The following is a 53,894-nucleotide window of genomic DNA, read 5'->3' as shown; positions in this document are numbered from 1 at the left end:
ACTTATTAGAAATACTTTATTTATGGGAACACTTACTTCAATAGAACATAATCCACAAATGAAGCTTTTTTATGAGCGTCTTAAAGAAAGAGGTAAACATTCGACTTCTGCTCAAATTGCTGTTATGAGAAAGATAGTTACCATCACTTTCTCTCTTTATAAAAAGAATGAAATGTATGACCATAATCGATATGAAAAATGGAATAATCTTGCATTGGCTTGAGATAGTAAGAATACTAGAAATTAAGGGGATTCAAAGGTGGAAACTGTCCCCTTTAATCTCTGTCCCCTTTAATCTTCAAAGGTTAATTGCTCATTTGTTGGATTGTTTGTTTCTGTTCCCATTGTTTATTTTCCTTTTTTTAGTTTTTGAATATGTATTGTTTGGATAATACTTGAGATAATTGCTCCAGCAATAACAAATAATGCAAAATTTTGGAATACATTTCCTATGAAAAACATTCCAAATCGTGTACTGATTGCTTCACTAAATCTCATTCTTGAAATCCCACCATCTATGAGTGAACCTGTGTAATTTAAATAAAAAACATATCCAAACATCAAAAATATTGCAATAAATACAAGAAAATTTTTTAATGTAAAGATATTTACAAACATCAAATATTTATGGTCTAATGCACCTTTACCTTTATATTCACCTGTACCAAAATATTTTTTAGCTTTCTCATTTGCTGTTGGAATAGATACTATCATCAAAACAACAATAATTAATGCTACAATCCACATATAGCTAAAGTAAAACTCCGTCACTTCAGACCATTTGCTTTTCTGAGCATAAATACTGATATTTGGAAAAAGTGTTGCCATCAACTGTGTAAAATATTTTAAGCTGGGATAGACACTTAAAATATTTGTAGGAATGATAAATATAGCTAACGAAGCAATGATAAAAAAATATAATACCTTGTCATAAGCTTTGTCATATTCACTCCGTTTGAGTTGTCTAAACTCAATTTGTAGTCTTTTTCTTTCTTCTTTATCCATTCACTCCTCCTTGCTAAAAGGGGACAGGCTACTTTTTATGTCCTCTTGTGTTTTTAAATTTGAATTATTCTCTAATATAAAGCTTAATACCCAACTCATTATTTATCTCCTAAAATTAAAAATATATCTACATGTAAAGAAAGCTTGTGTCATATTTAAACTCTCACTTTGTAAGTACTTAATATTTGTAAGTTTTGTAATGTATATGTAAGATTAAAGAAAATTGTTTTTTGATAATAATTTAATAGTTGATTTATGAACTTAACAAATAATTGAAAGTAATATGTATTTTTAGCATATTTATTTGCCAAGGTTTTTAGAATTTTGGTTGTATTAAAAGATATAAGGTTTATATATGGATATAAATATACTGCATAAAAAAATTTCATATCCATAACCCTTAGATATTTTTAATCATTTACATGTAACTACTCTAATACTCATGTGAGTTTTTAGAATATATTTTATATATGTTATATAAAAATTTAATGGCATGATTTTATCATAAATATCAATTTTTATTATTAAAAAAAAATTCTAGATTATTTTATGAGATTTTATCTTTTTTCATTGATTATTGAGATATTGTGCCATTTTGGTAATATTTGATTTTATATTTAATTTATTTATATTCATATCCATTTGGATTATTAAATTGCCATCTCCAAGTATCCTTAGACATATCATCTATAGTTCTTTTTGCTTCCCATTTCAACACTTTTTTAGCAAATAAGAGTTAATACAAAAATACTCACAATAGGTAATTATTTTACCATTTATGTTTTGGTGGCGTATACTCTTTTAGAGCTTCTAACAACTTTTCTTGATTATCAGTTTTAATCAACATATCATAGTGCTCTTGTTTTAAAAACTTTTCAGCACACATATGATCTATCATTTCAAATAGTTTATCGTAAAATCCATTTACATTAAAAAAAGCACAAGGTTTATTGTGAAATCCAAGTTGAGCCCAAGTCCAAACTTCAAAAATCTCTTCTAGTGTTCCAGCACCTCCAGGAAGTACAACAAAAGCATCAGCAAGTTCAGCCATAGCAGCTTTTCGCTCATGCATATTTGAAACCACTTTAAGTTCAGTTATACCTTCATGTGCAAGTTCTTTTTCTTGTAGTTTTTCAGGTATTACACCATAAACTTTTCCACCATTATCCATAACAGAATCCGCAATAGCTCCCATAAGTCCGACATTCCCACCACCATAAACTACATCTATTTTATTTTGTGCAAAAAATTTACCTAGCTCTTTAGTGGCATTTATATACTTTATATTATTTCCTGTACTTGACCCACAAAAAACTGCAATTTTCATTATTATATTTCCTTTGATTATATATGCGAGATGTAGATTGTATCTAAAGATAGCTTGTAGATACCAATAGCTTTAATAAAAAATAAAATAATAAATTTGTTTTAATTGCTACTCGTTGTTGCTACTTTTATACCAAATCCTATAAGTACACTCCCGACTACTCTTTCTATCCTTTTCTTATACATATTAAACTTTTTTACAAATGCTTGATAACTGAAAAACAAAGAAACCATACTAAACCATACAATATGGGCTAAAGAGATTATCAAACCATATATTAGTTGAATCTCTATTGGCGTTGTTGGATTTACAATTTGGGTAAAAATACTAAGAAAGAATAGTGTAGTTTTTGGGTTTAATACATTTGTAATAAATCCAATTTTTAATGCACTCCATGCTGATAAATCAGATGATTGAATGTCATCTTCAACTTCTTGATTATCTTTGGCAGTAAAAGTTTTATAACCGATATAAATCAAATATGCAGCACCTAAATACTTAATGATTGAAAATAGTAAAATAGACTTAGAGATAATAATAGCTAAACCAGCAATTGAGTAAGCAACATGAATCCAAATAGCCAAACCAATACCTAACGATGAGTAAAGACCAGACTTTCTACCATGAAATATACTGTTTCGCGTAACCATAACAAAATCTACTCCTGGGCTAATAGCCATAAAAATAGCAATAACACTCACGGATAAAAGTTCTGGTAGATAATTTAAAATTTCCATACATCAACCTTTTTTGATAATAGATATTATTATATCTTCTCATCTCTTAAAAATTGTGAAACATATTATTCAATAAAAAAATTTAAGTAAACTACATTATATTTCAATATGCAATAAAATCAAAAGTTCTTTACATGTAAGGGTAAAATCTTTTTATGAAAATTTCTATATTTGATAAACTCTCTATTCTTTCTGATTCTGCTAAGTATGATGTCTCTTGTTCATCAAGTGGTGTCGAAGAACAAAAAAAGTACGGGGGCATTGGTGCAACTGAAAATAGTGGTATATGCCATACTTTTACAAGTGATGGACGTTGTGTCTCACTTCTAAAAGTCTTGTTGACTAACTTTTGCATTTATGACTGTGCGTATTGTATAAACCGTGCGAGTAACGATACAAAAAGAGTGGCTTTTAGTCCTAGGGAACTTGCTGATTTGACAATTAATTTTTATAAGAGAAACTATATCGAGGGACTTTTTTTAAGCTCAGGCATCATCCACAATGAAGACCATACGATGGAGCTTCTAATAAATACTCTGAAGATTTTGAGGTACGAGCATGGTTTTGATGGATACATTCATCTAAAACTTATCCCTGGAGCGAGTAAAGAGCTTATTGAAGTTGCTTGTGCACTTGCTAGTCGGGTAAGCTCAAACATAGAACTCCCTTCAAGTAAAGGTCTTAAACTCCTTGCCCCTCAAAAAACAAAAAACCAACTACTAGAACCTTTAAAACAAGCAAGAGATATAAGCCTAGAGAAATCTGCAAAACCAATTCCTATGAGTACACAGATGATAATAGGCGCTACAAGTGATAGTGACTTTGACATACTCAAAACTACTTCTGTTTTATACAACAAAGCCCTTTTAAAAAGAGTCTACTACTCTGCTTATGTACCAGTAAATGAAGGCAAAAACTTACCTGTTTTAAAAAATAAAATGCCACCAATCCAAAGAGAACACCGACTCTATCAAGCTGATTGGCTTTTACGATTTTATGGTTTTTCCTACACGGAACTCTTTACACAAGAGATTCAACATCTTGATACTGACATAGACCCAAAAACTTTTTGGGCTTTAAACAACTTGCACCTTTTCCCAGTCGATGTAAACAAAGTCTCAAAAGAGATTCTCATACGCATACCTGGTATTGGAATACGAGGAGCATTAAAAATCATCCAAGCAAGGCGTTTCAAAACTTTAAGTATAGATGACTTAAAACAACTAAAAATCTCTATAAAAAGAGCAAAGTACTTCATTATCTCAAAAGGAACATACCAAAAAGAGGTACCTATGTATAAAGAAAATATCAAACAAGTTCTCCTCGCACCAAAAAAGATAATCCAACCCACTTTATTTGATGAAAACTACTCTATCTTTACAGGGGAACTTTGATGACTTTGCTTTATGATGGCTCTTATGAAGGCTTTTTAAGTTTAGTTTATGAAGTCTATTATAAAAGGTTACATGTAAAGAAAATTCAAAGAGAAAAAACAGAGGTTGTGTTGTTTGAAGAGGTTCTAGAAATACAAACAGATGAGCAAAAATCTCAAAAAGTTCTAAGTGCTTTAAAAAAGAAGTTTTCATCTAAAAACTTTACAACTATCACTAATATCTTTTTATGTGATTCTAAAGAGTTTGAAAAACCACTTTTAGAGTTTATCATCTTAGGTATTAAAGATGAAAAAAACTTAAACAATATTAACTACCCTTGTATCCTCTACATCAAAAACTTAGAGAAAGAAATTTTCAGGGTCGCTCATAGAATGTATGGTTTTGTAAGGTTTGAAGAGCTTGAAGATGGTACTTTATATGCTAAGATTGAAACAAAATACAACGTACTCTATTTTTTAGGAAAACACTTTTTAAACCGTCTAGGGGATAATGACTTTATAATCCATGACATACAAAGAGAGTTTGCTTTTGTAAAGTACAAAAACGAGATTGAGATACGTCATGTAGCTTCATTTGATGAGCCAGAATACTCCAAAGATGAAGAGAAGTTCAAAAACCTATGGAAAACTTTTTTTCAAAGTGTTGCTATTGAAAAACGTAAAAACAAAAAACTCCAACAACAACTCGTTCCTCTTATGTATAGAGCTTATATGAGTGAGTTTGAAAATGATTTGTAGAAATTGGCATGTTATTTGTAAAAATCACTATTCTTTATCTATTCTAAAAAGAATATAATTTTATTATTAAAAAATACAAAGGAAGCAGATGAACTTTTCATATTATAATCCAACAACAATCCAGTTTGGTGAGGGGCAAATAAAGTCAATAGTCAACTTTATAGATAAAAAACAAAAAGTATTAGTAGTATATGGTGGTGGTTCTATCAAAAAAAATGGAGTATATGAGCAAGTAAGTAAAGCTCTTGAAGATTATACTTGGTTAGAATTTGGAGGGATTGAACCAAATCCTACTGTAGAAACACTCAATAAAGCTGTCAAACTTGCTAAAGAAGATAAAATTGATTTTGTACTTGCAGTAGGTGGTGGCTCAGTCATAGATGGCTGTAAGTACATAGTGGCCTCTGCACTTTACCAAAACGATGCTTGGGACTTTTTAGATGGAAGTGCAAGTGTACAAAAAGCTCTTCCAATGGGCGCTATTTTAACTCTTCCTGCAACTGGATCTGAGTCAAATAATGGAGCCGTTGTTTCAAAAAAAGCTACAGGTGAGAAAAGATTTTTTCACTCAAATCTTGTTTTTCCAAAATTTGCAGTACTAGACCCAACAACAATGTCGACTCTTAGTGATAGACAAATAGCCAATGGATTGGTAGATGCTTTTGTACATACATGTGAACAATACATAACATATCCGAACTCTTCACTCGTTCATGATGGTTATGCTGAAACTCTTTTAAAAGGCTTAGTAAGCCTAGCTGATAGTTGGGATAACAGAAACAATCCAATTTGGCAAGAAAATCTTATGTGGATTGCAAATCAAGCACTTAACGGACTTATAGGAACTGGTGTTCCTCAAGACTGGGCAACTCATATGATAGGACATGAACTCACAGCATTTTATGGCATTGATCATGCAAGAAGTTTAGCCGTTGTACAACCGCAACTTCTTAGAATCATGCAAGATGAAAAGCAAGAAAAACTTTCTCAAATGGGGACAAATGTATTTGGCATCAAAGATGATAATGAAGCTGTAATCAAAAAAATAGAAAATATCTATGAAAGTATTGGAGTAAGTACAAATCTTAATGACCATAACATAGACGATCAAGTAATATCGAACATAACAAATGCCCTTAAATCTCATGGAATGGTTAAAATGGGAGAAAAAGGAAGTATCACACTAGAAGCAGTAAGTCAAATCCTTACTCAAGCGATGAAATAATCAAATCAAGCTATACTTTTCAAAAGAAGCTTTGGCTTCTTTTGGAGGGTATCCAAAATAACTCTTAAAATCTCTGCTAAACTGTGAACTACTTTCATATCCAATTTCAAAAGCTGTCTCATTTACTTGATATTCATCTATAGCAATCAAATATCTTGCTTTATTGAGTCGTATCTTTTTTATATATTGTAAGGGAGTATAAGAAGTAATTTTTTTAAAATGTGTATGAAAAGAGGATACACTCATGTCTTCTTTTTTTGCTAAACTTGGTATATCAAAATGTTCATTATACTTATCGTGAATAGTTTTTAAACTTCTTGATATTTTTGCTTCAGTATTTGAGTTTAAAAACATTTTATGCAAAAATTGCGAGTTTTCACCTATGGCAATTCTATAAAAAAGTTCTCTTAAAAGTTGTTTTCCTAATATATTTGATTCTTCTTTACTTTCTAAAATTTTTAATAGTCTCAAGGTAATATCTTCTATATCTAATGTTACATCATCTGAAAACAATGCCAAAGATGTTGTGGTTCCATCATTATTTTCTTGTTTCTCAAGAGTAGTTATAAGCTCATACATAACTGTTTTATCCATAGAAATAAGCATGCAAATATAAGGTTTCCCTTCACTCGCTATTGTTTCACACTCAAAAGGCAAAGAAGCAGGAATTACTAAATAGTTTTTAGTATCGTAATGAAAAGTAGTATTTGTTAAATAACCAATCTTTTTACCCTGCAAAACTAATATCAAACAAAAATGATCATATAATAGAGGGACTCTATAACTATAAGTCGAAGTTTTAAAAAGCTTTACTCCCTCTAAATAAGTTTGATGTAAACCATCATCTTGTACTAACTTATCAACTTGTTGCAATATATTCTTATTCACTCTTATTCCTATACTATTTAAACTTCAAAACTCAACTTTACCATAGTACCATGATTAGAAAAAAATTCAAGATTACTTGCTTTTAATTTTTGAGAAAACTGTTCAATAAGACTTAATCCTAACCCTATCGTTTTACTCTTTTGATTAGGAATAAACCCTACTCCATCATCTTGTATTGTTAGACTTATAATATTCTCTTTTTTTACTAATTCTACTCGTATATTACAAATATCTGCATTATGATGTTTTATAGAATTATTTAAAACTTCATTGATTATTACACCTAAAACCATTGCATCACTCACACTTAATATTATACTATCAATCTTATTTTCAATATTGATAGTTCTTTTTTCATATACTTTTTTAACCTCTTGTATGATTTTTAAAAGATACTCTTCACTCTGTATTTCTGAGAGTTTATTGGAGTCATATAAAAACTGATGTACCATAGACATCGATTTAATTCGATTGATTAATTGTAAAAAAGAACTCCGTTGTTTTTCATCTTTATAGTTATAAGCTTCTAGTGAAAGCATACTAATAACAACTTGAAAATTGTTTTTTACGCGATGGCAAACCTCTTTTAGTAAAAGTTCTTTTTCTCCTAATAAAGAAGTTATTTCATCAGTTCTTTGTTCTACTTCATTCTCTAAAAATTTCTCATTTTTATTTTTTATTTCTAATAATTCATTTTTTGCCTCATTAAATCTATTTGCAAGTATTAAACAAAACAAAGAAGTTTCTATAAATAAACCAACTAAAAATGCATATCTTGTAATATCATTATTTTCAATCCAACCATTTATCATAAAAGACATAATGGCTATTGTAAAAGTATAAATAGCCATAGCAATAAGATAATACTTTGCTTTTATATAACCCAAATACCAAATACGAATAGCCATATACAGTAAAGTTACATAAGTGATGGAAGCTAAGGCTGTTATAATCTGATACCAAGGATTAAATTGTATCAATGAAAGCACTGTTAAAATTATATATATCCATATTATTGCTTTTAAAAATACATAAGTATGTTTTAAATATTTTTTTGTCTCTAAAAACCTAAATGAAAATATAATCAAAAATATAATCAATAATGGAATAGATAAATGTAATTCATAATGAAAAGGTAATAAACCTAAATAAAGATCCAAACCACTAAAAGCCAAAACGAATATAGTGGTAAAAAATATATACATTACATAATACAAATAAATTCTATCTCTCATCGTATAATAGATAAATAAATTAAAAATTATTATAAAAATAAATGAGCCTAATAGTAGAGTATATAGTGCTGTTACCAATAATCTATATTCATTTACACTCTCTTTTTTTGTATAAATTTTAAACTCTCCAAATTGTGCAAACTTAGCAAAAGTTTGTATGTAAAATGTTTTTGTACTATTTGGTTCTATTCTTATAAAAAATACTGGGCTTATATCTTTCATATCACGTTTTTCAAGGCTGACAGACAAGCCATTTTTTCGTTTTATCCAAATCCCATTTTTTTTCTCAAAAAGATTAACCTCTTCAAAAAATGGTTCATTCATAAAAAGGATAACTTCATCATTTTTACTTCTGTTTTCTATTTCAAATTTAAACCAACTATTCCCTTCTGTGTATCCAAAAGCAAATTGACTAGAAACTTCATTCATTAAATCTATTTTTACTATTTGCTCAATATTTAAAGACCGTGTTTCATCATAATAATATGGCAAAGAAAAATTTTCTAATTGTTCCATATTTTCATCTACAATAATTTTACAAAAAGAAAATGAACTTACAAAAGCTACTATAAAAAATAGACGAACAAATATTTTAATCATTGATAAGCCTATACCCAACACCAGCAATATTTTCAAGATTTAATGGTAAAATTTTTTTACGAAGACGAGACATAGTATCTCTTATAGTAGAATTAGTTACTATAGTGCCTTGCCATGCTTTTTCTAAAAGTAATTCATACGAAATATTTTGATTGATATTGTTACAAAACAGATCCAATATCAAAGTCTCTTTTTTTGTTAATTCTACATAAATAGTATCTTTTTTAAGTGTTTTTGTTTGAAAATTGTATGTAAAATTGTTTTTTAACTCTATACATGTAGACTCTATTTGAGTAGAAGAGATTTTTTTTGAATTTGCAATCATTTTAAGAGCCACTCTTAAACAAGCCTCCACATCATGACTATCAAAAGGTTTTACAAGATATCCATATAAATTTGTATTGCTAGCTTCATCGAGGGTATTACTATCTCCATAAGCACTCATATATATAACAGGAATATCATAAACCTGATTTAAAAGTGATGTACATCTAATACCATCAATGGGACCATCTATATTAATATCCATAAAAACCAAATCTATTTTATTTTCTTTTACTTCATTTAATGCTTGATTGCTATTAGATACTATAGCTATAACATTATGTCCTAAATTTGCGAGTATTTGTTCTACAAATTTTGCATTAATAAATTCATCTTCGACAATCAAAACATTATAAATATTATCTTTCATTTACTATCTTTCTTCTAAATTAAAATAATTGTATCATATAAAAAGAGTCTTTTTCCGTCAATATTCCGTCAATATAATTATAAAATATCAGTAGCATTAATTTTAAGGAAAATCAAATGAGTACATTTAGCAAAGTTATACTAACAATATTATTCTTATCAATGACAATGTATGCAGACACAATAAATATAAAAGCCAAAAACTCTGGTCAAAGATATAGTGCACAAAGCTTTTCTTTTACAAAAAAGAGTAATCTTGCAAATGATGGTACTCATTTAGAGTATGAAGCATTGTTTTTTAAAAACTTACTAGTTCAAGATTTGATTCCAAAAAGTTTCAAAGCAAAAGAGCTTTCTAAATTAGTTTTAAAAAACGCTCTTGTTATCCACTTAACAAACACTACAAAAAGAGACTATAAAAGCACATTAAAAAAAGAAGATATTCCTGCAGAAATTTTACAACACTTTCCTAAATGGGAAGATTTTAAAATTTTACAAAAAGGTGCTTTTATTGGTTCTTTAGACATTAAAAACAATCAAGATTTAGAAGATGTGTTAAATAAGATTGGTATTGACTTAGTTCCTTTTAAAACAACAGGTAGTATGAAAGCAAATCCTATTCATATAATTAAAAAAGGCAATATACCACTAAGGGCTAAAAAAGAATTTAAAGATAATTTCTCTTTTACTATGAATATCTCTGAGCCAAAAATAAAACATTTAGATAAGTACTTTAAATTTGAAAATGTATATTTAGGTGTAAATAGTGGTTTATACGATAAAGAACCATGGAAAAGTTTACCAGAAAACTTAAAAACAAAGCATGATTCAGATAGCCTCAATATGTTTTTACAAGCAGGAAGCACAGTAACACTTTTTGGGCAAACACAAAAGATGAATTCACTCATAGATTTTGCTAAAAAAGGTACAAAGGAATCCCAAGAAAAAGAAATTACAATTTTAAGTCTTACAGATGAGGGATTAAATCTAGGTAAAAATATAAAAATTGAAGGTAGTGCTGGATATAAAATTGATATAAAAGAGAAAAAAGAAGAAAGTAAAACTAAAGATTTTACAATTGAATTAGCAGGATTTGGTCAAATAAATAGATACAATAAACATTTAGATTTTACTGCAGATTTTACAATAGATGCTATGGAAAAAGATAGTAAAAAGATGATTAAACTTAATTATCTGCAAATTGATGATGACTTAAAAGTATCTGATATACTGGGAAATAAACTCGACAAACTAAATATTTCTAATACTATAAAAAATTTAGAACTAGACAAATTAAGACTACAGTTTAACAATGATACATCAAGCCTTGATGGTATAGAAGCAACTACAAAACTTTTTAATGAAGAAGTTGATTTTTATCTTTTTGAATATGGTGATGAAAAAGGGATAAATTTAGCATTTAATTTAGAAAATTCTTTCACTTTAGACAAAATTCTACCAACTAAAATTAAAAACTCAAAAAATATAAAAATGCCAAAAACGATGTTTTATATATCCGAAAAAGGTATCAACACAAATAGGAAAGATATAAAAAATGTAATTTTACGTGATGTATATGACAAAATCTATAATGATCCAAAACCAGCCATACTCAATAAAAATTCTAAATTAAAAATGAATGACATTGGTTTTATATCAAAATTTGATGCAACAAAATTTGATAAAGTAGGTAGAGCAGCAACAAAACTAGGTGCCCCAAATAACACTACGATATCTGCCGATTTATCTGGTGTATTTGATTCAAAATCATTTGCATTAGACTTCTACCTTGCTGCAGATATACAAAAATCAATGATTCCAAAAAAACTAGCTAAAACAATTTCATTTCCTCCAAATGTCGAACCAAGAGTTCATATTGGGGTTATGAAAGATGAATTTACTGTTGGGTTAGGAGCTATTGTTGATTTAAAAGGGAAAGGACCAGGGTCTGTCAGCGGAGAGATACAAGTTGATATGTCAGATGATGGACTAGGACTCAACTTTACGGGAAGCATTGATGAATGGAAACACCCTTTTAATGCCTCATCAATAACACTTAAAGATTTCATGCTAGAGTTTGAACTAGATGATGAAGCAACTATCAAACCAGGCTTTAATGCAAAAGTAGAATACCTAGGTAAAACAACAGATGTTGGAGGCTCAATCCGTTTAGAAATGGGAGATGCTGGTATCCCAACTCCTGTGGGAATATCTCTAAAAGGCGAAATGGAAGAACTCAACCAAGAAACTTGGGTCTATGTAGATAATGCCATCGTAATTATTCTTATTCTTTTAGCTGCAGGAGTTTCCATAGGAGGTCTTGGATTAGTCTTTGCTGGAGTCTGTACAGGAGGTACTGCTCTTATTATAGCTGCTGCTATAGCCTTAGTAGGAGGAACAGCTGTTCTTGCTGTATTTAGTAATATCATTGGACCTACTTTAACACTTGCCGCGATTGTAGATGTCATAGGAGAAAACATTGCTCATCCTCAAAGAATTGAAAAAGCATTTGATGATTTTAAAAAACTTGATGTAGGAGATGGAGCAAAACAGTTAGCTGATGCTGTAATATTTCCAGTAAGAAAGGACTTCAAAGCAGTGGAAAAAGAGATTGGTATACTTGAAGCTAAAGTCCTAACCATGAAAAATGCTTACATATCTTTTGCTACTCCTGGTGATGCGGATATAACAAACCAAATACCCGAAGGATTTAGTGTAAGTGGTGAAGCTTATTTGTTTGATACCATACCAATAGGACATCAAACACATACAAAAGATATTTCTAACACAGATAATAATACAAAAAATACGACATTAACTGCTGTAGTAAATCCAACACAAGAAGGGAATCCTGCAAAAGATTTCAAACTTGGACCTTTAGAATTTAAAGAGAATAGATTGCATACAAGACCTAACCCTTTAGGTATTACTTCTAAAGTAAAAATATTTGGTGTTGAAGAAGATGTAGTCATAAGTTTAAAAGATGGATTATATTTTGATTCAAATTCAAATTTAGGAGATATTGGAGATGTGAATCTCTCTTTTAAATATGATAGAAAGATTGATGATTTTATTATAACTGCAGATTTAACATCATCAATAGAACCAATTATAAATGAAGAGATAAAAAAAGGCATAGATGAAATTATAAAAAATGCACATATTAGTTCTTCTATGATAAAAAAAGACTTAGATAAAGTGTCTCAAAATATTACTAGTACTAATAAAAATTTAGCAACACTACTCCAAAAAGAGACAGACTTCATAAATAAGAATCCTAAAGTAGCTTCACTAGAAAAAAACGTAAATAAAGCAATTAGCTATGCTAAGACTGGTGTTATATCTCATATTAATCATTTATGTAAGCATGCTAAACCTTATTGTCACCATGTTCCCTATCTAGGGAAAAAATGTACCCCAGATGGACGTCCAGCTTGTCAAAAAGCCAATCATTATTTAATAAAAAAGGCAAACGAAGATCTCAAAAAATTACAAGAATCATTAACAACTGCAAAGCAAAATGTTGCACTGCCAAAATCGCTAACAACCAAATATGCTAAAGAGAAAGAGAACTTAAAGAAGTTACTAACTAAAAAATCTCAAATACAGGCGTTAACAGACAATACTCAAGGTGCAAAAAAGTTTCTTAACAATCTACAAAAACAAATTGACTCTAAATTAGCAGATAATAGTATTGTTGTAAAAAAAGCTTTATTAGTAGGACAATTTTCAGATATTCAAAAAGGAGCTTCTCTTATCTTAGAAGTAAAATATACTTTAAATGGAAAAGACAAAATAGATTATTTTGGTTTTAAACCAAATAACAAAGAATATAATGCTAAAGCACTTGCTCTGTTGCCTGTTATCGTATTAGATAATATGCTAAAAAATTCCAAAATTCAAAAAGTACCTTATCTAACAAACTGGTTTTTAGCTTTAGTTGATAAAGAGTTATCTAATATCACTAAAAATATTGAAAGTGAGTTAAGAACAGAAGAGCAAAAATATGCAAATATCTTAATCTCTTTACAGAGTGTAAAAGCAAATCTCGTGTCTTCTACTTTAGATTTCAACAATGACCATGGCAAAACTCTCTCCAAGTATACTCAAACTGATATGATGCCTCCTAGTAAAACATTTAGACATAGATATTTAGCAATTGGACATAGTTCACTATGTTTAGGAGTTTCTAGCAATGGTATTGATGTGTACCAAGAGAACTGTAAAGATATACAAAGTGAGAGATGGGAAGCAAAATCTTTAGGCAATTCATACATACAATTAAAAAGTAAAGGATTGTGTTTAAAAGCAAAAAATAAAGATATGCAAAGTGGTGATCCATTAATCCTAGCACAATGTAATAAACAAGACGACCACGAACAATGGAAAATCATATCTTCAGATGGATTTTATGATAAAATTGTGAACAAATATTCTCAAAAATGTCTTCATTTTGATATAGAAAATGCAAATCCAAAAACAGCATATGCCACATGGACATCTTGTTTAGGTATGGATAGTCAAACATTTAGAGATATAAAAGATGCTCAAAGGCCAACTTATCATAACGTCAATGATATGGTTAAGGCAAAAAGTGGAAGTTGTTTATCTACTAAAAAAAGTTTTGATAAATATTTTAAGAAAAGTAAAAAAGGTCATCTTACAACTTCTAAAAATATTTATGACAACATGAAAAGAAGAGGTGATGATATTTTAATCTCGACTAAATGTAAAAGTGATATGGAAGATAAATTTAACTATATAGAGTTAGTAAATGGTGATATAAAACTAATCCATGCACAATCTGGTTGGTGTGTAACACCACAATCAAAAAATAGTAAAAATTTGGTGTTAAAACCTTGTAATAAAAATAAAAATATGTTTTGGAAAAATCGTAGAAATGGAAATAACTTTGAGCTTACAAATAATTATCTCAAAGATAAGTGTATAACCTTAGAAACTCTTCCAAAAGATAAAACAATTGGTAAAGCAGAAATCGTATACTGCAAAAGACAAGAGAGTCAAAAAATACAATTTGTAAAATAGAGGAATATAAATGAAAAATATATTTATTAATAAAAAAATTATAACTTTACTATGTGTTACACTACTTATAAGTGGTTGTGGTATGAATACAAACAATATTGCGACGCCTAATTTTAATAATATTGACGATGTTATATCAAATATACCAACAAAAAATAAAATATCGAAATTGATGAAACAAGGTATATATGAAATAAAAAATGCAAATTATGAAAAAGCATCAAAAACTTTTGCAGAAGGATTAAGGCTTGACCCATCAAATGGTCATCTTCATTTTTTAAATGCATTATCGTATCATATGCGTTCGTTATCTGGAAATACAAAAATGCTGAATCTTGCACAAATCGGATACTCTACTGCTTTAAAATTTGATAATTCGAATTATTGGGCTGCTTATTTATTAGGACATATATATTTTCAAAAACAAGAATATTTAAATGCACAAAACCAATTTTCATATGGACTTCTTTTTTCTCCAAATAACCCATATTTACTAAGAGCTCTTTCTGTATCTTCTTATTATAATAATAATATTAAACTAAATTCTTGGTCGGCAAAAAAAGCATATGAACTTGACCCTAACAATAAAGCAAATTTAAGAAATTTAGTCTTTTCTCAAGCAGCATCTGGCAAAATTGAAGATGCAAAAAAATCACTAAATTTAATTAAAAATGCAACATATCTAGCAAATGATAATACTTATATGAAAACACTTAGCTACGATACTATCTCAAATAGAATTAATGACTGGGAAAATTATTATGCTTCTGCAGATGGAAGTATTTTTGGAGATCCTGTTAGCACTGAAGATTTATTAAATAATAACGATAATGGTTCATATAGTAGTGATGATAGTTACACAAATAATGGTAGCAATATCCAAATCTCAAAAGAAACAGGAGAAATAACTAACCTTCCAAAAATGACACTAGTAGATGTTGTTATCATACAAACTGAAGAAATAAAATCACAATCAAAAGGTATAAATCTTTTAGATGGTCTAAATGTGACATTATCAGGTACCCTATATAACCGTAATAAAAGCTATGGTACAAATGGAACTTCAGATATTATCACTATAGGACCTGACTTTAGATTTGATGGCTTAGAATACAATTTAAATATTTTCAATGATGCAGGAAACAAAGCTGAAGTTTTAGCTCGACCTTCTTTATTGGCTATTGAAAATCAATCTTCAAATTTTTACTCTGGCTCTACACTACATGTACAATTAAACAGCAGTGACGGAGATGGTTCTATGGAAGATGTTCCTGTGGGCATTAGTCTAAACATTACACCTAGATTCTATAAAAATGATATAGTAAAAGTAACTGTTCATGCTGAGAGATCTTTTTTACAATCACTCTCTGAAAATGTAGGCTTTAGTGCATTTTCTCAAACAGCGAGAACATCTGTAGATGCAACTGCTGTCTTAAAACTAGGAGAAACTTTAATCTTAAGTGGATTAACAGTAAGTTCAAATGATAAAAGCCAAAGTGGTGTTCCACTCCTTCAAGATATTCCAGCTGTACAGTATCTTTTTTCAAAAAAAGTTGATACTAAAACAGAAAAATCAATACTCATACTTCTTACTCCAAGAAAAGCAAAATATTATAATGAGGTATTAGATTCTAAAGAAGTACATAAGCAAAATAAGAAACAAACAAAGCATATAAAAACTCTTATAAAAAAAGAAAAGATACAAACAAATATTGATGCAATAATAGCACAAATGACTAACAATAACTTGTATCAACACTTTAGAACAGGGGATCTACAACTTGAAGATTGGAATAATAAAGATACCTTTATTGGGGCTATAAAAAGAATAGCTGGATTTTTATATTATTAAATATAAAAATCCACTTTTTAGCTTAAGACAAAGCTTGTATAGCTTCTTTTATGCCATCTATAAGTACATCTATCTCTTTTGTTGTATGCGTATAATGGATACTTATTCTTATCCAACCTGGTTTTCTATCAAAACTTTGCCCATCAATAAGATTTAACAAATCATGACCATAAGGTCCAGCACAACTACACCCTGCTCTTGTTTGAATGCAAAATTTATCTGAGAGATACTGCGATATAGCATACGGATCTAATCCTTTAAAATTTAAAGAAAAAATAGGAAGCTTTTCTTGATTGTAGCTACAATATAGTTTAACACCTTCAATTTTTTTCACCCGAGTACCAAAATAGTTTTTTAACTCTTTTTCTTTTTTTTGTATCTCTTCTAAACCTATTTCATTTCTAAGATTATAAGCCAGTGATGCTCTTATGAACTGAATAATTCCAGGAGTTCCTGCATCTTCTTTGAGTTCAAAATCTTCTAAAAAATAATGCGATTTTCTTGAAACATATGCCACTGTCCCCCCACCTGCAAAAGTAGGTTTTTCACAAGTACATAACTCTTTTTTTATTACTAAAAGTCCACAACTTCCAACCCCTCCAAGCAGTTTATGAGGAGATAAAAAAAGTGCATCATAGTAATTGCAATCAATATTGAGATAAGGTGACGCTGCAGCTGAGTCTAAGCATAAAATCCCATTATATTTTTTAATCATTTTATATAGCGTTTTATAATCACTCAAAACACCTGTTACATTTGAAGCCACTGAAAAAGAAGCAATAATTTCTCTACTACTATTTTCTTTTAGTGTCTTTTGCAAATAATCTAAATCTATACTTTCTTGTGCATTTAAAGGGATACGTACAACTTCACATAATCCCTCACGAAAACTTAACTCATTTGAATGATGCTCATAAGGGCCAACTATAACTAATGGTAAATCTTCGGGTTCTACTTTATATCTTTGTCTCGTCATAGGAGGAATATAAATTCCCATAAGTTCTTGAAACTTTTTAATAGCTCCTGTTGCTCCAGTTCCTACAGGTAAAACATAAAAACTCTCATCTATTGCTAAAGCTTTTTTTAAATCTGCTCGTGCTTGTGTATAAAGTTTACTTGTGCTAACTGCACTTGAAGAGACTTCTGAATGAGTATTGGCATATGTTTTTAGTATTTTTTTTATTTTTTTTTCAATAGGCTCATAAGCTTGTCCTGAAGCTGTATAATCAAAATAAAGTATGTTTTTATCGCTTATGATATTTTTTCTAATCTCTTCCAACATAATGCCTTATATTTAATATTTTATTGAATTATACATAAGTTTTTTAAAAAAATATTGATACACCTCAATCTAACAAAAATTTTTTCAATGAAAGCTCTATTTTAGGTATTGCAGTGACCGCTTTTTCATAATAAACTTCATCAAAATACTCTTCATTTATAAGGTTACTTTTTTCTAAATTATTGAGTATCGAATACTCTGCCCATTGAGTAAACATATCTACATTTATCACTGCTCCACTTGTTCCAATACTTACAAAAACTTCACAATCTTCTAGGTGCTTATATAAATCTGCATACCGTGGTGCTTGTTCACCAAAAAAAACAATATTTGGCCTCAGTTTTTCATTACACTGTGGGCATAACTCTTCTCTACTTTGTTTTTCATATCCTATATCTTTTACTAAATTACATTTTTCACAACAAAGTTCTCTTAAAAATCCATGTACATGTAAAACATCACTACAGCCTGCTCGCTCAAACATGTCGTCTACATTTTGTGTTATCACTGCTATTTTATCTGGGTATTTGTTTTTTAATTTTGCTATTGTTATATGTGCTAAATTTGGTTTTTTATTCTGTATATCTTCTCTTCTTGCATCATAAAAGGCAAGCGTTTCTTCTCTATTTGTAATTAAACACCCTGCAGTACATATATCTTTTACATCATGTTTTTCCCAAAGTCCATCACTATCTCTAAATGTTGAAATTCCACTATCTGCACTTACTCCAGCTCCTGAAAATATAACTATTTTGGACATACAAACCCCTTACATGTAAAGATATAGCATTTTATCTAAAAATTGTTTTTTTATAAACTTTGGAGTAAAATAATACAAAGGTGAGTCAAATGGATATTCATAACTTTTTTCTTATGTTATTTTTAATTCTTGTTTCTGCTCGAATTTTAGGAGAACTATTTGCAAAAGTAGGAATTCCTTCAGTACTGGGAGAACTAAGTGCAGGTATACTTTTAGGAGTATCTGGATTTGGTATAATTGATGTAAATGATGTTTTAAAAGTTTTAGCAGAAATTGGTATTATTTTACTCCTTTTTGAAGTTGGTTTAGAGACTGATGTCAAACGATTGAGAGAAGCTGGTAGTAAAGCTATTGTGGTGGCTCTTTTTGGTGTTATTTTTCCATTTTCTGCTTCTTTGCTTGCAGGTATTTATATATTTGATTTAACACTTCCTGTTTCACTTTTTATTGGTGGAACTCTCACTGCAACTAGTATTGGTATCACTCTTAGGGTTTTACGTGATATTCACAAAGAACAGACAGGTATCGCGCAGATAGTTATAGGTGCTGCTGTTATTGATGATATTATTGGTGTTATTATTCTAGTTTTTGTATATGATTTTGCCATAAAAAAAGAAGTAAGTTTATCAAATGCAGGAACCGTTACAGCTTTTATATTTTTGTTTTTACTTTTAGCTCCAATGCTTGCAAATATTTTGTCTGAATTCGTAAGAAAATATGATCCTAAAAAACAAGTTCCTGGATTTATCCCTACTATTATTATCTCACTCATTTTACTTTTTTCATATCTATCACATTTAAGTGGTGCTCCCGAGATATTAGGTTCTTTTGCTGCAGGGATTGCGCTTTCTCGTAGATTTTTCTTACCTTTTGGTTTAGGACTTAGAGCAAGTGCAGATTTTATAAAAAAAGTAAAAAACTCTATGACACCAATCATACAACTTTTTACACCAATATTTTTTGTAATGGTTGGTTTGTCTATGAATCTAAAAGTTTTGGATTTAACATCTGGTGATTTTTGGATAATGAGTGCTGTTTTTCTTATAATAGCAGTCTTAGGAAAATATATTGGTGCTTATTTTATTACACAAAAATGTGCTTCAAATAAAATGCTCATAGGTATTTCAATGATACCAAGAGGAGAAGTTGGTCTTATTTTTGCAGAAATTGGCAGAATAAACGGAATTTTAAATAATGAAATATATGCTGTGCTAATTTTTGTTATAATAATCACGACAATTGTCCCTCCATTTTTATTAAAATGGTTATTTAAATTTGAATGTGCGTAAATTTTGAGGAGTTGATATGAAAAAAATCATATTATTTTTGCTATGCTATCCTATTTTTCTTTTTTCTGGTGTCTTTGAGCATCTCATAAACAAAGATAAAACTTATCTTTTTGAACATAATTTTAGATGTAATAATTCAATATGTATTTCAAGTGAAAAAAATATATTTGATAATGCGGTTATGGACCACTCTGTAAAAGTAATTAAAACTTTTCTTGATCACAATGATAAAGTCTTTAAAATTGAAATAGAATTATCTATATACAATGAAAAAAGAGAAGCGTTTTACGATGCAATATTAAGAACGGCCTCTAAAAAAGAAAGATTTAAATACTCTTCTTATATGGTAAATGATAAATATGGAAATCATCCATTTATTGATATTATTGATACTACAATGGAAAAAAAATATATTTCTCATTTAAGCGATATATTTTACAAAACTATGACAAGTTATAAAAATTGAATGTTGTAATAGCTGGTGCTGGTAAAGTAGGTTACTTTCTTGCAAAAGAGCTTATGGAAGAAAACGAAGTTACTCTTATTGATAGTAATGAAAAAACAATTCAAAATATCGATGATACTTTAGATGTTTTAAGTATATATGGAGATGTTGAAGACCCTTATACTTATAGAAATATCAAAAAAGATATAGATCTGTTTATTGCTGTTACTGATTCAGATGAAATCAACCTCTTATCTTCTTTGATTATTGATAACATTGTAAATGTAAAAGAAAAAATAGTCCGACTAAAAAATGACTTTTTTATGAGTGATAAAATCAAAGAAAGACTTAATATAACAGATATTATTACTCCAGCGATTGATGTTGCTAAGACATTTAACTATCTTATCGATTTTCCTCATGCAAATAATGTAAAAACTTTTGATTATACAAAAGCACTATTACTTGCTATAAGAATACATCCTACCTTTGAACCACTTACTATAGAAAAATTTAGAGATAACCTAGACAATAAACTTATAATTGCAGGAATTGATAAAGGGGATAAATTTTTTGTACCCAATGATTTAGATATGCTCATGCCAAATGACTTAATATATATCTTTGCTTTTCCATCTCTAATGAGTTCTATTAGAGTAAGTATTTGTAAGAAACAAGACAAACAAGACATAAAAAATTGTATCATTTATGGTGCAAATCAACTAGGTCTTGAGATTGCAAAAGTATTAATAAAAAGAGGGTTAAATATCAAGCTTATTGATAGAAACTTAGAAAGATGTAAGCATGCAAATACTGTATTAAAAAACAATGTTGAAGTTATTAAAAGCAATTATAACTTAGATTTTTTATTAGATAGCCATGGAGTAAATGCAAATATTTTTATAGCAGCAACAACAAATGATGAATTCAATATAACAAAATGTATGGAAGCTAATCAAAAAGGTATAGAAAAAGTTATTGGGATTCATAACAACAGACAATACGCTTCACTTATGAGAAAATTAAATATAGAAGTAATTCGTGGAGAAAAAATGAATGCTTATTATAGTATCCTTGAAAAAGTAACTTCTAACAAAATAGTATCTCAAAGAGTTTTTTGTGGTGGTGAAGGTACTATGTTTATGAGAAAGATATTTGCAAATTCTAAATTCCTTGAAACAAAACCAGAACTCAATGATAAAATCTACGGTAAAGGAACTTTTTATATTCAAAGAGATAAAAAATTTCTTTTTTACAAAAATACAAAAACATTACAGGTAGATGATATTATAATTTGCTTTTGTTTAGCAAAAAATGCAAAGGTTCTTAAAAATTGGTTAAAACAAGGTGAAAATGAATAAGAAGAATATACTCAAATTTATTTCTGCTGTAGGTATTGTAGTTTTTTTTGCTTTACTGATTCCTCCAGCTATCGGATTTTTTTATGGTGAAGATATTAAATACTATATGTTGACAATTGTATCTTTGTTAGGCATTAACTCTTTTATATTTTTTCTTTTAAAGGACCATGTTGTTTCACTTAGTATTAAAGAAAGTATTATTAGTGTAAACTTAGTTTGGCTACTTTTAGGTATTGGTGGGGCTATACCTTTTACAATCCTTGTAGATAATATAAGTTTTGCTGATGCTTTTTTTGAATCTATTAGTGGTTTTACTACAACAGGAGCTACTATATTTTCAAATATAGAAGGACTTCCTCACAGTTTATTGTTTCATAGAAGTTTAATGCATTGGCTTGGGGGTATGGGTATTATTATCTTAGGAGTTGGTCTTTTACCACTTTTAAATCCAAATGGTTCTCTTTCTCTTTTTAAGGCTGAATCAACAGGAATATCCCTAGATAAAGTTTCTCCAAAAATCAAAGATACCGCTATAAAACTATGGAGTGTTTACTGCCTTTTTACTTTTGCAAACTTTCTTTTTCTTATGATTTTTGGAATGAATTGGTTTGATGCACTTTCTCATGCACTTTCTACCATATCAACAGGTGGTTTTTCTACAAAAAATGCTTCTCTTGGATTTTATCACAATGATGCAATTCTTTGGGTAACAATAATTTTTATGTATATCTCAAGTCTAAACTTTATATCTCACATCAAATTTTTCACAGGTGATAGAGAAGCATATTTTCATGAAGAGTTTAAATTTTTAACAACTATGATTGTCCTACTTTCACTTGGTTTAGCCCTAGTGCATTATACAAATAGCAGTGACAGTTTTTATACTGCTTTAACGCATGCTTCTTTTACAATCGTCTCTGTAGCAACAACAACAGGTTTTGCAACTCTCAATTATGAAACTTGGGGAAATGTAGCTGTTATGATTGTCTTTTTTGCAATGGTCTTAGGAGGAAATACAGGTTCAACTGCTGGTGGTATAAAAAGTATTAGACATATTATCTTTTTTAAAAATATTCTTTTTGAAATCAAAAAATCTCTTCAACCAGATACAATTTCTTCTATTTTTATAGATAATAAAGAAGTTAAAAGCTCTACATTACGTTCTGTATTTGGATTTATCTCACTCTTTGTTATGACTATATTTGTTACTATGACTTATCTTTATGCTAGAGGTTATGATGAAATGAGTTCTATTTCAACTGCAATTTCTATGGTAGGTAATATTGGTCCAGGATTTGGTTTGACAGGACCTGCTGAAAACTACTCATTTTTTACATGGTATGATAAAATGGTTTTAAGTTGTGCCATGATTATAGGAAGACTTGAATGCTATACGGTTTTCATAATTTTTGCTAAATCTTTTTGGAAAAAGTTCTAAATGCAAGATAATGCATTCAAAAAATTTCATGATAAATTCATTCACTTAAATATAGAAGAAACTATAGAATTTTACTCTATCTTCAATGGTCATCCATTTTTAAACTTTTTAAATCTTGATTATGATTTATCTACATGTATACAGCAAAATATAATTGATAAAATAGATGAATTAAAACCTTATTTTAATTATGATGAAAATCTAGCTTTTCAAGAAGATTTAGAATCCATTCTTATACGTTTAGCTATAGGAGATAGAAAAAGTTATACTGTGTATAAAAAAGAAAATATTTCACAAGTAAGAGGAAGAGCTTTATATAAATCTCTTTTTGAAAAAAATATTATCAAAAAAGAAAGAAGTAGAGAAAAACCACTACGAGAATTTAAAGGGCAACTTATTAAAAAATCTCTTAGACACTATGAGATACAAGATAAAATATATTTTAAAGACAACTTTACCCGTTTTTGGTTTACTTTTATTGCTCCTTTTTTAAAAAAAGCTTTACATGTAAATAAAGAAGAGTTATTACAACATATAATTTCTAATATTGAGCAGTATATTAGTCTCACTTTTGAAGAATTGAGTAATCAGCTCATTATAAATAAGTATAAAAAAGAAAATATTATTACTTATGGGAGTTATTGGCAAAAAAATATTGAAATAGACTTACTTATTGAAATAAAAAATGGTACAATAATCGCAGGTGAGTCTAAATGGAAAAACCATCGTATGTGTAAAAACATACTAAGCTCTCTTAAAAGAAAATGTGAAAAAATAGAACTTGAGGTAAGCCATTTTGTATTATGTTCTAAAAGTGGATTTAGTAAAGAGTTAAAAGCTATGAATAATAATACTATTTTACTTTTTGAATTAAAAGACTTTGAGGAATTATATTGATAGATGAAAGTTTATTAAACTCTTTGAGTAACAAAGAGAAAGAAATTTTTAAAAAAGGTCTTGAAGATCTTATAAATCAAACGTATGTCATAGAAAATGAATACAAAAAACTCAACGAATCATACATCTCCATGCAAGAGCTTTTTTTACAAATCATAGAAGTTCAACCAAATGCTCTTTGGGTTCTAGAAGCCAATAATGAAATCTTTTTACAAAACAGTGAAGCAACAAAAATAAATGCCTTATTGCCTTATATAAATACATCAGAATCTACAAGTGAAATCGAACATGAAGGCTTGTATTATCTAGTTAAAGTAACAAAACAGGCTGAAAAAACCATTGTCAGTGCTACAGATATAACTGAAGAAAAAAGAAGAGAAAGACTTGCTTCTATGGGACAAGTAGCAGCTCATCTTTCGCATGAGATAAGAAATCCTATTGGTTCAGTTTCTCTTTTGGCATCAACTCTCTTTAAAAAAGTAGATATAGGCAGTAAACCTCTTGTTTTAGAGATACGAAGAGCTATTTGGAGAGTAGAAAGAATAATAAAAGCAACCTTACTTTTTACAAAAGGACTCCAACTCAATTTTCAACACTTTTATTTAGACAAACTTAATGCGGAATGTGAACTTTCATGTGAACAATATACTTACTCAAAAGAGATAGATTTTAAATTTGATTTACCTCATCTTAAAATTAATGGAGATTTTGAACTTTTAGTTTTAGTCTTACAAAACTTTATATTTAATGCTATTGATGCTATTGAAGAAGGTGAAAATGAAAGTGGTAAAGTTACTCTATCTTATAAAGAAGAAAATACTCAACATGCCTTTTATATAACAGATAATGGAAAAGAAATACAAAATAAAAATATACTCTTTGAGCCATTTAAAACAACAAAAACAAAAGGACATGGTTTAGGATTGGCCCTCTCATTACAAATTATGGAAGCACATAACGGAAATATTGAACTTTTACAAGATGTAAAAGGTTTCAAAATATCTTGGGAAAAAACCGATGATAGTTGAAAGTTTAAAGATATTTTTATCTGACTTAAAAAATTCTACGAAAGATTTATTACCGATTATTGCTGTAGTAGCATTTTTTCAAATACTCATTATAAAAACTATCCCTAATGATTTAGTTTCTATTTGTATTGGTCTTTTTATAGTTGCTACAGGACTTGCCCTTTTTATAAGAGGTCTTGAAATCGGGATATTTCCTGTTGGAGAAAATCTAGCAAATGACTTTGCTAAAAAAGGCTCTGTTTTTTGGTTACTTGGTTTTGCTTTTTTGATTGGTTTTTCTACAACTATTGCAGAACCAGCACTTATTGCCATTGCCAAAAAAGCTTCGGTTATTAGCGATGGTAGAATTGATGCATTTTTACTTAGAATTACAGTTGCTTTTTCAGTTGGTTTTGCTATTGCTCTTGGAGTTCTTAGAATACTTTTAGGCCATCCTATTCAATACTATATTATTGCGGGTTATATACTTGTTGTATCAGTAACCTTTTTTGCTCCAGTTGAGATTATAGGCCTTGCTTATGATAGTGGTGGTGTTACTACTTCAACAGTTACAGTTCCTCTTGTGGCTGCTCTTGGGATTGGACTAAGTTCTTCCATTAAAGGAAGAAATCCTGCAATTGACGGTTTTGGTCTCATAGCTTTTGCTTCACTAACTCCTATGATATTTGTTCAAGTATTTGGTATTATTGTATACAACTTTGGTTCAACTCATGAAGTTGGTGCTATTGTCAATGAAGCTATACAACATACACCAATTCTTAATCGCTTTGGTGTTTACAATCTCTTTTTAGAGTTATTAGGAGTTATTAAAGATGTCTTACCTATTCTCTTAGTGATTTGTTTTTTCCAGTACATTATTATCAAAAAGCCTATTCCTCATCTTAAAAAAGTTGCTGTTGGCGTTATTTTACTTATTATTGGACTTGATGCGTTCATCGTTGGACTTGAACTTGGATTGTTTCCTATTGGAGAAAGCATTGCTTATGCTCTTACAGGTATGGGTAATGATTATCTTATATATTTATTTGGTTTTTTAATAGGGTTTTCAACAACTATGGCAGAGCCAGCCCTTATAGCAATTGCCATGAAAGCAAGTGAAATTAGTAAAGGTAATATTAACCAAAACACACTTAGAATAGCAGTTGCATTTGGTGTTGCTATTGGTATTTCCCTTGGAGCATATAGACTTATAAGTGGAACGCCTATACACTACTATATTATAGTAGGCTATATTATAGTGGTTATTATGACATTTTTTGCACCAAAATATATAATACCTATTGCCTATGATAGTGGAGGTGTTACAACTTCAACAGTTACAGTACCACTTGTTGCAGCACTTGGGTTAGGATTGGCTGAAAATATAGCAGGAAGAAACCCTTTAATAGATGGTTTTGGACTCATTGCTTTTGCTTCACTATTTCCTATGATAACTGTTATGGGATATGGGATAATTGCACAAATAAAAAATTCAAAAGAAGAGATAAGTACTAAGGAGATAAAATGAAATTTATATCACTCGTAGCTATGGTTCCTGATTCAAAAGAAGAAGAAGCTATAGATATAGCAAAAAAAGCTGGTGCTGGTGGAGTAACAATCCTCCATGGGAAGAGTATTGGACTTGAAGAAAAAAAAGTATTTTTTGGCTTAACACTTGAAGAAAATGTTTCGGTATTGCTTTTCATACTTCCTCAAAAACTAAGCATGAAAGTTTTAAAAGCTTTTCGACAAGAACTTGGTTTACATAATGATGAAAATGCAAATGGAATGGTATTTACTTTTCCATTAACTCATGTATCAGGGATGGAGAGTAAAGAAGTTGAACTGTTTGAAAAAGAAATTTTAGAAGAATTATAAAGGAATTTAAATGTTAGTTAAAGATGTAATGGTAAAAGCAGATAAAATAATTTTAGTTTCACCAATGATGCCTATAAGAGAAGCTCTTAACATCATGAGAAAAACGAAAGTAAAATCCTTAGTTGTAAATAAACTAAAACCACATGATGCATATGGTATGCTCACATATAAAAATATTCTTCAATCGATAGTAGCAAATGATGGTGATATTGACTTATTGAGAGTTTATGATGTATATTCCAAACCTGCCTTTCAAGTTTCTGAAGAATTAGATGTTAAATATGCGGCACAAGTAATGGTAAATAGTGGAGTAAAACGTCTTTTAGTCATTGATAACAATGAACTTGAAGGAATTTTAACAATGACTGATATACTAGGTGTTGTACTTGAGAGTGTTAAAGAAGTAGAAGAAGAGTAGTTTTTTCTCCTCTTCTATTTTGAATCAATTGTTTGATTTAAAAAACATTTTATATCCATCATTGCTTGTTTATACCCTAAATCAAAGATTTCATCAAGTTTTTTAAACGAATAAAGACCGTATTGTGACAATTTTTTATTACTTATATACAAATCACAAAAACCAATTTGTTTTTGAACAGAAGCTCTCCACATTAAAAATAATATCCTTTTCATAATTGCCATCATAGAGTTTTTACAACCTTTTTCTAAAGGGTGTAAATCCACACCAATAATTGGATTAGTATATTTTATAATAGGTGTTATTGGAAAATTATCCATTATTCCACCATCAGCTAATTTGTAGTTTTTATAATCAATAGGTCTAAAAAGAGGTACAACAGCACTTGAAGCAACACATAGTATATTCGCTGGTCCTTTTTCAAAGTAAATAATATCTCCACTTATAAGATCTATTGCTGAAACATAAAGTTTAATACTAGTATCTTCTATATTTTTTATTGGTACTAATTTTTGAATGATACTTTTTTGTGCATCAACTTGAAACAATCCCTTCTTAAAATAATTAAATTTAAAAGCTTTTTTAAACTCTTTAGATTTAAAGATTTCAAGCTGCCTTTTAGGAGAAATACCTGCTGCATAACTTGTAGCTATGATTGCACCTATACTACTTCCAGAAATAACATCAATTTCAACACCAAGTTCATCAATAGCTTGTAAAACACCCAAATGAAAAGCACCTCTAGCAGCCCCACCTGATAGAACTAGGCTAATTTTCATAGTTATTCCACTCAACTAATTGCCAATCTCCTTCAAGTGTCTCAACTAAAGCACTACATGATTCAACCCAATCTCCAGAGTTCATATAAATAATGCCATCTACAACTTTCATTTCAGCCTTATGTATATGCCCACATATGATGCCATCATAACTTTTTTGTTTTGCATGTCTTGCTAAAACATTTTCAAAATCATTAATAAAACTCACCGATTTTTTTACATTGTCTTTTACATACTTTGAAATTGACCAATACTTTTTTATACCAAATTTTTTTCTAAAAAAATTAATTATGCTATTTAAATGCAATAATAGATCATATCCATAATCGCCAAGAACTGCTAACCATTTTTTTGTCATAGTAATAGAATCAAAAAAATCACCATGAGTTATATAAAACTTTTTGTTTTTAACAGAAACATATTCAAATGAATCATCTACTTTTAACCTATCACCTAAAATTAAAGGTAAAAATGGACGAATAAAATCATCATGATTGCCAATCACAAAAAATACGTTTGTATGGTTTCGTGCTTTTCTTAAAATTTTTTGGATTACATCGGAGTGAGACTGAGCCCATTTTAACTTACGTTTCATTGCCCAGCCATCAATAATATCACCTACAAGATAAAGGTTTTCAGATTCATTATGTTTCATAAAATCTAAAATTTCATCCGCTTTTGAAAATTTAGTGCCAAGATGTATATCAGATATAAAGATTGATTTATATTTCATATCATATTATTGCTAATGATGATAACAAATCAATTACATAACAATACTATTTCAACAATTCCATGAGTGTATATTTTATATTTTTATCACACTTGTCACCAAGTTTATCTTGTTCTCTTAATAACCATTCAAGATACCCTCTATCAGAGTGTAAAACATCTTCAAATGAAACACCTCTATATTTTCCAAAAATAAACATCTTGAGTTTTACAGGTTCATTCGAGAGTTCAACTAACTTTTCCATAACTTCTGAATTTTTAAGATTAAACTCTTTTTTTGCTCGTAAAAATAACTCTTTTAGAAACATTTTTAAAATCAAAACATCCCCTATAGCATCATGAGCTTTTATCTCGACATTATATTTTTGTGCTTCAGTTTCCTCTTCTTCTTTTGAGAAAAGTTTGTATCTAAATGTTTGAAGCTTATAATCTGGAACAATATTGTTGTTTTTATCTCTTATTTCTTCTTCTATTAAATCTTCTTGTCCATGCCCTGCACTTACATGAGGAACTTTTACATCATACAAATGCATAGCACACTTTAAAGTATCTATGATTTGACAATTGTTTTTAAACTTGTGTTTTTCAAGCATACCTAAATCAAATGGTAAATTATGTGCTATAAGATAATTTTCTTCGTTGTTTAATTCATTTAAATCATTCCAAAAAGTTGTCTTTTCAAAAGGCAATTTCCCTTTGAGTTCTTCTTCTCTTATACCATGTGTACTCATAGCTTTTAGTTTAATAGGAAGTGTTGTTGCACAGAGTTCATTATAAATTCCATCTTTAAATAACTCACCCTTTGTATCTGTTATGATTGCTCCTATCTGTATGATTTGATCTTCTGGTTCTATACCCGTTGTTTCTGTATCAAAAAATATATTATATGCCACTATTTTACCTCCAAAATTTTGCAATTACATAAGTCATCACTTTCAAAAGCTGTCATTTTACCAGCTTTTCTATTAGGAACAGGAAAAACTCTCACCGTTAGAGGCTTATTTAAACGAAAAGCCATAGTTCCCGTATCTCTCATAATTGCATTAAGTTTTTTTAAACTTACATCTCCTGGGATTGGTACCGTATCTAATCCTATGCCACAAACTGAACTATAAGTAAGCAAAGAGCGTAAATCATACTGTTCTTTTATAGTACCCTCAGCCAATCCAATATCCTCAGTAACCGCTAACATAAGACCTGAAAAACCAACTAATTCTATATTTTTTAATGATTTAAAAACTTTAGTAAGTAACGAAGAAGCTTCAACACTTCCACTTGCACCAAAATATTCAACTCCTAATTCTTCATAAACTTCACACATAGAAGAGCAGTTTTTTGAAGGAGCAGCTGAGCTATCAATCCCTCTAAATACAAACTCTTTTGTATCAAAATCTTCTACTATTCCTCTTATATTATCAACATGGTATTGTAATGCTTCACTCATAATCTCATAGTACTTTTTAAACTTTTCATTATGATTTAAATCCTTACATGTAAGGTTAAAATCTTTTAAAACTTCTACTAACAAATCTGGTGTTTCAAGACCTAGTACAAAACAATTTTTATCACTACTGTTATGATAAGAAGCTGGAAAATAAGGTATCAAAGATTTACAATTAAAATTCACTGTAAAGTTAAAATTACCCTCTCCTCTTGGCGTTATTTGAGCGATTTTTTGAACAGCACTTGAAGATAAGTTTATGAGATGATTATCTAAAACTCCAAACTCATCCATAGGAACATTGACACAAGTATTACATAAGTCACCAAAATCTCGAATTAGTTCAGGTAAAAGAGCTATTTCTTCTTTAGTTTTAGCTTCACCTATTGCAAATCTTATTCTAAGATTTTGCACATCAAGTGAATTCAAAAGATTGCTTATATACTCTAAATCCTCTTTTGCTTTTTCTAAACTAGAAGTGTTTAGATACTCTCCAAAGGCATTGGTCACAATACGAATCGATTGGACTATATAGCCGTTTTTGATAAATCTTGATGATAAATCATGACAAAACTGCGAAGCTTTTAAAATCTCTTCTTTCCATGTTAATTTATCTTTTTTTAAAGTTATAAAAGTAGTTACAGTTCTTACTTTACAAAGATTTTTATTTTGATAAATCATCACTTCTCATCAAAATACTTTTTCATTAACTCTATCGTTAATCTATCTTTTTCATTATTTCTTTCTTCAAGATTTTTGATTATCATAGTAAATCTCTCCTCATTTAAATGTTGCCCAAATTTAAATTTTGCACCACTGTTTTCTACAACTAGCTTATAAATTTCAGTAGCATTTATTGCCTTTTCATAGACATCTTCACTTAGAGGTTTATATTTTCCTTCTGGTTGTAGTTTTTCCATCATCGCTGAGAGCATTTTTACTTTTTCATCATAATCTTTGACAAACTCAATTTTACCTTCCATGATAATAGATTTAAAAAACTGCGTAGCTGGACATGCTAAGTTATCGTTTGAACTAAAATACGACTGTATCATAGAATATGATTCAACAACACAAAAAGAAGCATATTGATTTTCATTTATCATCTTGATTTTTTTGCCTTGTTTTGCACCATGAAAATATATGTTTCCATTAAACTCAACAAAATTGATAGGTACATTGTAGGGTTTATTATCCTCACAAAGTGCCAATGTCCCATACTCTGCGTTATCTAAAACTTCTTTTATTACTTCTTTATCTGTAATCTCAAATATCTTTTTCATTCTCTTTTCTCTTTCTTATTTTTGTTACTTGCTCCCCTGCAATACCCCAGTTATCCGTCTCTACTTCTTCAATAATCACAAAAGTTGTTGCAGGATTTTTGCCAAGTACATCTTGCAATAACTTCGTTGCACCTTCAATGAGTTGTTGCTTCTGTTCACTAGTAACACCTTCATTCGTAACTTTTATATTAACATATGGCATTTTGTTTCCTTATTAAAATTTTTATCAAACGTGAGCCTAACACACATATAATCAAACCACTCATGACAAGTAAAGTACCCGCTACTTCTGTATAGTTTAATGTTTCATCTAAAATTATACTTGAAGTGAGTATCCCTACTACCGGAATTAAAAGAGCAAAAGGAGTTACCAGTGCTGAAGAGTATGTTTTAAGAAGTTTCCCCCAAAGAGCAAAAGCAAGTAATGTAGAGATAAACCCTACAAATACAATCGAGCCCCAACCTTTTAATGATAACTCAAATAGTAGACTAAATGGACTTTGTGTCTCTGTAAAATAAGAAATTATAAGTAGAGGAAGAGGAGGCACTAAACTCACCCAAACCATAAAATGAAATATATCTACACCCTGAGTTTTTTTCATAATCAAATTTGAAATTGCCCAAGAAAATCCTGCAAGCAGTATTAAAACAAGTCCTAAAATTGTTGTATTTGCATCCTTAGTAAAAAAGAATAAAACAAATCCTATTAAAGATATACCTATACCCAAAATTTGTACTTTTGATATACTCTCTTTAAAAATAAGAATACTTAAAACTATAGTAAAAACAACTTGTATTTGTAATGTAAGTGAAGCCAAACCAGCACTAATACCAACATCCATAGCAACAAAAAGTAGACTAAACTTGATAACCCCTAAAAAGACTCCAACTCCAAGTACTTTTAAATAAGAAGTTTTTGGAAAAGGTATAAAAAATACTGCTGGAATTGCCACAACAGCAAATCTCATAGCAGAAAATAAAATAGGAGGTATCTCTTCAAGTCCAATTTTAATAACAGTAAAATTCACTCCCCAAATGAAAACTACTAAAAGGGCTAAAAAAACATCTTTTAAAATCATAGCTAAGATTTTTTTACTGGCTTAGATGTGTCATAAACCAGCTCATAATAAGAGTTGTTATTGTATTCAAACTCTTGTATGAGTGTTAGCCCAAGTTTTTTAGTATGTGCTGCATAAGATCTAGGATTTATTTTATTTACAAATGTCACTAAAATAGGATATTTTTTTGCCATCTCAACTCTTGCAAAATCAAAAAGTTCTTCTAATAACCCACTTCCTCTGTACTTTTTATCTATACAAACAGGACCATATTGATATGAGTTTTTCACACTCAATGTTTGTCCTAAATACTCTAAACTATCTAAATCTTTTATCATATATACAAACATTGGCCAAATAGACCAAAATTCCCAAGAAGCAGACATCACATAACCTACAACTTCATCATTTTCAATTGCTATAAAAAGACCTTGTTCTTGCTCTATAATGCTTGATAATTGCTCTTTTGTAAACGCTGTTGTAACAAAACCATCTTTTTTGTCTTCTTGTGCAATGGAGTCTACTTGATATTTAAAATGAAGTTTTAAAATACTCTCGATATCACTAAGTTCGGCTATTTTTAATTTCATAGAACCCTCTTTTTATTGATTTTTTGTATTTTAGCATTTAAGATAAAACTTGTCATTAACCTATGTTAACCCCAAAGAACCTCTTATGCGAGAGAGTCCTACTTCTGTAATACCAAGATAGGATGCGATGTGATAATTAGGAAGGACATCAACTACTTCGCTATACTCTTCTAAAAACTTTTGATACCGCTGGGTTGCACTTAAAAGTAAAAAATCAGCCTCACGACGCTCTTTTTTAACCGTAAGTGCCTCATAAATACGAAGTGTGAGATGATTCCACTCTTCAAATTTATCCCCTAACATCAAAAAATCTTTATATTTTATAGATAGACATTCAAAATGAGATAAAATTTCAACACTAAATGCAGAAGGTTCTTGTTTGGCTACAGAAGAGATACTACTTAGTAAATGACCTTTTTTTACAGCAAAAGATTTGTTAAACTCTTTACCATCTTCTCTTGGATAATAATAACGAGCTAAGCCTGATGTTAAAAAGAAAAAATCCTCAACTATATCCCCACTTTTAAATAGGTACTCTGAAGTTTCTAAAGAGACTGAATGAAAAAAAGGTTTTATCTCTTTCCAAACTTCTATCGAAATAGGAGAAATATCATTTAATGCAGTATAAAGAACTAACAGTTGTTCTTCAAGTTTAATCCCTATTGTTTTCACTACCCTACTACCTCAATGCCTTCAATCTTCTCTATATCAGGGCATATTGCTGGATTTATATTGATATATGTATTCATTTTGACATCAACTAATTTTGAAGTAATTACAAGTTCAACTGCACTTCTTCCATGATTTTGTCTTACTAAAGCATAGAGTTGTTCTATTGCATCAAAATTTTCACTTAACTCTACTCGTATACGTGTAGGTGGAAGTGGTGTTTCTTCTACTTTAGTAATTTTGTTTTCAACTCCATTTTTATTGTTTTTTTTCTTCTTTGCTTCTTCTAAAGTAAAAACTCCCTTACATGAGATTCTCACCTTATCTTCTTCGTCTTTTGTTATTTCTAAAGAAAAACCTATTGGCTTTTCTATATTTAAACTATTTAATTTTTCAAGTTGTTTTTCAAAAACCATAAACTCCATATTGCCATGTAAGTCTAAAGCACTTACAAAACCATAAGGATTTCCTTTTTTACTTACTTTCTCATCAACTTTATCAACTTTTCCTATAAAAAATATTTTACCACTCTCAATACGTTGTATTTCTGAAGAATTTGTATGTGAGATTTCATCAATTTCATCTTTTAATTCTTCTAAAACTTTCGTTTTATCTTTTTCTTTATTTAACTCTTCCAAAGACAACGCATCTTTACATGTAAGCTTAACACCTGTATCATCTCTTTTTATTTCTATTGGAAAACCCGTTGGATTTTCTAAATTCATCCCTTGGAGTTTTTCTAAGATATTAGCAAAAACCATAAATTCCATATTGCCGTGAAAATCCATAAGATTTACGATTCCAAATTTATTGCCTTTTTTACTAATCCTTTCTTGAATACTCTCGACTTTCCCAATAAAAAGAGTCTTTCCGTTTTTTGCATTTTCAATCTCTGATGAAAGTGTATGAGGAATGGATTCAATAAGCTCTCTAAAACTATCAAGTGGATGACCTGAAATATAAAAACCCATTGTTTCTTTTTCAAGTTCAAGGACTCTTTTACCATCAAATTCAGGAAGATTTTCAATATTTAAAGAGATAGAAGTCATCTCTTCTTCATCACCAAAAAGTGAACCAATAGAATCTTTTTTCATTTTGGCACACTTTGCACCAGCTTCTGCAATGACTTCTATATGATCAAGTAATGCCCTTCTTGTTAGTCCAAACTCGTCAAATGCCCCTGATTTTATAAGAGATTCTATAACTCTTTTGTTTACTTTTGAAGTATCAATCCTAGACATAAAATCACTCATATCTTTAAACAATCCATCTTCTCTTGCTTCTAAAATCCTACCAATAGCACTACCACCAGCTCCTTTTATAGCACCCATACCAAAAAGAATTGTCTCTTCACCTTCATCATTTGTAATAGCATTAAACTCAGTAAGAGAGTAATTAATGGATGGTGGAGAGAGTTTAATACCCAATCTTTTAACCTCATCAATATACTTAACAACTTTATCAGTATTATCTTGTTCACTTGTTAAAAGGGCTGCCATAAATTCTTGTGGATAATAAGTCTTTAAATATGCTGTTTGAAATGTTATCATGGCATATGCTGCTGAGTGAGATTTGTTAAAACCATATCCGGCAAACTTTTCTACGAGTTTAAAAAGCTCTGCTGATTTTTCTCTATCATAACCTTGTTTTTCTGCACCATCACAAAACTCATCTCTATAGGTACTCATATCTTTTTTCTTACCCATTGCACGACGGATAATATCTGCATAACCTAAGCTAAAACCACCTACTGTTTGAACTATTTGCATTACTTGTTCTTGATAAACTATCATTCCATAAGTTGGTTCTAATGTCTCTTTGAGTGAATCAAAACTAACCTCTTCAAAAGGATAATATACCTTTTGTCTTCCATGTTTTCTCTCTATAAAGTTATCAAGCATACCTGATTCCATAGGGCCTGGACGATATAAGGCAAGTACAGCGACTAAATCCTCAAATCCACTTGGTGCTAGCCTTTCATTGAGTGATTGCATACCTTGTGACTCTATCTGAAAAAGACCTACTGTATGGCCTGTTCGTATAAGCTCATAAACTTCAGGATTATCCATATCAAGGGCATTAAAGTTTATATCTTTATCGTATCTTCTTTTAATTAACTTTAGTGCATTATCTAAAACAGTTAGAGTCTTAAGACCCAAAAAGTCAAATTTGATTAAATCCACATCTTCAAGGTAATTCAATGAATACTGAGTTACAAGCTGTTCAGCGCCAGATGGTTTATAAAGAGGTGTTTTATGCCAAAGCTCTTCATCACTAATAACAACACCAGCAGCATGCATACCAGAGTTTCTATTTAGTCCTTCAAGTGCAAGTGCAAACTTCCATACTCTTGCAATTCGTGGGTCTTCATCTATAAGGCGTCTAAGTTTTTCTTCTTTTTGATAAGCACCATCTATATGCTCACCTTTTTTAATCTTGCCATTTAGCGTGATTCCAAGTTCATCTGGTATAAGTTTTGCCATAGCATCAGCTTCGGCATAAGGAAGTCCTAAAACTCTTGCAACATCACGGATAACTCCCTTTGCTAAAAGCTTACCAAAAGTAATAACTTGAGCAACATTATATCTACCGTACTTTTCAACAACATAATCTATAATCTCACCACGACGAGCCTGACAAAAGTCAATATCAATATCTGGCATACTTATACGTTCAGGATTTAAAAATCTCTCAAAAAGTAGATTATAGGGCATAGGGTCAATATCTGTAATATAAAGACTAAAAGCAACAAGACTACCAGCAGCTGAACCACGTCCAGGACCTACTGGAACACCTCGATCTTTTGATTCACGAATAAAATCCCAAACTATGAGCATATATCCAGGGAAATTCATATTACAAATAATATCCATCTCAACATCTAATCTGTCATAATAAGTCTGATGTTTCTCTGCAGGTACTAATTTTAACCTATCTTCTAATCCCTCTTTACATTTAAGTCTAAAATACTCATCATCATTATCTATATCATGACCTTCTGAAGCAGCATACTCTTGCGTAAATTTAAATTTTGGAGGAGTTGGATCGCCTAATTTTATCTCTAAATTACATTTATCTACTATCTCTTGAGTATTAGCTATAGCTTCAGGAATATCTGCAAAAAGCTCACTCATCTGCTCTGGTGTTTTTAAATAAAACTCATGAACTGAGTGACGAAGACGATTTGGATCATCAAACTCTTTATTCATAGCAATACACATAAAAGCTTCTTGAGCTTCTGCATCATCTTGTGTTGGATAGTGAGTATCATTGGTTGCAATAATTTTTATACCAGTCTCTTTTGAGATACGAAGAATACTATCGTCTATAAAAAGTTGATCTGCTATACCATGACGCATAAGTTCAAGATAAAAATCATCTCCAAATATCTCTTGATACTCTAAAGCTATCTCTTTAGCCCTCTCATACCCTTTTGCACCATTTTGAACGTTTCTTGGATTGTTAGTATTAAGATGCCAATTTACTTCACCTTGCAAACAAGCCCCACTACAAATAATACCTTCACTATGCTCTTTTAAAAGTTTTTTATTTATACGAGGATAATAATAAAAACCATGTATAAAACTTTGGGATGAAAGATACATAAGGTTTTTATACCCTATCTCATTTTTTGCATACAAACACAAATGAAATCTTTGCTTTGTTGTTTTATCATCTATCTCATCTTGATTATGAATATACGCTTCAAGTCCAATTATAGGCTTAATATCATTTTCTCTCATAACTTTATAAAAATCTATAGCACCAAACATATTACCGTGGTCTGTCATTGCTACTGACTTTACACCTTGTTCTTTTAATTTTGCTGCAAGTTTTCCTATTTTGTTGGCACCATCAAGTAAAGAGTATTCTGTATGTAAATGTAAATGTGTAAATTTGCTCATAATTCTTCTTAGTATATTTTTTTTCATTCTATACAAAAAGCACTTAAAAAATAGACTATATTATCTCTACTAATTTTTTATTAAAGCTTTTCTTTTTACTTTATTTGGATAAAACTCAAGTCAGTATATTTTCATATAAATTCTTATATAATCAGAAAATTTTTTTAAAGGTGGATTTTGAAAAATCGTTTTTCAAGGATAGGATTTATTCTAGCTGCAGCTGGTTCTGCAGTTGGATTGGGTAATATATGGAAGTTTCCTTATATTACAGGAGAGTATGGCGGTGGTGCATTTGTATTGGTGTATCTTCTTGCGATTATGTTTATAGGACTTACTGTATTTTTAGCCGAAGCGGTCATTGGTCAAAATGCTCAAGCAAATGTAGCAACTTCGTTTATAGAGACTTCAAAAAGTAAAAATGAAAACTGGAAAATTGCTGGTTTTATGATAGCAACTGGTCTTATACTTCTCTCTTTCTATTCAGTTGTTCTTGGGTGGATTTTAAGTTATGTGTTTTCTTCTTTTGGGACACTTCCAGCAGATGCAAAAACTGCGGGAGCTGCTTTTGATACACTCATAACAAAAGATTTGGCAACCCAATTACTCTATCATACACTTATTGCTGGGACTGTAATTTTTATTGTACTAAAAGGTATTAAAGATGGCATAGAAAAAATAAACCTTATCTTGATGCCTTTTCTTGGTATCATATTAATAGGTCTATTGATGTATGCTATCTCTCTTGATAGTTTTAGCAAAGCTGTATCATTTATGTTCGTAGCTGATTGGAGCAAGATTAACAGTGATGCACTTCTAGCTGCTCTTGGACAAGCATTTTTTACACTCTCTCTTGGTGTTGGTACTATTCTTACCTACTCAGCTTCTCTTCCAAAAGAAGCAAACTTTGTAAAATCATCTATTATGGTTGCTCTTGTAGATACGGGTATTGCTCTTATTGCTGGTCTTATTATCTTCTCATTTCTTTTTGAAGCTGGAGCGCCTAGTGCAGCTGGTCCTGGACTAGTATTTATCTCTCTTCCTGTGATTTTTTCAGGCTGGGGTTTACTAGGTAAAATCATAGCTATATCATTTTTTGTTGCACTTGTATTTGCTGGAATTACATCTGCTGTATCTATGATTGAGCCATCTTTGATGTTTTTTATCGAAAGATTTAAAATGACAAGAAAAAAAGCTACCCTCCTGTGTGGTAGTGTATTTTATCTACTAGGTATAGTTGCACTGCTCTCTATGTCAACGACATATGGAAGTTCTTTAACATTTTTTGGCAAAAATGCATTTGATTTGATGGATTTTGCATCCTCATCAGTCATGATGCCAACAGCAGCTATTGTTATTTGTCTGTTTCTTGGTTATTTTGTAGATAAAACTATGTTACAAGAAAAATTCACAAAACATACGTCTGTGTTGTTTTTTAATGTATGGTACTTTTTGATTAGATATGTTGTGCCAATTGCTATTACAATCTTATTTTTAAATCAATTAGGTTTGATTTAATATCTTGAAATAAAGCATACTTATAAAGTGTGCTTTGTCTTTTTTAAAACTCTAAAATATAAATATTTCGCTTTCCTCTAATAGTATTTCTTAGCGTTAACCTATCTGTTTTGAGTAAGTGCATATTGTTTTTGTTTTATATAATATCTTCTAATTTTTCTCTGAGAGTTCTTGAATTAAAAGGTTTAATTATATAATTATTTACACCATTTTTTAATGCTGTTAAAACTTGATCTCTTCCACCTTCTGTAGTTATCATGATAATAGGTGTGTCTTTATATGCATCCATTTTTCTAGCACTTTTTACAAGTTCTAAGCCATTCATAATAGGCATATTCCAATCAGTCATAATCGCATCATAATGGTTTTTTTTCATCTTTTTCATAGCATCATTTCCATCTTCTGCTAAAGTAACGTCTTTGTAGCCTATATTATTAAGAGTATTTAGAACAATTCTTCTCATGGTTTTACTGTCATCCACAACTAAAAACTTCATTTTTTTTCCTTCTTATATCTATGTATAGATATACAAGCAAAAACTGTTCTTTTTTTTAGTTTTGAGTTATTTTACTATCTCATTTCCTGCACAATATCCACTTGCCCATGCCCAGTGTAAGTTATAACCTCCACAATCAGCATCAATATCTAGTACCTCTCCACTAAAATAAAGACCACGTTGTAGTTTTGATTCAAGTGTTTGAGCATTGATTTGATCTACAGATACTCCACCCGCTGTGACTTCAGCAGTTTTGTACCCTTTTGTGTCTGTAACTTTGAGTTGGAAGTTTTTAAGTGCGTATACAAGTTTTGTAATATCTTTTATATTTAACTCATCGGCACTTTTTTTAGGTAACTCTTTAGCGATAAAAGAAGCTAGTTTAGAGTTTATAAAACCATCAAGCCATAAAGCTACACTTTTTCCATGTGAATTTTTTTGTCGTTTTTTGAGTAGATTTTTTAACTGCTCTTTTGAGTATTCAGGAAGTAAATCAATCTTTACATGTAAAGCTCTATTATGCAACAAAGCATGACCTGCAACCCTACTTATATCAAGTACGGCTGAGCCAGAGATTCCATAGTTTGTAAAAAGTATATCTCCACTTGCACTACTAATCGATTGACCATTTTCAAGTACTTCAATCATACCCTCAACCTTAACACCGCCAATAGCTTTTAAATCCTCTTTACAAACCAATTGGACTAAAGAAGCATGTGTTGGAACTATATCGTGTCCAAAGTTTTTTGCAAAAGTATATCCGCTATCACAACTCCCTAAACTTGGCATTGCAAGTCCTCCAGTTGCTACTAAAACTTTGTTTACATGTAAGGATTTTTCATTTACATGTAAACAAAATCCTTCACCCTTTTTTGTGATATTTGTTACTTCACTATCTAGGTAAAATGTAACGCCCAAACGCTTACACTCATACACTAAAAGCTCGACCACACTTGAAGATTGAAGGCTTTTAGGATACAAACGACCTTTTTGCCCTTCTACCATTTCTATACCAAGTTCTGTAAAAAAATCCTTACATGTAAAGGTATTAAAACGTTTAATAGAAGAGTTTACAAAAAAAGGTTGTTGTCCGTGAAAGTTTGAAAGTTCTATATTTTGATTTGTTATATTGCATCTGCCATTACCCGTTGCGAGTATTTTTCTGCCTATCTTGCTATTTTTTTCATATATGCAAACTTTTGCACCCTTTCTTGCTGCGGCAATCGCCCCAACAAGTCCAGATGCACCAGCTCCAATAACAGCAATCACGCTAATGTAATTCCATCTTCGTCAAGTTTTATTATCTTATCTTCAATAAGTTTTGTTAAAGCTTTTTTATAGTTTTTCTTACTCAGTCCAAAAAGCTCTTTGATAAGTTCTGGATCACTTTTGTAAGTACACTCTAACTCTCCACCATTTGCTTTAAGCACTTTTGTTACTCTGTGGATTGCAGTTTCTTCGTTTTCTTTACTTTTTCCAATTGGTCTTAAAGAGATATCCATCTTTTTATCAGGTCTGATTTTTTTGATATAGGCTACTTTTTTCTGTCCTATCCAGATGTCTTCAAAAATTTCATTATGAAAAATCATCGCTTCGTATTTGTTATCAACTATCACTTTAAACCCAAGTGGAGTTTTTTCTCTGATGATAATATTTACTTTTTGATTTTCTTGTAGTTCTTCAACATCTGTATGTATAAAGCTTTTAAATTTATGAGCTCCTATTAGACGGTCTGTATCTTCGTCGATACAAACTCTAAAAACAAACTTCATACCAACTTCAAGAGGGATTTTTTGAAACTTTTTTGGGATAAAAAGGTCTTTTTGTAAGCCCCAATCCACAAATGCTCCAAAACTTTCAACTCCAACTACTTCAAAGTATCCAAACTCACCAAGCATAGCACCTGGTCGCTCAGTTGTTGCAACGTATCTGTCTTCTGAATCATTATAGATGAAAACATCTATTTCATCTTCTATATTCATGTCTTCTGTTACATAAGCTTTTGGAAGAAGAACATCGTCTCCATCTTCACTTACTAAATAAAATCCATGGTCACTCGTTCTGTCTATTCGTAGGGTATTTACTACCCCTAATTGTATTTTTTCATTCATGCACGAATTCTAGCATAATTTACCAATATATATTTATAGGTTTTTATATTAATCTTTCCACACCTACAAATCAATTTAAATTTTCTAGTTTATCCTCATACTCTTGTGTTATTTCATCAAATTCATGTTGTACAACTTCTAAAGACTCAAAGGCATCCTCTACTTGTTTCTCTTGTGCTGCTACTTCTTTATATAAATCCACAAGTTTATCACTCTCTCCACTGCTAGAGAGTTTTATCAACTCTTCTTGATTTGCTTCGAGTGCTTCTTCTGTTGTTATTATCAGTTTTTCTAGTTTTTCTATCTCTTTTTTCAAAGGTGATGTTTTTTTATTTCTTTCTTGAATAAGTGCTGCTCTTAACTTTTTATTTTCATGGTGATTTGATTTTGGTGCTTTTTTGACTTTCTTTTCTGCCTCTTCCTCTTCCCAACCAATCTTTTCTAAAAACTCATCATAATTACCATCAAAAATCTCTGCTCCATCTTTTGAAAAAACGATCAGTCTATTGGCAACTTTACGGAGTAACTCCTCTGAGTGCGTTACTAAAACAACAGCCCCTTCAAAATTTTGTATAGCTCCAATAAGAGAGTCTATAGAGTCCATATCTAAGTGGTTTGTTGGCTCATCTAAAAACAGAAGATTAACCTCTTCTACTAAAATTTTACCAAGCATGACTCTGCTTTTTTCTCCACCTGAAAGTAGTGAAATCTTTTTGTCTGCACTCTCACCACTAAACATCATAGCCCCACAAATACTTCTAGCCCTTCCCGTAGAAAGACTCGCATTTGATTTATAAATCTCATCCATAACTGTGTTATTTAGATTGAGATGATTGATATTGGTTTGTCCAAAATGTCCAAATGAAGTACTTGTGTGCATGTGTACATGCCCTGTAAGTTGTTTTAATTCTCCTGCAAGAGTATTTAAAAGTGTTGATTTTCCTTTTCCATTTTTCCCTATTATCCCAAGGCATTCACCTTTTTTTATATGGAAAGTAATATCTTTAAATAAAATGTTATCTTCTGTATACCCAAACTTCAAATCTTTGACATCAAGTAAAATTTTAGCAGGCGTTTGTTTAAAATTAAAATCAAAGTTGAGAGTTGCTTCACTTTGGATATCTTCCATCCTCTCAATTTTTTCTAACTGTTTTACTTTTGATTGAGCAAGTGCTGCTGTCGAAGCTCTTGTTTTATTTTTAGCGATAAACTCTTCAAGCTCTTTTATCTTCTTGTCTTGTGAAATTTTTGTCTTTACATGTAACTCATCATTTGATGCAAGTTGTGTGTAAAACTTGTGTGTATCTCCTGGTAAAATACTTAGTTTTTTTCTTACTATTCCCATTGTATGAGTTGTCACACTATCCATAAAATTACGATCATGTGTTATAAGAATAACTTCACCATCAAAGCTTTTCAAAAAAACTTTTAACCAACGTAAAGATACTATATCTAGGTAGTTTGTAGGTTCATCTAAAAGAAGTAAATTTGGCTCAGTTACTAAAAGCTTTGCTAAATTGATACGTATTTGATAACCACCTGAAAAAGAGAGTGGATTTTTTTCTAAATCTTCCGCTACAAATCCAAGTCCAAATAAAATCTTTTCAACCCTATATATATCATACTTGTGTTCTTCATCAAGAGCAAGAGCAGCCTCTTCTCTTAGAGTTTTTTCACTAAATGAAAGATGCTGTTTTAATGCACCTATCTTATAACCTTTAGGTATAGAAACTTCTCCACCATCAACATGTTCTTCACCAAGAATAATTTTAAAAAGTGTTGATTTACCACTACCATTACGTCCTACTAAACCTACACGGTTTTTGGAATTGAGTTTAAAATTGAGATTAGAAAAAAGCTCCTGTTTTGCAAAGCTTTTAGAAATATTTGTAAGTTGTATCAAAACTGTTTAGCCTATTTTTTTGAAAAATTATAACATTATGTTGTATAATATCTTATTAGAAGGAGGCCATTATGAATAAGTTTCTTTTTCTTTTTATACTATTTTTTGCATCTCAGAGTTTTTCTGTAACCATTTTTACTTACATGTCAAAAGAAGATGAAAAAGATACAAGAAAAGATTATAATGTAGCTCTGCTAAAACTAGCATTAGATAAAACAATCCCTGAATATGGACCTTATAAATTAGTTCCTAGTCCAAAAATGAATTACTTAAGAGCTGATAAAATTGCTCTTAAAAACAATGTTAAAAACTTTGTTTATAAAGCTGCTATAAGAGAAGACCTTGTATCTAAATTAGGTTATGTTCCTTTTCCTGTAGATCGAGGTATTGTTGGATATCGTGTATTTTTTGTTTCTCCAAAAGCAAAAGAGGCACTAAAAAAAGTAACAACACTTAAAGAATTAAAAAAATTTACAATAGTACAAGGGATAGGTTGGTTAGATACTCAGATTTTAAGACATCATGGATTTAACGTTTTTGAAGGGAGTAACTATAAAGGTCTCTTTGGAATGGTTGCAAAAAATAGAATTGATCTTTTTCCAAGAGGAGCTAATGAGCTTTTAAATGAATATAAAGCATACAAAAAAATAAAAAATCTTGACTTTGATAGATCATTAATTCTCTATTATCCTCTACCAAGATTTTTCTTTATGAATAAAAAAAATAAAAAAAGCCTTGAAAGACTTCAAAAAGGAATTTCAATAGCTTATAAAGATGGCTCTTTTGTAGAATTATGGAATAAATACTATAAAAAAAGTATTGATTTTGTGAATCTCAAAAAAAGAAAAATTATACGAATTGACAATCCATACATAAAAAATATTGATTCCTCTTATAAAAAATATATTTATCAACCATAATATAATATAATGTAATGTAATTTTCAAAGGAAAGATTTATGCATAGATTAATTTTTATTTTTTTACTCTTTTTTTTAAACAAAAGTTTTGCTGCAACAATTTTTACATATATCCCAAAAGCTGACAAAGATGATGCTAGAACTAAATATAACATCGCTTTACTCAAACTTGCTTTAGAAAAAACAATCCCTAATTATGGTCCTTACAAACTAGTTCCAAGTCCAAGGATGAACCATGGAAGAGCTGATAAGGTAACTCTTGATAATAATTTTGAAAACTTCGTACATAAAAGTGCCGTGACAGAAAAACGTTTATCCCAATTTGCTTATGTTTCTTTTCCTGTAGATAGAGGGATAATTGGTTATCGTGTATTTTTTGTTTCTCCAAAAGCAAAAGAAGAACTAAAAAAAGTAACCACACTCGAAGAATTAAAAAAATTTACAATACTCCAAGGAACTAGCTGGCTAGATACAGACATCTTAAGACACTATGGATTTAATGTTTTTGAAGTACATTCTTATAAAGGCATGTTTAAAATGGTTGCTAAAAATAGAGTTGACCTTTTTCCAAGGGGAGCAAGTGAAATTTTAGATGAATATGAAGCATATAAAAACATACAAAATCTTGACCTCGATAAAGCTTTAGTCCTTTATTATCCTCTTCCAAAATTTTTCTTTATGAATAAAAAAAATAAAAAAGGAATTGAAAGACTTAAAAAAGGACTTTTTATGGCATACAAAGATGGATCTTTTATGAAATTATGGAATCAATACCATAAGAAAAGTATTGATTTTGTAAATCTCAAAAAAAGAAAAATTATACAAATCGATAATCCATTTATAAAACATATTGACCCCTCTTATAAAAAATATATTTATCAACCATAATATTTTTGTATAAAAAAATTTAGTGTATAATGTATTTTTTAGGAAAAATCTATGCATAAATTAATTTTTATTTTTTTACTCTTTTTTTTAAGTAAAAGCTTTGCTGTTACAATCTTTACTTATATTCCAAAAGCAGATAAACATGACCGTAGAAGTGAGTATAATATGGCCTTATTAAAACTTGCTTTAGAAAAAACAACCCCTATTTATGGGCCTTATAAACTAGTTCCAAGCCCAAGAATGAATCATGGAAGAGCTGACAAGGTTGCTTTTAACAATACTTTTGAAAATTTTGTACATAAAGGTTCTGTTACACAAGAGCGTTTATCTACATTAGCCTATGTCCCTTTCCCAGTAGACAGAGGCATTGTTGGATATCGTGTATTTTTTGTTTCTCCAAAAGCAAAAGAAAAACTCAAAAAAGTTAAAACCCTCGAAGAATTAAAAAAGTTTAAATTACTCCAAGGAACTGCATGGACAGATACAGAGATTTTGAGGCATCATGGATTCTCTGTTTTTGAAGGAAGTTCCTATAAAGGTTTATTTGGGATGATTGCTAAAAATAGAGTTGATATTTTTCCAAGAGGGACAAATGAAATTTTAGATGAATACGAAACATATAAGAACACACAAAATTTTTACTTTGATAGGTCATTAGTTCTCTACTATCCTCTTCCAAGATTTTTTTTCATGAATAAAAAAAATAAAAAAGGAATTGAGAGATTAAAAAAAGGAATTTTTATGGCATATAAAGATGGCTCTTTCATAAAGTTATGGAATAAATACTATAAAAAAAGTATTGATTTTGTAAACCTAAAAAATAGGAAAATTTTTAGGATTGAAAATCCCCTTATAAAGGGTCTTGATATCTCTTATAAAAAGTATATTTATCAACCTTAATTGTTTGTTTACATGTAAGCTTTATTTATGAATATACTTAAAATACTATCTAAGTATGATTGAATCATGAGTAAAATAAGAGGGCAAAACGTAGTTTTATCCGCTTGAGCGTTTTGTTATATGTCTTTATTATCCGTCAACAGAGACTTCTGACGCAACACCATTTTCAAAATAAACCGTAAACATATGATTTTGGTCTGATTTACAATCAAAACTGATTTCCCAATCATTATTTGTATCACCATTTTCTGGTGTTGATAAGCCTACTAAAGTAAATTCATCAAAAAAGTTATCCGGTACAGGTTTTTGAAGAAAAGATTCAAATTCTTTCGATATTTTGGGCTTTAATTTTTGAATTGTTTCATCAAGGTTTGAAAGAATACTCTTAGTAAAGTTTTCATGTGGCTCAAAAGGGTCATTTTCAGATGCGTTTACAGTAATGCCAAGATTAGAATATTGGTTAAAAGTTAATTCGCTGACTTCCCAATATCCCTCAGCATAGAGCATTTTTCCAAAGAAAGGGTGGTCAACATCAGGGACATTACTTAATTTAAATAATTTTTTGAAGAAATTTTTCATTTTATTCCTTTTTATTTTCATATAACGGTTGACTTCAGTGACGCTATGCGTTTACTGCTAGGTTTTGTTGTGTGTATCACCCCTGAATGTCAAATTCACCTAGTAATCTATCAAAATCACTTTTATATGATTTATCTTGAATTACTTTATATTTTTCAAATTCACTTATAGCAAACTCTTTTGCAATTTGTGCTGTAACTTTTCCTGAATTTTGTAAAATATCTCGTTCATTAAATTGTAAAAAAGCATTTAACTTTTGACTCCAATCTTTCATAGTCATTGGGATATTTCTCTCAGCTTGGTCTTCTGCATAATCAAGATACATAGTTACTATTCTATCAAGTGATTTTATCTCATCTTGCGATAGATAGTTTTTAGCTACAGTTACATCTGATTTTAATATTTTTCCACTTGGTGCTTTTTTCCAATTTGTAAGCCCCATAAACTTTTTTTTATGATTTGCTCTTTCAACTATGAGTTCAGAAGCTGTATGACCATGTATAGCCCAATGCAGTTTATTTTGAACAGTAGCAAAAAACTCTTGTGTAGTAGGAGCTTGAAAATCATAATCCATTGCAGTTGCATATATATCTGTGATTTGTTGATAAAAGTTTCTTTCACTTTCTCTAATATCTCTTATTTCTAAGATTAAATCTTTGTAGTACTGGGGATTTAGATAACTACCGTTTTTCAATCTTTCATTATCAAGCACATAACCACGAGTTGCAAATGTTTTTAAAACCTCTGTTGCCCATCTTCTAAACTCTGTAGCTTTATTTGAATTGATTCTATATCCAAGTGAGATAATTACTTCTAAATTATAGTGTTTTGTATTGTAGTTCTTGCCATCACTAGCAGTTATTAGGAATTTCCTAATAACTGAATCTTCATCTAATTCATGAGTTTTAAATATATTTTTTAGATGTTCATTTACAGTTGCTACATTTACATCAAAAAGTTTGGCTATTAGTTTTTGTGTAAGCCATACAGTTTCATCTTCTACTTTTACCTCTATAGTATCTTGTCCGTTAGCGGTTGTGAAGATTAAAAATTCTGCTGTTGAGTTTCTTATTGTTAGGTTTTTTTTCATATTAATTGCTTGTCTTAGAGTGATTAAAAAAATCTAATTCTTTAAACTCTGTAATATTATTTATAATTCTATTGTAAATAACTGAATCATCTTCCTCATGCCTTGCAAGTGTTAAGTAGTAATTAGAGCCCTTTCCTTTTGTAAATATTATCCATTCTCCAGTAAGTTTTTTATTTTTTTGTCTACCTAAAAAACCATCATCAACTATTTCATAAATAATTTTTTTATTCATAGTATCATCAAATTTATTAAAATCATTCTTAGATAACAATTTATCTAGTTTTTTATTACCATCATAATTCAATCCAAATTCAGCACCTATATTTTTTAAAATATATTGTGCATCAAAAAAATGCTTATGCCATAAACCTTTTAGAGGTTCTCTATTAAATTGTGTTTCTTTTTTTGTAGAACTTTTTTTATTACTTTCTAAACTTTTTATTTGATTTAGTATATTTGTAATATCAAAATTCATATAATCATTTAATACATATAATTGTGCTAATAAATATTGACTTATATTACTAGTATTTAATCCTACAAAATTAATATTATTTTGAATAAAATAGTTTAATTCTTCATCAGTAATTTCAGTATTTAATCTTTCTTGAATTCTTTCATAAGTCATTTTTTATCTCCTGTTTATGAGATTTTAACAGAAAAATTAATTTCCTTAAAAAAATATGTCATATAGTAATATTTTTAATTACTCTTAACAATTTTAACTTCATTATCGCTATCTTATTAACAGGATTTAAACTATCAAAGTATTTGTAGTTTTTTTATATTTCTTTTGTAATATTTTAGTGCCTGATAATTTGATATTGTATTTTAGCTAAAGATTGATTTAAAGTTTATTTGTGCACATAACGGCGAAAAAAGGTGGAAACTGTCCCCTTTTATTCAACTCCCTTTGTATGTTTTTTTATCTGGTTCTGATGTCATGATCCCTCGCTTTACCTAACGTTTGAGTTGAGAAATATTTTGTTATCTATTCTATCAAATATATATTTTCCCTTGCATGTATAATACTGCAAATCCAGAAATCAATACTCGATCATTTTGAATTTCACAATATAAAACACCACCCCTACTTGAAGCTTGATATGCAATCAAGTTTGTTTTTGATAACTCTTTAGCCCAATAAGGAGCTAAGCCTGAATGAATAGAACCAGTTACAGGATCCTCATCTCCTCCATTTGAAGGCCAAAAATATCTAGATATAAAATCATATTTCATAGATGATGCAGTTACAACAACATCATAAGGTGCTAATTTTTTTAATTTTAATGAATCATATTCAATATTTTTCACATCATCTTCAGTTTCTTGTGGCTCTTGATTAGGGAAACTCATTTGTATTTTTCCATCATCATTTTGATAAACATATAACGAACCAACTTTTAATGTTGAAAACTCTATTTCATCTTTACATTTAAAATAATTAAAAATTATAAAAGAAGATGCTAATGTGGCATGTCCACAAAAATCTATTTCTGATAAAGGTGAAAACCATCTTATCTCATATTTATTTGGAGTAATTTCTTTTATAAATGCAGTTTCAGATAAATTATTTTCCATTGCAATCTTTTGCATTAACTCTGTTTCTAACCACCCTTTTAGTGGAATTACTGCAGCTTGGTTACCTTGAAATTGTTTTTGAGTAAAAGCATCAACCACATATAAGTCTAATGTCATTCTTTTATTCCTTTAATTTTAAAAAGTCGCCATCAATTAATAAGTATTAGTTTCATTTAGGTTGCATATAATATCTTCTAAAGTGTCTAAAAAGAATATAAGATCATTTTTGCTTATTGTTAATGCTGGATCTATTCTAAATGAGTTGAAGCCTGGGCGTAATACTAAGATTATCTTTTTCTTTAATAATTCATTATTAATTATTTCAGAATAGAATACATCATTATTTTCTAAAAAATCTATAGCTATCATAAGACCTCTAATTCTAAACTCTTTAATAATTCCATATTTATTTTTTATTTCTGTTAATCTGTCAGCTATTAATTTACTTTTTACTTTGCATTGTGCTAATAGATTATCACTTTCTATTATTTCAAGTACTTTCTTTGCAACAACAGCTCCTAATGGATCATTTTGATGTGATTGAGAATAGTAAAACTTATTCATATCTAATTTGCTTAAAACATTTTTAGATATTGCTGTACAACTAACAGGATATCCATTCCCTAATCCTTTACCAATTGCAACCATATCTGGTTTAATATCATAATGGTTATACCCAAACCATTCTCCTGTTCGTCCTATTCCAGTAGTCACTTCATTTATAATTATAAATCCATTATTTTCTTTTATTTTTTTAATTATAGCTTGTATTAATTCTTTTGGAGGAAATCGAACTAAACCAGAAGAACTCCCTGGTTCAAAAATAAATGCAGAAATAGTACTAAAATCAATAATGTCTAAATTATCATTATTAATCCAATCAAATTGTATAAAATTTTCATCTCTTTTTTCTGAAGCAGTCCCATACGAAGATAAATAACTATCATGTAAAGTAAGAATCTTTTTATTATGATGTATTGAGTTCGTAACTCTAATTGAGTATTCTACCGCTTCACTTCCTGAGCATAAAAATACACATTTCCCTTCTTTCATTTTGTTAATTTCTAATATTTTATTTGCTGCATTATCAATGACTGGATTTAAGTAACAATAACCACTGTGCATCATCTTGGAAGACTGATCGAAAATTACTTTTGATATTTCTGGATGACAGTGTCCTATAGATGTACACCAAACTCCTGATTCAAGGTCTAAGTACTCATTACCTAATGAATCAAATAGTTTACAGTTTTCACCTCTTACAAAATCTTGGAATTTAAGTTCATGTTTAATACTAACTAAAATATTTTTCATAATTTATCCTACATTTTTTTAATTATAAGTAACCTTATATCATTGGGAATTAAAGGGAACAGAATATGTAATTAGTTAAGTATACTGTCTTTGAAATTAATATTATTTGAACAATAATATTTTCATCGCTAACGCGCCAAAAATCACCGCAAAAGTTAATTCGAGAGTTTTACGCAATCTTATGTACAAATCCCTAATCTTTGAAATTGAAAACAATATAGCATAACCGATAAACACTAAAAAACTGGTACAACCAACAACAAAAATCACTTCAAATAAAGCAGATAATGGGACCCCTTTAGGAACTCCTATCGAATAGAGAGCACCAAAGAATAGGATAGCTTTGGGATTCGTAAGATGAAGCAATAATCCCTTTAAATAGGTTTTTTTATAATTTAACTTTTCTTCATTGTCTAGATGAATATGCTTCGCTGAAAGACGAGATGCCTTAAATGATTTGTAGGCTAAATAAAGCAAATATACACCACCTAAATATCGAATCAATTCAAATAGCCAAACAGTAGAATACATAAATGCACTAAAGCCAAAAGCAGCTAATATCGACCACATGAGCGACCCTGTAAGTATTCCTGAAGCAAGAGCCAAACCATGAGCTCTTCCTTGCTTCATCGATGTTCCTAGTATTGCCAATGTTGCAGGTCCTGGGCTTCCACTTGCAATTAGAGCTGCGGGGATGATCAGAAGATAGTGGATTTCATGCATAAATATCACCTTAATGTATTTGAGGAAATTAAGGGGATTCAAAGGTGGAAACTGTCCCCTTTTATCTTTATCCAACCTCAACACGTAGAACTGTCTTTAGTTTTTCTGGAACGACTTTCCTTGGGTCTGAAATGTATATTTCTTTATGTTGCTTTGATTTTCGTTTTAACTGATTCTTTGTGCTAAATTCTTCCATTATTGTAAATGATTCAGGTTCATTGTCATAACTCCCAAGATGCATCATTTGTACACATTTTCCATCTGTCATTTCGTCAAATGCCAGTTTTTCTATAAGGGGATTCCCCTTTTTCCTTAATGCCCACTCTTTTGCGGTCTCGGAAAATTCATTTGTGACAAAATCAGGTTGGCGAATCATCAGTTTAAACACAAGTTCGTCTTTATCTATTCTTCCGTCGAATGATTGTTTTGCTTTTTCAGAAATGTCCCAAATACCCTCTAAAGGATAAACCGTATATTCATAGAACCCTTCTGGCTGGAGTCCTTTTTTGTATGACATTCTTATTGCGTATGAAACAGCATATAATGCTTCGATACATTCACCAAAAAATGCACTATTAGGATTTCCTTTGCTGTTTATTGCGAAATATTTAAAACAAGGAATATCAATCATCACTGGTTTTTTAGGTGGCAAGTAGATATCTTTTTCTTTTTTTCTCCATTCATATTTCATGAGTGCTCCTTTATTTCAAAAACATAACGGCGCGGCTGAGCACCAGTCAGTTGTTTTTCAGGAAATCCCGAAGGGTTTTCTGGAAAAGAACTTGGTGTGTGTTCCTGTCATTTGTTGTGCGTAGCGAAGTGAGCACGACAGATGGCAGAGATGGGCACGTTCAGTGCTCAGCCGCGCCGTTGTACGTTACCGCAAAGCGGGAACGTACAACGTTTGAGTTGAGAAATATTTGAGCCGCAGGGTCAAATATTTCTCTCCAATGTGTTGTTAAACATTTTGTTCCAAGTTGAAATATTCTAGAGGATTACCTAAGTAACCTTGTGAACGAACAAATAATTGAATACCTAATGCAGATGGGTTAATTCTTGCTTTTAAGCCTTTTGATTCTAAACTTTTATTATCAATTAATTGAAAACCTGAAAGCATTCCTGTTATACCTAAATTCATCATATAATCTAAATCTCTATCTATATCATGGATATCAGTTAAACCTGTTATCTCAATTAGTTCATCTGTATTAAGAAACAAATCCTTGGATTGAATTAGTCCATTCTCATGTTTATATATTTCTGCATGTTCACAAGCAAAATTTAATATTTTAACTTGAGAGTTTGTCATTTGTGCTAATAAATTTATATAAACTAAATTACTATCATCTAATCCATCTTCTGTACATGATGATGCAAGTAATCCTGCCCATAAATTTTGTATTTCATCATCTGTTGACCAAGAACTATTTTCTAAAATTTTCCAAGTTATTAGTGGATGAGATTTGATATTCGAATTTAATAAATCTTGTTTAGCTAGTTTTTCTTCAGTAAGATTTAAAATTTTTCGTGTGTTTTTTGCTCGCCATGATTTCACTTTATCTTGTAACAATAAACCAAATTCTTCTGCTGCAGGCAAGCAGATTCTACTTAAAAATGCACCAGTGCCTTCTAATGCTTTTTCTGTTGTTTTTTCAATACTTTTTGCAATTGGTTTTACACCTAATATATCTAAACTACTATCATTTTTATCTTGCATCTATAATATTCCTTGTTTTGTTTAACGGCGCGGCTGAGTACCAGTCAGTTGTTTTTCAGAAAATCCCGAAGGGTTTTCTGGAAAAGAACTTGGTGTGTGTTCCTGTCATTTGTTGTGCGTAGCGAAGCGGAGCACGACAGATGGCAGAGATGGGCACGTTCAGTGCTCAGCCGCGCCGTTGTACGTT

Annotated in this window: 48 protein-coding genes and 1 pseudogene; 19 read left to right on the top strand and 30 right to left on the bottom strand. The window is 30.0% G+C overall.

Going from position 1 to position 53,894, the window contains the following annotated elements:
- Positions 1-223: pseudogene (locus K354_RS15135) on the top strand (hypothetical protein); the annotation flags it as partial.
- Between the two features lie 125 nt (positions 224-348).
- On the opposite strand, the gene K354_RS14835 reads toward K354_RS15135, so the two are convergent.
- From K354_RS14835 to K354_RS0112825, 3 genes are all read right to left on the bottom strand, one after another.
- Complete coding sequence (locus K354_RS14835; protein WP_024955896.1) at positions 349-1,005, bottom strand: hypothetical protein; 657 nt, start codon at positions 1,003-1,005, stop codon at positions 349-351.
- 769 nt (positions 1,006-1,774) lie between these two features.
- Positions 1,775-2,332, bottom strand: a complete 558-nt coding sequence (locus K354_RS0112830) for an LOG family protein (RefSeq protein ID WP_024955895.1) — start codon at positions 2,330-2,332, stop codon at positions 1,775-1,777.
- A 101-nt stretch (positions 2,333-2,433) separates the two neighbouring features.
- Entirely contained in the window at positions 2,434-3,069 is a 636-nt protein-coding gene (locus K354_RS0112825) for a LysE family translocator (RefSeq protein ID WP_024955894.1), read from the bottom strand.
- Positions 3,070-3,224: 155 nt separating this feature from the next.
- On the opposite strand from K354_RS0112825, the gene K354_RS0112820 reads away from it, so the two are divergent.
- From K354_RS0112820 to K354_RS0112810, 3 genes are all read left to right on the top strand, one after another.
- The gene (locus K354_RS0112820; protein ID WP_051505452.1) at positions 3,225-4,463 is read left to right on the top strand and encodes a putative DNA modification/repair radical SAM protein; all 1,239 of its coding nucleotides are present in this window, start codon (positions 3,225-3,227) and stop codon (positions 4,461-4,463) included.
- On the top strand, positions 4,463-5,200 hold the full coding sequence (locus tag K354_RS0112815) for a TIGR03915 family putative DNA repair protein (protein ID WP_024955892.1): 738 nt from the start codon (positions 4,463-4,465) through the stop codon (positions 5,198-5,200). Before K354_RS0112820 ends, K354_RS0112815 begins: the two co-directional genes overlap by 1 nt.
- Before the next feature lie 88 nt (positions 5,201-5,288).
- Positions 5,289-6,425, top strand: coding sequence for an iron-containing alcohol dehydrogenase (locus K354_RS0112810; RefSeq protein ID WP_024955891.1), 1,137 nt, complete (start codon positions 5,289-5,291; stop codon positions 6,423-6,425).
- Here K354_RS0112810 and K354_RS0112805 read toward each other — a convergent pair whose 3' ends face one another.
- Genes K354_RS0112805 through K354_RS14830 form a run of 3 tightly spaced genes read right to left on the bottom strand, consistent with a single transcriptional unit; the run spans position 6,426 to position 9,842 of the window.
- Positions 6,426-7,313 carry an AraC family transcriptional regulator gene (locus K354_RS0112805; RefSeq protein WP_024955890.1) on the bottom strand — a complete coding sequence of 296 codons (888 nt, stop codon included), beginning with the start codon at positions 7,311-7,313 and terminating at the stop codon, positions 6,426-6,428.
- 17 nt (positions 7,314-7,330) lie between these two features.
- Positions 7,331-9,148 (bottom strand): 7TM diverse intracellular signaling domain-containing protein, encoded by a 1,818-nt coding sequence (locus K354_RS0112800; RefSeq protein ID WP_024955889.1) that lies wholly within the window; start codon positions 9,146-9,148, stop codon positions 7,331-7,333.
- A complete protein-coding gene (locus tag K354_RS14830) occupies positions 9,141-9,842 on the bottom strand; it encodes a response regulator (RefSeq protein ID WP_024955888.1) in 702 nt (233 codons plus the stop codon). Before K354_RS14830 ends, K354_RS0112800 begins: the two co-directional genes overlap by 8 nt.
- Positions 9,843-9,958: 116 nt before the next feature.
- On the opposite strand from K354_RS14830, the gene K354_RS0112790 reads away from it, so the two are divergent.
- Both K354_RS0112790 and K354_RS0112785 read left to right on the top strand, forming a co-directional pair.
- Positions 9,959-14,887 carry an RICIN domain-containing protein gene (locus tag K354_RS0112790; RefSeq protein ID WP_024955887.1) on the top strand — a complete coding sequence of 1,643 codons (4,929 nt, stop codon included), beginning with the start codon at positions 9,959-9,961 and terminating at the stop codon, positions 14,885-14,887.
- A gap of 10 nt (positions 14,888-14,897) precedes the next feature.
- A complete protein-coding gene (locus tag K354_RS0112785) occupies positions 14,898-16,739 on the top strand; it encodes a type II and III secretion system protein (protein ID WP_024955886.1) in 1,842 nt (613 codons plus the stop codon).
- Positions 16,740-16,761: 22 nt separating this feature from the next.
- Here the strand turns inward: K354_RS0112785 and K354_RS0112780 are convergent, their stop codons facing one another.
- On the bottom strand, positions 16,762-18,024 hold the full coding sequence (locus K354_RS0112780; protein WP_024955885.1) for an aminotransferase class V-fold PLP-dependent enzyme: 1,263 nt from the start codon (positions 18,022-18,024) through the stop codon (positions 16,762-16,764).
- A 61-nt stretch (positions 18,025-18,085) separates the two neighbouring features.
- On the bottom strand, positions 18,086-18,781 hold the full coding sequence (locus K354_RS0112775) for an SIR2 family NAD-dependent protein deacylase (RefSeq protein ID WP_024955884.1): 696 nt from the start codon (positions 18,779-18,781) through the stop codon (positions 18,086-18,088).
- Between the two features lie 89 nt (positions 18,782-18,870).
- Between K354_RS0112775 and K354_RS0112770 the strand changes: the two genes are divergently transcribed.
- Genes K354_RS0112770 through K354_RS0112730 form a run of 9 tightly spaced genes read left to right on the top strand, consistent with a single transcriptional unit; the run spans position 18,871 to position 27,514 of the window.
- Positions 18,871-20,070, top strand: coding sequence for a cation:proton antiporter (locus tag K354_RS0112770; protein ID WP_024955883.1), 1,200 nt, complete (start codon positions 18,871-18,873; stop codon positions 20,068-20,070).
- Positions 20,071-20,086: 16 nt separating this feature from the next.
- Positions 20,087-20,536, top strand: coding sequence for a hypothetical protein (locus K354_RS0112765; RefSeq protein ID WP_024955882.1), 450 nt, complete (start codon positions 20,087-20,089; stop codon positions 20,534-20,536).
- Positions 20,533-21,876, top strand: a complete 1,344-nt coding sequence (locus tag K354_RS0112760; protein WP_024955881.1) for an NAD-binding protein — start codon at positions 20,533-20,535, stop codon at positions 21,874-21,876. Before K354_RS0112765 ends, K354_RS0112760 begins: the two co-directional genes overlap by 4 nt.
- Positions 21,869-23,314, top strand: a complete 1,446-nt coding sequence (locus tag K354_RS0112755; RefSeq protein WP_024955880.1) for a TrkH family potassium uptake protein — start codon at positions 21,869-21,871, stop codon at positions 23,312-23,314. The genes K354_RS0112760 and K354_RS0112755 overlap by 8 nt, the downstream gene beginning before the upstream one ends.
- Positions 23,315-24,211, top strand: coding sequence for a DUF234 domain-containing protein (locus K354_RS0112750; protein ID WP_024955879.1), 897 nt, complete (start codon positions 23,315-23,317; stop codon positions 24,209-24,211).
- Positions 24,208-25,239 carry a sensor histidine kinase gene (locus tag K354_RS0112745; RefSeq protein WP_024955878.1) on the top strand — a complete coding sequence of 344 codons (1,032 nt, stop codon included), beginning with the start codon at positions 24,208-24,210 and terminating at the stop codon, positions 25,237-25,239. The genes K354_RS0112750 and K354_RS0112745 overlap by 4 nt, the downstream gene beginning before the upstream one ends.
- Positions 25,229-26,746 carry a DUF1538 domain-containing protein gene (locus K354_RS0112740; protein ID WP_051505451.1) on the top strand — a complete coding sequence of 506 codons (1,518 nt, stop codon included), beginning with the start codon at positions 25,229-25,231 and terminating at the stop codon, positions 26,744-26,746. Before K354_RS0112745 ends, K354_RS0112740 begins: the two co-directional genes overlap by 11 nt.
- A complete protein-coding gene (locus K354_RS0112735; protein ID WP_024955876.1) occupies positions 26,743-27,096 on the top strand; it encodes a hypothetical protein in 354 nt (117 codons plus the stop codon). The genes K354_RS0112740 and K354_RS0112735 overlap by 4 nt, the downstream gene beginning before the upstream one ends.
- A gap of 10 nt (positions 27,097-27,106) precedes the next feature.
- Entirely contained in the window at positions 27,107-27,514 is a 408-nt protein-coding gene (locus K354_RS0112730) for a CBS domain-containing protein (protein WP_024955875.1), read from the top strand.
- A gap of 14 nt (positions 27,515-27,528) precedes the next feature.
- On the opposite strand, the gene K354_RS0112725 is transcribed toward K354_RS0112730, so the two are convergent.
- Genes K354_RS0112725 through dnaE form a run of 10 tightly spaced genes read right to left on the bottom strand, consistent with a single transcriptional unit; the run spans position 27,529 to position 37,971 of the window.
- Positions 27,529-28,293, bottom strand: a complete 765-nt coding sequence (locus K354_RS0112725) for a patatin-like phospholipase family protein (protein ID WP_024955874.1) — start codon at positions 28,291-28,293, stop codon at positions 27,529-27,531.
- Positions 28,283-29,026: a UDP-2,3-diacylglucosamine diphosphatase gene (locus K354_RS0112720; RefSeq protein ID WP_024955873.1), complete on the bottom strand. Its 744-nt coding sequence runs from the start codon at positions 29,024-29,026 to the stop codon at positions 28,283-28,285. The genes K354_RS0112725 and K354_RS0112720 overlap by 11 nt, the downstream gene beginning before the upstream one ends.
- 46 nt (positions 29,027-29,072) lie before the next feature.
- Positions 29,073-29,918 carry a 3'-5' exonuclease gene (locus K354_RS0112715; protein WP_024955872.1) on the bottom strand — a complete coding sequence of 282 codons (846 nt, stop codon included), beginning with the start codon at positions 29,916-29,918 and terminating at the stop codon, positions 29,073-29,075.
- A complete protein-coding gene (locus tag K354_RS0112710; protein WP_024955871.1) occupies positions 29,918-31,147 on the bottom strand; it encodes a DUF711 family protein in 1,230 nt (409 codons plus the stop codon). The genes K354_RS0112715 and K354_RS0112710 overlap by 1 nt, the downstream gene beginning before the upstream one ends.
- The gene (locus tag K354_RS0112705; RefSeq protein WP_024955870.1) at positions 31,147-31,749 is read right to left on the bottom strand and encodes a pyridoxamine 5'-phosphate oxidase family protein; all 603 of its coding nucleotides are present in this window, start codon (positions 31,747-31,749) and stop codon (positions 31,147-31,149) included. The genes K354_RS0112710 and K354_RS0112705 overlap by 1 nt, the downstream gene beginning before the upstream one ends.
- Entirely contained in the window at positions 31,733-31,951 is a 219-nt protein-coding gene (locus tag K354_RS0112700) for a tautomerase family protein (RefSeq protein ID WP_024955869.1), read from the bottom strand. Before K354_RS0112700 ends, K354_RS0112705 begins: the two co-directional genes overlap by 17 nt.
- Complete coding sequence (locus K354_RS0112695; protein WP_024955868.1) at positions 31,938-32,828, bottom strand: EamA family transporter; 891 nt, start codon at positions 32,826-32,828, stop codon at positions 31,938-31,940. The genes K354_RS0112700 and K354_RS0112695 overlap by 14 nt, the downstream gene beginning before the upstream one ends.
- Positions 32,829-32,830: 2 nt before the next feature.
- The gene (locus K354_RS0112690; protein WP_024955867.1) at positions 32,831-33,397 is read right to left on the bottom strand and encodes a GNAT family N-acetyltransferase; all 567 of its coding nucleotides are present in this window, start codon (positions 33,395-33,397) and stop codon (positions 32,831-32,833) included.
- Positions 33,398-33,457: 60 nt separating this feature from the next.
- Positions 33,458-34,069: a Crp/Fnr family transcriptional regulator gene (locus K354_RS0112685; protein WP_245600612.1), complete on the bottom strand. Its 612-nt coding sequence runs from the start codon at positions 34,067-34,069 to the stop codon at positions 33,458-33,460.
- Complete coding sequence (gene dnaE, locus K354_RS0112680; RefSeq protein ID WP_024955865.1) at positions 34,069-37,971, bottom strand: DNA polymerase III subunit alpha; 3,903 nt, start codon at positions 37,969-37,971, stop codon at positions 34,069-34,071. The genes K354_RS0112685 and dnaE overlap by 1 nt, the downstream gene beginning before the upstream one ends.
- 177 nt (positions 37,972-38,148) lie before the next feature.
- Here dnaE and K354_RS0112675 point away from each other — a divergent pair, with 177 nt between their 5' ends.
- Positions 38,149-39,486, top strand: a complete 1,338-nt coding sequence (locus tag K354_RS0112675) for a sodium-dependent transporter (protein WP_024955864.1) — start codon at positions 38,149-38,151, stop codon at positions 39,484-39,486.
- A gap of 136 nt (positions 39,487-39,622) precedes the next feature.
- Here the strand turns inward: K354_RS0112675 and K354_RS14405 are convergent, their stop codons facing one another.
- The 4 genes from K354_RS14405 to K354_RS0112655 form a co-directional block, all read right to left on the bottom strand.
- On the bottom strand, positions 39,623-39,982 hold the full coding sequence (locus K354_RS14405; RefSeq protein WP_037940828.1) for a response regulator: 360 nt from the start codon (positions 39,980-39,982) through the stop codon (positions 39,623-39,625).
- 66 nt (positions 39,983-40,048) lie between these two features.
- Positions 40,049-41,251 carry a BaiN/RdsA family NAD(P)/FAD-dependent oxidoreductase gene (locus K354_RS0112665; protein ID WP_245600611.1) on the bottom strand — a complete coding sequence of 401 codons (1,203 nt, stop codon included), beginning with the start codon at positions 41,249-41,251 and terminating at the stop codon, positions 40,049-40,051.
- On the bottom strand, positions 41,248-42,093 hold the full coding sequence (locus K354_RS0112660) for a CvfB family protein (protein WP_024955862.1): 846 nt from the start codon (positions 42,091-42,093) through the stop codon (positions 41,248-41,250). Before K354_RS0112660 ends, K354_RS0112665 begins: the two co-directional genes overlap by 4 nt.
- 70 nt (positions 42,094-42,163) lie before the next feature.
- Positions 42,164-43,996 carry an ABC-F family ATP-binding cassette domain-containing protein gene (locus K354_RS0112655; RefSeq protein ID WP_024955861.1) on the bottom strand — a complete coding sequence of 611 codons (1,833 nt, stop codon included), beginning with the start codon at positions 43,994-43,996 and terminating at the stop codon, positions 42,164-42,166.
- 71 nt (positions 43,997-44,067) lie between these two features.
- On the opposite strand from K354_RS0112655, the gene K354_RS14400 reads away from it, so the two are divergent.
- The 3 genes from K354_RS14400 to K354_RS0112640 are packed head-to-tail and all read left to right on the top strand — an operon-like array spanning position 44,068 to position 46,703.
- Complete coding sequence (locus K354_RS14400; RefSeq protein ID WP_037940826.1) at positions 44,068-44,916, top strand: type 2 periplasmic-binding domain-containing protein; 849 nt, start codon at positions 44,068-44,070, stop codon at positions 44,914-44,916.
- Between the two features lie 38 nt (positions 44,917-44,954).
- Positions 44,955-45,803 carry a type 2 periplasmic-binding domain-containing protein gene (locus tag K354_RS14395; RefSeq protein WP_037940824.1) on the top strand — a complete coding sequence of 283 codons (849 nt, stop codon included), beginning with the start codon at positions 44,955-44,957 and terminating at the stop codon, positions 45,801-45,803.
- 51 nt (positions 45,804-45,854) lie between these two features.
- On the top strand, positions 45,855-46,703 hold the full coding sequence (locus K354_RS0112640) for a hypothetical protein (RefSeq protein WP_024955860.1): 849 nt from the start codon (positions 45,855-45,857) through the stop codon (positions 46,701-46,703).
- Positions 46,704-46,832: 129 nt separating this feature from the next.
- Here K354_RS0112640 and K354_RS0112635 read toward each other — a convergent pair whose 3' ends face one another.
- The 8 genes from K354_RS0112635 to K354_RS14825 form a co-directional block, all read right to left on the bottom strand.
- Positions 46,833-47,282: a hypothetical protein gene (locus K354_RS0112635; protein WP_024955859.1), complete on the bottom strand. Its 450-nt coding sequence runs from the start codon at positions 47,280-47,282 to the stop codon at positions 46,833-46,835.
- Between the two features lie 76 nt (positions 47,283-47,358).
- Complete coding sequence (locus tag K354_RS0112630) at positions 47,359-48,372, bottom strand: virulence RhuM family protein (RefSeq protein ID WP_024955858.1); 1,014 nt, start codon at positions 48,370-48,372, stop codon at positions 47,359-47,361.
- Between the two features lies 1 nt (position 48,373).
- Positions 48,374-49,000, bottom strand: a complete 627-nt coding sequence (locus tag K354_RS0112625) for a hypothetical protein (protein ID WP_024955857.1) — start codon at positions 48,998-49,000, stop codon at positions 48,374-48,376.
- A 371-nt stretch (positions 49,001-49,371) separates the two neighbouring features.
- Positions 49,372-50,070: a PhzF family phenazine biosynthesis protein gene (locus K354_RS0112620; protein ID WP_024955856.1), complete on the bottom strand. Its 699-nt coding sequence runs from the start codon at positions 50,068-50,070 to the stop codon at positions 49,372-49,374.
- A gap of 36 nt (positions 50,071-50,106) precedes the next feature.
- On the bottom strand, positions 50,107-51,267 hold the full coding sequence (locus tag K354_RS0112615; RefSeq protein ID WP_024955855.1) for an aminotransferase class III-fold pyridoxal phosphate-dependent enzyme: 1,161 nt from the start codon (positions 51,265-51,267) through the stop codon (positions 50,107-50,109).
- A 102-nt stretch (positions 51,268-51,369) separates the two neighbouring features.
- Positions 51,370-51,990: a LysE family translocator gene (locus K354_RS0112610; RefSeq protein ID WP_024955854.1), complete on the bottom strand. Its 621-nt coding sequence runs from the start codon at positions 51,988-51,990 to the stop codon at positions 51,370-51,372.
- A gap of 67 nt (positions 51,991-52,057) precedes the next feature.
- Complete coding sequence (locus K354_RS0112605; protein WP_024955853.1) at positions 52,058-52,681, bottom strand: GyrI-like domain-containing protein; 624 nt, start codon at positions 52,679-52,681, stop codon at positions 52,058-52,060.
- Positions 52,682-52,948: 267 nt separating this feature from the next.
- Positions 52,949-53,707, bottom strand: a complete 759-nt coding sequence (locus tag K354_RS14825; RefSeq protein ID WP_024955852.1) for an Abi-alpha family protein — start codon at positions 53,705-53,707, stop codon at positions 52,949-52,951.
- Positions 53,708-53,894 lie beyond the last annotated feature (187 nt).

The organism is Sulfurospirillum arcachonense DSM 9755 (assembly GCF_000597725.1).
Lineage (GTDB): Bacteria > Campylobacterota > Campylobacteria > Campylobacterales > Sulfurospirillaceae > Sulfurospirillum_A > Sulfurospirillum_A arcachonense.
Note: the sequence above shows the minus strand (reverse complement) of the source record. Positions and strands in the feature narration are given on the sequence as shown.

Bases quoted from the DNA above. Each gene is read 5' to 3' on its own strand.
- K354_RS14835 (WP_024955896.1), bottom strand. From the start codon at position 1,005: ATGGATAAAGAAGAAAGAAAAAGACTACAAATTGAGTTTAGACAACTC.
- K354_RS0112830 (WP_024955895.1), bottom strand. From the start codon at position 2,332: ATGAAAATTGCAGTTTTTTGTGGGTCAAGTACAGGAAATAATATAAAG.
- K354_RS0112825 (WP_024955894.1), bottom strand. From the start codon at position 3,069: ATGGAAATTTTAAATTATCTACCAGAACTTTTATCCGTGAGTGTTATT.
- K354_RS0112820 (WP_051505452.1), top strand. From the start codon at position 3,225: ATGAAAATTTCTATATTTGATAAACTCTCTATTCTTTCTGATTCTGCT.
- K354_RS0112815 (WP_024955892.1), top strand. From the start codon at position 4,463: ATGACTTTGCTTTATGATGGCTCTTATGAAGGCTTTTTAAGTTTAGTT.
- K354_RS0112810 (WP_024955891.1), top strand. From the start codon at position 5,289: ATGAACTTTTCATATTATAATCCAACAACAATCCAGTTTGGTGAGGGG.
- K354_RS0112800 (WP_024955889.1), bottom strand. From the start codon at position 9,148: ATGATTAAAATATTTGTTCGTCTATTTTTTATAGTAGCTTTTGTAAGT.
- K354_RS14830 (WP_024955888.1), bottom strand. From the start codon at position 9,842: ATGAAAGATAATATTTATAATGTTTTGATTGTCGAAGATGAATTTATT.
- K354_RS0112790 (WP_024955887.1), top strand. From the start codon at position 9,959: ATGAGTACATTTAGCAAAGTTATACTAACAATATTATTCTTATCAATG.
- K354_RS0112785 (WP_024955886.1), top strand. From the start codon at position 14,898: ATGAAAAATATATTTATTAATAAAAAAATTATAACTTTACTATGTGTT.
- K354_RS0112775 (WP_024955884.1), bottom strand. From the start codon at position 18,781: ATGTCCAAAATAGTTATATTTTCAGGAGCTGGAGTAAGTGCAGATAGT.
- K354_RS0112770 (WP_024955883.1), top strand. From the start codon at position 18,871: ATGGATATTCATAACTTTTTTCTTATGTTATTTTTAATTCTTGTTTCT.
- K354_RS0112765 (WP_024955882.1), top strand. From the start codon at position 20,087: ATGAAAAAAATCATATTATTTTTGCTATGCTATCCTATTTTTCTTTTT.
- K354_RS0112755 (WP_024955880.1), top strand. From the start codon at position 21,869: ATGAATAAGAAGAATATACTCAAATTTATTTCTGCTGTAGGTATTGTA.
- K354_RS0112750 (WP_024955879.1), top strand. From the start codon at position 23,315: ATGCAAGATAATGCATTCAAAAAATTTCATGATAAATTCATTCACTTA.
- K354_RS0112740 (WP_051505451.1), top strand. From the start codon at position 25,229: ATGATAGTTGAAAGTTTAAAGATATTTTTATCTGACTTAAAAAATTCT.
- K354_RS0112735 (WP_024955876.1), top strand. From the start codon at position 26,743: ATGAAATTTATATCACTCGTAGCTATGGTTCCTGATTCAAAAGAAGAA.
- K354_RS0112730 (WP_024955875.1), top strand. From the start codon at position 27,107: ATGTTAGTTAAAGATGTAATGGTAAAAGCAGATAAAATAATTTTAGTT.
- K354_RS0112725 (WP_024955874.1), bottom strand. From the start codon at position 28,293: ATGAAAATTAGCCTAGTTCTATCAGGTGGGGCTGCTAGAGGTGCTTTT.
- K354_RS0112720 (WP_024955873.1), bottom strand. From the start codon at position 29,026: ATGAAATATAAATCAATCTTTATATCTGATATACATCTTGGCACTAAA.
- K354_RS0112710 (WP_024955871.1), bottom strand. From the start codon at position 31,147: ATGATTTATCAAAATAAAAATCTTTGTAAAGTAAGAACTGTAACTACT.
- K354_RS0112705 (WP_024955870.1), bottom strand. From the start codon at position 31,749: ATGAAAAAGATATTTGAGATTACAGATAAAGAAGTAATAAAAGAAGTT.
- K354_RS0112700 (WP_024955869.1), bottom strand. From the start codon at position 31,951: ATGCCATATGTTAATATAAAAGTTACGAATGAAGGTGTTACTAGTGAA.
- K354_RS0112695 (WP_024955868.1), bottom strand. From the start codon at position 32,828: ATGATTTTAAAAGATGTTTTTTTAGCCCTTTTAGTAGTTTTCATTTGG.
- K354_RS0112690 (WP_024955867.1), bottom strand. From the start codon at position 33,397: ATGAAATTAAAAATAGCCGAACTTAGTGATATCGAGAGTATTTTAAAA.
- dnaE (WP_024955865.1), bottom strand. From the start codon at position 37,971: ATGAGCAAATTTACACATTTACATTTACATACAGAATACTCTTTACTT.
- K354_RS14405 (WP_037940828.1), bottom strand. From the start codon at position 39,982: ATGAAGTTTTTAGTTGTGGATGACAGTAAAACCATGAGAAGAATTGTT.
- K354_RS0112660 (WP_024955862.1), bottom strand. From the start codon at position 42,093: ATGAATGAAAAAATACAATTAGGGGTAGTAAATACCCTACGAATAGAC.
- K354_RS14400 (WP_037940826.1), top strand. From the start codon at position 44,068: ATGAATAAGTTTCTTTTTCTTTTTATACTATTTTTTGCATCTCAGAGT.
- K354_RS14395 (WP_037940824.1), top strand. From the start codon at position 44,955: ATGCATAGATTAATTTTTATTTTTTTACTCTTTTTTTTAAACAAAAGT.
- K354_RS0112640 (WP_024955860.1), top strand. From the start codon at position 45,855: ATGCATAAATTAATTTTTATTTTTTTACTCTTTTTTTTAAGTAAAAGC.
- K354_RS0112635 (WP_024955859.1), bottom strand. From the start codon at position 47,282: ATGAAAAATTTCTTCAAAAAATTATTTAAATTAAGTAATGTCCCTGAT.
- K354_RS0112630 (WP_024955858.1), bottom strand. From the start codon at position 48,372: ATGAAAAAAAACCTAACAATAAGAAACTCAACAGCAGAATTTTTAATC.
- K354_RS0112625 (WP_024955857.1), bottom strand. From the start codon at position 49,000: ATGACTTATGAAAGAATTCAAGAAAGATTAAATACTGAAATTACTGAT.
- K354_RS0112620 (WP_024955856.1), bottom strand. From the start codon at position 50,070: ATGACATTAGACTTATATGTGGTTGATGCTTTTACTCAAAAACAATTT.
- K354_RS0112615 (WP_024955855.1), bottom strand. From the start codon at position 51,267: ATGAAAAATATTTTAGTTAGTATTAAACATGAACTTAAATTCCAAGAT.
- K354_RS0112610 (WP_024955854.1), bottom strand. From the start codon at position 51,990: ATGCATGAAATCCACTATCTTCTGATCATCCCCGCAGCTCTAATTGCA.
- K354_RS0112605 (WP_024955853.1), bottom strand. From the start codon at position 52,681: ATGAAATATGAATGGAGAAAAAAAGAAAAAGATATCTACTTGCCACCT.
- K354_RS14825 (WP_024955852.1), bottom strand. From the start codon at position 53,707: ATGCAAGATAAAAATGATAGTAGTTTAGATATATTAGGTGTAAAACCA.